This is a genomic window from Vibrio sp. 10N.286.52.F8 (assembly GCF_041468745.1).
GTDB lineage: Bacteria > Pseudomonadota > Gammaproteobacteria > Enterobacterales > Vibrionaceae > Vibrio > Vibrio crassostreae_C.
Map to the genome: position 1 here is coordinate 137,082 of NZ_JBFRJF010000025.1, position 42,913 is coordinate 179,994.

Consider the following 42,913-nt stretch of genomic DNA (forward strand, 5'->3'; position numbering starts at 1 on the left):
CTTGGTAGAAAGCACGCACTGTGTGAGTCGGAGAGGTGAAGCGCCATTTACCATGGTTGCTTTCCATGCAGTACCATTGGTCAAACAGGTCAAGGCTTAATGAACGAGCCTGGCCTTTGCATTTTTCCAGTTCCGATTGCTTCGCAATAACAAAGCCGAACCCCGGTACACCTTGAATACACTTGTTTGCTGAGCTGATCATGTAATCGACACCTAAGTCAGCGATATCCATAGGGATGCCACCAAAGCTCGACATTGCATCGAGAATGACGGTTTTGTTGTGCTGTTTTGCCAATTTGGCAATGTCTTCAATTGGATTCAGCATGCCTGTCGTGGTTTCACAATGCACAATCGCAACGTGAGTAATGTCTGAATCCATGGCCAATGCCGTTTCCATTTCGTTCAAGTCAGGCTGTGATGTTTCACCTGGGGAAACGACATGGCATGGAATGTTTAAGTATTCTGCGATTTGAGCAATACGAGCGCCGTACGCACCGTTATCGACCACAAGAAGCTTACCGCTGTTAGAGATAACGCTACCGATTGTTGCTTCAACTGAAGCAGTGCCGCTGCCTTGCATTAATACACTTGTATATCCCGCCTGCTTAGTCGCCAAAGTAACAAGCTTGCTACGAATCACTTCAACAACGTCTTTGTTGTATTCATCATCCCAAGTACACCAGTCTTTGAGCATCGCTTGGCGAACGGTTTCAGAAGTAGATAGAGGACCCGGTGTCAGTAGTAGGTATTCGTTTCTCATGTTCAATTCTCGTGATCTGTGTTTTGGACTATACCAGTATTTACGGTTACTTTAACAACCAATTTAAACGGTCGTAAATAGCCCAAACGTTATTTTCACAAAAGCTTCATATTCAAATTTGTCACTTTTGTTGAGAAATTTTCCGATCTTTAAATTGCCATTTTTTGTTCATTTAATCGTCATAAAAGCCAGTTAGCTTAATACTCGAAATCTGGTACATACCAATGAAAAGGTGTGTGTTAACAACCTAAATGAATTTATGGATATAGAAGCCTCTAGATGGAGCTTCTAACTTCTAACCTTGGCATCGGGCCTGACTGGAGAAAATGATGAAAAACCGTTTTATGAAAGGATCACTTGCAGCATTAGTTACTCTATTAGCTGGTAATGCTTATGCAGCACAGGAAGTGACGGTTTACACCGCTTTTGAAACTGACATTTTAGCGAAGTACAAAAACGCATTTGAAAGTGAAAACCCAGACATCAACATCAAATGGGTGCGTGATTCTACTGGGATCATGACGGCAAAATTATTGGCTGAGAAAAACAACCCTCGTGCAGAAGTAGTTTGGGGACTTGCTGGTTCTTCAATGGCACTGCTTAAAGAAGAGGGCATTCTCAAGCCTTACACTCCTCAAGGTGTAGAAGCTCTGCGTTCAAACCTCAACGATCCACAATCTACTCAAGCTTGGTATGGCAATGACGCATTCTTCAATGCAGTTTGCTTTAACGAAGTGGTGGCTAAGCAATTGAACCTACCGGCACCTAAGTCTTGGGATGACCTAACGAAGCCTATCTACAAGGGCCACATTGCTATGCCAAACCCAGCATCTTCTGGTACGGGCTACATGCAGGTTTCGGCTTGGTTACAAAACATGGGTGAAGACCAAGGTTGGAACTACATGCAGAAGCTAGATCAAAACATTGCTCACTACACGCACTCTGGTTCTAAGCCATGTGTTCAAGCGGGCATGGGTGAAGTCGCTATCGGTATTTCTATGGCGAGCCGTGGCGCTAAGCTGAAAACTCAAGGCGCTCCACTTTCAGTTATTACGCCTGAAGGCATCGGTTGGGAATCGGAAGCGGTAGGCCTTGTTAAGCCTTCTGATGCAGCACAACGTGTTATCGATTGGTCTATTTCTAAAGCGGCAAACGAGCTTTACATCGAAATGTACCCAGTTGTTGGTCACCAAGATGTGACAGGCAAAGCAGAGAACTTCCCTAATGTAGAAAAGAACATGGCAAAAATGGACTTCGCTCGCATGGGCAGCGAACGTGCTGATGTTCTTAAAACATGGTCTGAGAAGTTTGATGCTAAATCAGAGCCAAAATCTTAATCTGCTGAGCTTTTTAGTTCATGAGCTCCTTAGTTAATTATCTACTGAGCTTATTAGACACATAGTTTATTAGACACGTAGTCCATTAGATATGCAGCTCATTAGAAGTTAGAGATCAGTAAAGGAAGGCTTCGGTCTTCCTTTTTTAGTTTTACGCCTTTAGGTTTTAAGTAAGGTACAACAAATGACAAAGCACTACTCATATTGGTTCAAGCAAGCGTTAGAACAAGAGTTTGGCAACATCAGTGCGGGGCTAGATTCGGCGAAGTCGCTCCAAAAAGACGTCAACTGTGATATCGCCATTGTTGGCGGTGGCTATACGGGTTTATGGACGGCGATTTTAATCAAACAACAGCAACCCGAAAAACATGTTGTCGTGATTGAAAAAGGTTTATGTGGTAGCGGTGCTTCTGGTGCGAACGGCGGTTGCATGCTGACGTGGTCGACTAAGTATCCGACGCTGAAAAAGCTCTACGGAAAAGAACAAGCGAAATGGTTGGTTAAGGAATCGGAAAAGGTTATATACGAGATCGAAGCCTTCTGTAACGAACACAAGATTGACGCGCATCTATATCGAAGCGGTACTTACTACACGGCGACCAATGAAGCGCAAAAGGGTGGAATGGAACCTGTTGTGAATGAGTTGGTCAAGCAAGGCATAAATAGTTGGAAGAAGTGCGACAATTCTTTGGCTGATAAAGCGGGATCTGATCGCCACATTGAGGGTTACTACTCAGAAGCTGCGGGTAGTGTGCAGCCTGCGTTATTGGCTAGAGGTTTGCGCCGAGTCGCTCTTGAACTGGGTGTTGAAATTCACGAAAACACAGAGATGACATCACTCGACTATGGCTCCCCAGCTCGTATCCAGACTAAGGGCGGAGCTGTGTTTTCTGACAAAGTGATCTTAGCGCTCAATGCATGGATGCTCGATCACTTTAAAGAGTTCAAACGCAGCATTGTTGTTGTCTCTTCAGATATGGTGGTGACCAAGCCTATTTCTGAAAAGCTCAAGCAATTTGGCCCAGAGAAAGGGGTGGCGGTGGTGGATTCGCGTATCTTTGTCCACTACTACCGAGATACCCAGGACGGACGACTCATGTTGGGCAAAGGCGGTAATAAGTTCTCGTTTGCCAATCAAGTTGAAAGCATGTTTAACCAAACGACCAACTACCTGCCGATTCTCAATCAATCGTTTCAAAAACTGTTCCCTAAATTGGAACAAAGTGAATTCGATTACAATTGGTCTGGAGGCTCAGATCGTTCGGTCACCGGATTGCCATTTTTCGGTAATCTAAAAGGCCAAAGCAATATCTATTATGGGCTTGGTTACTCAGGTAATGGTGTGGCTCAAACCCGTATGGGCGGGAAGATTTTGTCTGCCATGGTACTCGATATCGATAATGCATGGACACGAAGCGGTTTAACCAAAGGCCCGTTGGGACACTTCCCGCCAGAGCCATTTCGTTGGGTAGGTGCGATGATGGTGCGTGATGCGGTGCGAAGAAAAGAGAACGCGGAAGATTCGGGTAGCACGCCATTGTGGCTAGATAAACAGTTATCCAAACTCGCAGGTGCGGCGGGCAAAGCCGACAAGGTTGAATCATAGATTAATCTAGCGTTTAAATTAGAAGTTTACATTGAGGCTCTCAGTGATTTATGGGCAAGTCACTGAGGGCTTTCAACGTTGAACTAACTTTCAATGTTGAACAAATAGCAATTTTTAATGCTTATTATATCTGCAATATAACTGTCATTTAGCTTCTATAAATTTGTCACTCAACTGCAATATTCTCAGTATAAATTTGGTATATACCATATAGAGAGTGCTGTAGTATGAGCAACCAAACTTATTTGAATATTGAAAACGTTGTAAAGCAATTTGGCCAATTTACAGCGTTAAAAGACATCTCCCTATCGATAGATAAAGGCGAGTTCGTCTGCTTCCTTGGCCCATCTGGCTGTGGAAAAACCACCTTATTACGTGCGATTGCAGGCCTAGACTTACCAACGTCAGGTTCTATTGAGCAGAACGGTAATGATACGACCTTCTTGCCACCAGAAAAGCGCGACTTTGGCATCGTGTTCCAATCTTACGCTTTGTTTCCAAATCTCACTGTGGAAGAAAACATTGCGATTGGTCTGAAAAACCAAGGCATGTCGACCAAAGAAGCCCTTGAGACGGTTGAGTCTTGGTTAGAGACCATTGGCTTACCAACGTCTGGTCAGAAATTTCCAAATCAGCTATCTGGTGGACAGCAGCAGCGTGTTGCTCTGGCTCGCGCATTAGCCTTGTCTCCAGGCTTGTTGCTACTCGATGAACCGCTTTCTGCGTTGGATGCGAAGGTAAGAACACACCTACGTGATGAGATCTGCCAACTGCAACGCAAATTGGGTATCACCACTATTATGGTGACGCACGACCAAGATGAAGCGTTAACGATGGCAGACCGTATTGTCGTGATGAATCATGGTGTTATCGAGCAGGTCGGTGCTCCTCAAGAGATCTACCAAAAACCTGTCAGTCGTTTTGTGGCTGAGTTTGTTGGTAGCATGAACTTTATTCAAGCTTCTGTTGCGGCTCAAGGCAAGATGCGTATTGCTGAGTCAATGCTGCCGTTACCTGGCTTAGATAATCTCACGCCAAATCTGGGTGATGTTTTTGATATTGCCGTTCGTCCAGAGCAAATCCAGTTTGTTGATCGTTTTAGTGAATCCTTGCCAGTGAGAATCGTATCAAGCGAATTCTTAGGGGCGTTTTATCGTGTTGAGTGTCAATTGCAACATGACTCAACGGCGAAAGAGATCATCGTTGATGTACCCGTCAAAGAGTTCAACCGATTGAAGCTGCGTCGCAGTGATATTCGTTACGTGGCGTTTGATCAAGAAGGCCTTAGAGCTTACTCATCGAAAAGCCTGCAAGTGATGAAAGACGAGGCGGCGTAATCAATCATGGAATCGACTCAAATGATGCAATCTAAGCTGCTAATTCAACGACGAGTACAACCTTTTCTGGCTCGGTTAAGCAAAGACAACGTAATTCTATTTGGGCTGTTGGCCTTTTTGTCTGTGGTCATGACGTTGTTTATCCTGATGCCACTGTGGGCAATGTTGAAAAAGAGTGTTCAGAACGCAGACGGTGAATTTGTAGGTTTACAGAATTTCGCTACGTATTTTGCGTCTCAAAGCCTGTGGCAGTCGGTAGGCAATACCTTCACGCTTGGATTGCTAGTGACCGTAGTCGTGGGTGTCTTGGCGTTTGGTTATGCCTATGCGCTAACTCGTTCATGCATGCCTTTTAAGGGGCTTTTTCAAGTACTGGGTTCTGCGCCTATTCTTGCTCCGTCACTGCTTCCTGCAATCAGTCTTATCTTCTTATTTGGTAACCAAGGTATCGCTAAAGAAGTCTTGGGGGGCAACTCGGTTTATGGTTTGATTGGTATCTCACTGGGCTTGATATTTTGGACGTTTCCACACGCCTTGATGATTCTAACCACCTCATTAAGAACCTCTGACGCTCGCCTTTATGAGGCAGCACGTGCACTCAATACTTCATCGTTAAAAACTTTCTTTATGGTGACGTTACCTGCGGCAAAATACGGCTTGATCAGTACCCTGATCGTTGTGTTTACGCTGGTGGTTTGTGACTTTGGTGTGCCAAAGGTGATAGGTGGTAGCTACAACGTGTTATCGACTGACATCTTTAAGCAGGTGGTTGGTCAACAGAACTTCTCTATGGGTGCAGTAACCAGTATCTTGCTGCTATTACCTGCGTTGCTTGCGTTTACCGTTGACCGCTGGGTTCAAAAGAAACAAAAGAGCTTGTTTGATACTCGTTCTGTCGCGTACCAACCTGAACCTAGTTCACTACGTGATGGCTTATGTTTCCTTTATTGCACCATCATCTCTGCTGCTGTGGTTATTGTGTTGGGCATGGCGATATACGGTTCGATGGTCACCTTCTGGCCTTGGAACAAAGCGCTGACGCTAAACAACTACAACTTCGCAGAAATGAGTACTTATGGTTGGGCGCCATTCTTCAACTCCTTAACGCTTGGTGCTTGGACTGCGGTTATTGGTACTGTTCTGATTTTCTTAGGTGCATACTGCATTGAGAAAGGTCGCGCCTTCGGTCCTGTTCGTCAAGCGATGCAAATGCTCAGCGTTGTTCCGATGGCCGTTCCGGGTATGGTGCTGGGTTTGGGTTATATCTTCTACTTCAATGATTTGAGTAACCCACTTAACTTCTTGTATGGCACGATGGCGTTCTTGGTGATTAATACCGTGGTTCACTACTACACGGTAGGGCACATGACGGCGTTAACGGCATTGAAACAACTGCCTTCCGAAATTGAAGCAACAGCGGCTTCGGTAAACTTACCGCAATACAAGCTGTTCTTTAAGGTGACGGTACCTGTTTGTCTGCCGGCGATTTTAGATATTGCGACATACCTGTTTATTAATGCACTTACCACGACATCTGCGGTAGTATTCTTGTATTCTACCAATACGATTCCAGCGTCAGTATCAGTACTGAATATGGACGATGCAGGTCAAACCGGTGCAGCAGCAGCGATGGCGGTGATGATCATGATATCTGCAGCGAGCGCGAAGTTGATTCATATGTTAATCAACAAGTTATTCGAGAAGCGCACCCAAGCTTGGCGTAAACGCTAGCGAACCATTTTATATTGCAGTTGGCCAAGGAGTGGCTGACGACAAGAACAAGAATAAAAGGAAATGAAGTGCAGTACGTAAAAATCAAAGATGTCATCGTAGAGCAGATAGAGTCGGGGATGTTAACACCACGACAGAAGCTGCCTGCGGAGCGCAAACTGGCTGAATCGTTTGATACAACACGAGTTACGTTACGTGAAGCCTTGTCTTCACTTGAAGCGGAAGGCCGAATTTATCGAGAAGACCGACGTGGTTGGTTTATCTCTCCAGCGCCACTGCGCTACGATCCAACACAAACGCTGAACTTCACTAATATGGCTTTGTCGCAGAATCGTAAGCCAAAAACAGAGTTGGTGGCGGCGAAAGGCATGTTAGCAACCAAGGAAGCAACTAGGCTTCTTGAGCTGCAACCTTTTTCGGATGTTTATCGAGTAGACAGAGTTCGTTATCTTGAAGACAGACCCGTTGTGTATGTGACCAACTACATTCGACCTGATCTGTTCCCTAACTTGCTTGACTACGACTTGTCTAAGTCGTTGACGGACATCTACCGAGAACACTTTGGTGTGGTGTATCAGAAGATTCGCTACCGAGTGAGCACAACGTCTTTGCTTGGCGAAACCGCGCAAGCCCTGCGTGCGACTTCTGGTTCTCCGGCTATGGTGGTTGAGCGTGTTAATTACAATCAAGACGGTGATTTGATTGATTGCGATATTGAATATTGGCGTCATGACGCGATCAGCATTGAGTCGATCGCACAGCTAGAGCGCTAGTCATACGTTATAACGTTGGCATACCTGCAATTATGCAGGATTGCCCAATTGAAACGCTCAAAGGTCTCTTATTCGGAGGCCTTTTTTATCACCTGTTGTCAGCCGTTGTGCTAATTCATCAATAATTTAGGAATGAAATGGAATTCTCTGCCATTGTCATCGTGATCATTTCGGCTCTGCTTCATGCGGGTTGGAACGTTTTAGGTAAGTCTAATCAAGGATCGGGTTCGTCATTCTTCTTAGCCTCTGGCTTTGCCGCTGCTGCGATATTGACTCCCTATTTGATTTGGTTCATTTACAGTGTCGGCTTTGTGGATATCACGCTTTTATTCTGGAAGCTACTTCTTTTAAGTGGTATTTGCCAAATCATCTATTTAATCGGCTTAGGTGTAGCCTACAAGCAGGCCGATATTGGGGTGATTTACCCGATGGCACGAGCGCTGCCCGTGTTGATGGTGGGTTTAGGCACGGTGTTGATAGGCTATGAGCTGTCACCTAATCAATGGTTTGGCTTCACCTTGATTACCTTGGGTTGTTTGTTTGTACCACTTAAGAAGTTTTCAGATCTTAGGTTAAAAGCGTATCTCAACCTTGGCGTACTGTGGGCGTTAATCGCGGCCATTGGTACCACGGGCTATTCCATCATTGATAAAGAAGCGCTTCTGTTACTCGATCCTTTGAGCACACCAGTTATAACTAACAAGCACACCGCGATTTTCTACCTAGGTATCCAGTTCTGGGCAATTGTGATTCCGTTGAGTGTTTGGTTATTCGTAACCAACCAAAGAATCGAGTTTACTAATGCTTGGATACTGCGAAAGAAAGCCACGCTTGCAGGCATTATGATGGCTTCGACCTATGGCTTAGTGCTGTTTGCGATGACCATGACTGAAAATGTCAGCTTGGTTGTTGCTCTTAGGCAAGTGAGTATCATTTTCGGCGTAGTGATGGGGATCTACTTTTTAAAGGAAAAGTGGCACGCGACTCGCGGTGTAGGCGTATCTCTAATTATTGCTGGCTTAGTTATCTCATTGACTTAAAAGATCGCCTGAGTGATTGGGGATTTGTGAATAGGTATCTCTATTAAGTTAAATGAAAAAACGCCCTTAGCGAAACAAACTTCGTTAAGGGCGTTTTCTCTTTATCTAGTAAGAAGCTGTAGGTAGTAAAGACTTACCCCGCTAAATCTTGAGCATCTTGCTGTTTCAACACTTTGTGGCCATCTTCAGTGACACCACGTTTCCAGTAGCTGCTGATGTAGATGTTCTCTTTCGCGACTTCTTTTTCGTTGCGGAAGTATTGTCTTAGCTCACGCATGCTTTCAAATTCACACGCTGTCCATATTGAAACCTGACCTTCTAACCATTCTGTGTTGCGCACGGTTTGTGAAAGTGACTCTGAGGTTTCATCTTCAATCAACCAGGTTACTTTGATACCTTGAGGAGTCTCAAGTACCTGCTTATCTGCTGCTGAGTTGATCTGAATGATAGCGTGCCCCGTTGCTGTTTCTGGGAGCGTTTTTACTTTTGCAGAAAGCGCAGGTAGGGACGTCATGTCTGCAACTAAGAAGAACCAGTCTGACTCTAGGTTAAGCCCCTGAATTAAACCAGGGCCAGCCACTGAAACCGTGTCACCCACTTTCGCGTTCATTGCCCACCTTGCAGCAAAGCCACACTGCAAATCTTTAGTGATGTGACGAACGAAATCGACTTCAATCCACTGCTCTACAGGATTGTACTGACGAATGGTGTAGGTACGCATGGTTGGGCGCTCACCTTCGTTTAGCTGGCTTAAATCAGTCGTGCCAAGTGGCGAGAATAAAAGCTTGATGTAGCCGCCGGCACATTCTGTTGGGTATTTACTTAATCCCTCACCGCTAAGCGTTATGCGCTGCATGTTTGGAGTAATTGTTGAGGTTTGAGTAACGGTTAATGTGATAGGGCTAGGCTTGCTCATATAAGGCTCTCTTAGATTTGGATTTCCACATCATAATCCTGAACTAAAAAACACTCAATACTAATAGTTATCATTTACTTTGATTTACACATGTACTACCTAACTTATACGACAGATCCTATTGAGAAACGGATCCTACAAAAAAGAGCCCTTTAGAAAACTAAAGGGCTCTTAGGATTGGTTTGACTCAGCGAACAGAATTAGCTGTTTGCTTGCTCTAGTTCAATCGTTTCTTCAGCGGCTTTCGCAGCTTCTAGCATCTTACGAATAATGAACGATGCAGCCATTGCGATACCCACCATTACAACCGCTAGGATAGTTAATAGTTGGAAGTAATCACCGTAAACCGTTTGAACGATTTCTTGTGTGATCTCTTGGCCTTTCTCAAGTGCAATAGACGTTGAGAATACCGCGCCAACAATGCCTGATAGTGCGATTGCGACAGAGAATAAGCTTACTGAGAAGTTTTCGATGTGCTTAGGTGCAACAGACAGAATGAATGCAACAACCATAGAACCAACAATAACCTCACCAAATGCTAGGAAGAAGTGGATTGCTAAGAACACTTCAGGGCGAATCAGAATATCTTCACCAACGGTTGTTACTGCCATCGTTAAGATACCGAAAGCGATCGCCGTCAGAATGAAAGAGAAACCGACTTTGGTTGCAGTTGAGAAGTTAATGTTTTTCTTTTCTAGGTTAGAGAAGATACCCGCGATGATAGGGCCAGCAACCATACACCATAGTGGGTTCATTGCCATTGAAGCTTCAGGTGCGACAGGGATGAAACCAAATAGATCGCCACGCATTGTGTTGATCGCTACCATTGTCATCGAAGTCATCATCTGACCGTAGTACACGAAGAAACATGTCGTCAGGAATGTGATGATTAAGATAGTCCCCATTTTTAGCATGTCTGATTTCTTCGATTTCATCATCAAAGAGACAAAGTAGATGATCGCTGCACCACCGATTGCGTACACGATGTTTTGGCCAATATCCATGTTAGAGAACATGAAGAATACCAAGCCGATCATTGCTGCAGAAAGACCAAGGAACGCTGCCCAGTTTTTAGTGCTTACTGGTTTTTGGTCGATTTCAGCACTTGCTTCAACAAGGCCTTTGCGAACAAAGATCATCATCAGAAGCGCAGCACCGGCTAGCACCGCTGAAAGAAGGAAACCACCGTGGAAACCAACAACAAGTACTAGCATTGGGAACAGGTATTGGCCTAACAGAGCACCAATATTGTTTACTGAGTAGTTGATTGGGTAGCAGTTCTCAAAATCTTCTTGAGTTTTGAACGTGCGTTTGTAAAGACTTGGGTAAGAAGGGGACATCAAACCACGTGCATAACTTGCTAACGCAATACCACATAATGCCATCGGAACATTGGTTGCTGCTGCACCAAGTACCAGTAGAACGTAACCACTTGCGAACCCTAGGAAGGCAATGGTTAAAGATCGGTAGGCGCCTAAAAACTTGTCGGCGATAAAGCCACCTGCGATAGCAAATAGCGGTCCGATTGCAGAGAAAGCACCAACAACCATCATGGTGTCGGCTTCATTGTAGTTCAGATCTTCAAGGAAGAAACGAGTCAAGATCACCATGACGCCATAGAACGAAAGTCCGAACATCATTTGGCAGAACATCATTGATTTGTTTAATCTATTCCACATTATTTTATTCTCACGTTTGTATTAATATGTAGTGTAATTGCCCGATTATAATATCATTAGTAGTAATACATAAACTTAAACATCTGTCCCAAGCAGAACTTTACTCGATATATCTTTTCTTATGAGTGCATTCATATTTCTCATGAATGAGATTTGCAACGTTAGATTTTGCAAGTGGATGCATGGCGGTATGAAATTTAGCCATCATCATTTGTGGCTAAGTAATGAACTAATAAAGGGAAAGTTAGAGGTAGTCATTCTGTAAGTTATTTTGAGTGAGTATCACTTTCAATTAGCTGTTGGGCTTTAGCCAATAAAAAAGCCAGCTTGGTGGCTGGCTTTGTTGAGATATTGAAAACTAAGTTTACAAGAATGCTGTCTCTATAGAGGCTTTCTCCACTCGTGTTCCTGTCTTTTATTCACAAGGTGGTGCCATGTGGATCACGGCTAGGCCGCCTAGAGAAGTTTCACGGTACTTCTTGTTCATGTCTTTACCTGTTTGGTACATGGTCTCGATAACCTTGTCTAACGAGATAAGACACTTGCTGGTACGTTTCAATGCCATGCGCGATGCATTGATGGCTTTCATTGCACCCATTGCGTTACGTTCGATACATGGCACCTGAACAAGGCCACCGATCGGATCGCATGTCATGCCCAGTGAGTGTTCCATCGCGATCTCAGCGGCAATACAAATCTGTTCGTTGCTACCACCACGTAGGGCAGTTAGGCCTGCTGCGGCCATTGATGAAGAAACGCCGACTTCACCCTGACAACCTACCTCTGCGCCAGAAATCGAAGCGTTGGTTTTGTATAAGATGCCGATTGCGCCAGAGACTGCCAAGAAGTCTTTAAGCTGCTTGGTGTCTAGCTCCTTGATGAAACGATGGTAGTACATCAATACCGCAGGAATAACCCCAGCTGCACCGTTGGTAGGTGATGTCACGACCTGACCGCCCGCTGCGTTTTCTTCACTTACAGCAAAGGCAAATAGGTTAATCCAATCCATGATCTCCATTGGATCGTTTTCAATCGAGGCATTTGCTTCCAGCTTTTTAAGCAGAGCAGGTGCTCGACGAGTGACTTCTAGGCCGCCATCAAGGATGCCTTCCGTGTCAAAGCCACGCTGCATACACAGAGACATCACCTTCCAAATTTGGTCGGCTTTCTGGTCAATCACATCCATACCTTGGAATGAAACTTCGTTACGTAGAATTAAGCCACCAAGGCTCAGTCCTTGTTGTTCGGATAGTTCAAGCAACTGATCAGCAGAAGAGAAAGGGAACTCAACTTGAGTTTCTGCTTCCTGTTTGCCGTTTTGTAGCTCATCAGCGGTTGCGATAAAGCCACCACCAATCGAGTAGTAGGTTTCCATATCCAGAAGGCTGCCGCTTTCGTTAAAGGCAGAGATAGTCATACCATTTTCATGCAGCGGAAGGTTGGTCTTGTGGAAGAGCAGATCGCTTTCTACATCGAAATAAATTTCATGGTTACCGCTAACCAATAGAGATTTATCTTCAATCGCCTTACGCATTGCTTGGTTAGCACTGGTGATTTTAATGGTGTCGGGGCGGTTACCTAGCAAACCTAACAAGGTCGCTCTGTCTGTGTGGTGACCAATACCCGTCAATGATAACGAGCCGTATAAGTCGATTTGAATACGCTTCACTTGCTTAAGCTGAGCATCAATTTTTTGGGTAAAGTTAAACCCAGCGATCATTGGTCCATTTGTGTGGGAGCTGGATGGTCCAACCCCAATTTTGTAGATATCAAAAATAGACAGCATAGTAACTTCCTGTGAAGACGGTTCGATGGACGAACTCTGTGTAAAATTTGTATTTGGTTAGTTGCACTTCTTTGAGTGAACCTGTTCTGTGGGTGAAACAGTTATGCGATAGAGCGTATTCATTGATTGAAAGGGCTCTTTTATCGACTAGTGCTAACAAGCATAGAGCGATGAAATACAAGAGCGTGCTATGTTTGCTGTAAAGCGACACGTTTATTCTTGTATTACCTAAGATGTCGCTATCAATAGTGAGCATTATTGCGAGCAACATATAAGAATTTCAAAATACTTTTGTTAACAAGTATTGTATACATAATTCACTCCATCTAATCCCCAAAACGAGACTTGAACATAAAATGAGCATTAATCACCTCCTTATTGTGCTGGGTAAGCGACTTAATGAGAATAAATTGACTGATGAAGGAATCAGTCGAGTTGATGCTTTGGTTGAGTATCTGGCGGAGCCTTTGGTAGAAGAGTCGAATCAGCAAACTGCGGTAGCATTTTGTGGTGGGCTAACAAAAGGGCAAACACTGTCTGAAGCCGACGCGATGCACCAGTACTTTAGAAAGCTTGAAAAGCAGCGTGAACATCCGTTTTCTTTAGGGGCGATTTTGCTCGAGCAGCACTCGACCAACACTGTCGAGAACATACAGAACTTGGCCTCAGAGATGATTGCAAGCGGGCTGTTTACTCGCGGGCAAAGTGTGCAAGTGACATTCGTTTCGAATGACTACCATTTACAACGTATATTCGAGATTCAATCGCTCATGGGCGAGCAAGGTTTGCTTAAAGTTCTCATCGAGAAGTGTTCCGCACTTGGGGTAGAGCAGCAAATAGATCGCAGGTTGGAGGCTCATGTTGCGGTGCCATACCCACATCAAAGTGCTCAGGGGCAATTGTTTCTGTTGATGGACGTACTGACGACCTACCGAGTTTATCTTGAAGGTGTTTGTGCGGGCGCATTTAAGCGAGATTTAGAGTTGGTTAGACGAGAGCCAGAAAGACTGTCTTTGGAAGCATTGATCACTGCCAAAGAGCTCGTTGGACGTTCATCTGACTTTGACATTGTGGAGAGTTTACTCCCAGCATTGGAGCGCTGTATCCAGCAGACTTCAGTGGGTACCGATGTAAAAAAAGTCAGGGAATACCTAGCTCTACTAGATACTAACCTGACTTTATTGAACCGTTATTTAGATCCGGAATCGGATCTCACACATCGCTGGTGGCGATAGGTGATTATTTCTTTCTCGTGATGCCAATAACGGCCTTTAAACTCGCAAAGGCAATCAGACAGTAAGCTCGAAGCTTTGTGCCTTCTTCTGCTCACGCGAACGTAATCACCGCCCGTCACATTGGCCAAAAGGCTCATGTGTTGTATTACAGTGATTAACTTTGGTTTTCTGAATCTTGCTCATGGTTATTGCGGTAGTACTCCCACTGTTCAATGCGCTCGCCGTCATCGAATACACAGTAAGTTGTACGCTGATTGTTTTCAGTAACCGTGTCTAATTCACCGTCTTGTTGAACACAATAAACCGCTGCTGGGTTAGCGACTGAAACACGTTGGCCCTCGCTATATTCTGCATAGTCGTTTGCACAACCGCCTAATACAACGGCACATACAGCCATCAAACCAATTTTCTTCATGTCTATCTCCTACGTGATAACTCTATAATCGAATGCGTTAAGTTCTACAGAACCAAATGAGAAGCTCTATGAAATTAGTATATTTTAGATTTCAGAAAAGGTTGTCCTAATTTGGTCAAGATATTGAAATAGGTTGATATTTCTTCATGTTTAACGACTTTTTGAGTGTTAGATCAAGCTAAGTGGATTCAAGTTACCGTAGGAATATCTCCGTCCGATCCGTTCTGGTTAGCGGTTGTGAACCTCGAATCTATTGATGATTATGATATGATGCCGCCAAATTCAGTAGAGCAGTCAGAATCATGAGACACCTAAAAACAACCATCCATCCTGATATCGACCATCTAGACAATAAAACGGTCTATAAGCGCAACGCTGCCCGTGCCATTGTGTTAGATGGTGAAGACATTCTGATGCTGTATACAGAGCGTTATCACGACTACACCATTCCTGGTGGTGGTTTGGATGAAGGGGAAGATGTGATCGCAGGTATGGTTCGTGAACTCGAAGAAGAGACTGGCGCGAAGAATATCCATAGCATCAAGCCGTTCGGCATTTTTGAAGAGTTTCGTCCTTGGTACAAAGATGATGCAGACATGATGCACATGATTTCTTACTGCTACTCATGCAAGATCGATCGTGAGCTTGGTGAAACGGCTTACGAAGATTATGAAGTGAAAAACGGGATGAAACCGGTGTGGATGAATATCCATGAAGCGATCGCTCATAACGAAAAGACCATGGCAGAGAGCCCTAAGAAGGGCATGAGTATTGAACGTGAAACCTTTTTGCTGCATTTGATTGCCAAAGAGATGCTTTAGCCGTTATCAATACTAGCCTGCTAAGCTATTTATTTGCCGCCACTTTTGGCGGCAAAGTTGTTTCTAGCAATGCTAAAACTTAATACCCGAAACTAATTATTGAATATGGTTGATATTGTCAACTAAGTGTTTTTGATGTATCTTTACCTCAGCGATGAACCTATCTAGCTTAACTGCCCGGTTATATCGTTAAATCTCGCTGTGAGCCTGCCCTAAACAAAGAATACTATGAATAAAAGACAGTTTATTGCCCATTATCTGCGCATGAATCGCACCTCGTACTTATTGGCGATTGTGTTCATCTTTCTCGTCAACTGGTTACAAGTAGAGATCCCTCGTTATATCCAATTGGCGATAGATTTGATTGATGATGCCTCTTCAACTGGCCACCAACAGCTTCAAACCTATGTTTGGATTGTGGTCGGGATGTCGGTTGCCATGGTGGTGGTGAGAATTCTGTCTCGTATCTATGCGCTTAATCCGGGGCGAATTACAGAGGCCGCACTTAAAAGTACACTTCTACAAAAGTTGAATCGCTTACCGAGCAGCTTTCACGAACGCTTTGCTTCGGGTCGACTGATCTCGATTATCAACAATGACCTTAGTGGCATTCGACTGCTGTTTGGTGTCGGCTTCTTGCAGTTCTTCAATGCCTTACTTGCGTTGTCGTTGACGCCTCTTTACATGTGGCGCATATCGCCAGAACTCACACTGTATTCGATCATTCCTATCTCAATCGCTTTTGTGATTTTCCGTGTGGGCTTCAAGCGTATGAAAACGCTGCATTTAGAGCACATGAAGCGTCTACAAAACCTGTCTGCTCAACTAATGAGTTACCTGTCTGGGATTGACTTGATTAAGAGCCAGCAGATGTCACCTTGGATGAAAGCCGAAACTGAAAAGCTGAACCAGTTATTGCTTGAATGCCGCCTTAAAATTACACGCATTCAAGTCTTCTTTATGCCGGTACTCGACTACGCCAATGACCTGATGAAAATCATCATTCTTGGGCTTGGTGGCTACATGTTAATGAGACAGGAACTCACACTTGGTGAGATTACCGCCTTTCTGACTTACTCGGTTTTGCTCGCTATGCCATTGATGCAACTTGGCAGAATCGCGACCATTTATCAGCGTGGCATGGTAGGTATTCAAAGTGCACAAACCATTCTTAATGCCAAAGTCCCGGAGCTTGATGAAGATAAGCTGACTGAACTAGATGTTGAATCACTGAAGGGAAAAACGTTTTCTGTTCGCAACCTCAGCTTCAGCTATTCAGGTGAAGAACGCGTGATTCTCGATGACATCAGCTTTGATATTCCAGCAGGTAAGAAAGTGGGTGTGTTAGGCGGGATCGGAGCGGGTAAAACGACATTAGTGAACTGCTTAAACCACCACTTGGATGTACCACAAGGTTCTGTTTTCCTTGGTGAAAGAGATGTCACTAGCTTCTCACGCAGTGACTTACGCCGTTACGTGAAAACCGTGACTCAAGACCCTTACCTGTTTTCAGCAACCGTCGAAGACAATATCCGCTTTGGTAGCCTAGATACCGATTTGGCAAAGAGTCAGGTTGATGAAGTGCTAGAGCTCAGCCAGTTGGCTAGTGATGTGACACGTTTTGAACACGGCGATCAAACCTTAGTCGGTGAGAAAGGGATCATGTTGTCAGGTGGTCAGAAGCAGCGCTTAAGTATTGCGCGTGCTTTATTGCAACCCACCGACCTGATCATCATGGATAACGTTCTATCGGCTGTCGACTATGAAACAGAACGTAAGATCTTGGAAGGTTTGTTTAAACGTTTGGAAAATCAATCGGTTCTTGTGGTTTCACACCGCGTTAATGCCCTTGAATATATGGATGAAGTCATCGTGTTGAACGAAGGTAAAGTGATCGCGAAGGGCGACCACGCCACGTTATTGAAAACCTGTGATTACTATTACGATACATGGCAACTACAGCAGAATGAAACGGAGGCAGCAGCATGTTAAAAGGTGTTGATCTCAAATACCTCAAGCACTTTTTTAAGTTTGCTAAGAAATACAAAGGCTCTGCGATTCTGGGCATCGCTATGCTTCCTCTTTCTGTCATCACGAGCTTGTTGTTCCCTTGGCTGATCATTCAAGTGATCGATGTTCACCTGAGTCACGGGGATATGGATGGACTGCTCGAGTACGTCTTCTATCTCGTTGCCGTGCTGGTGGCGAGCTATGTGGTGGATACCACCTATTCGTACAACCTACGTAAAACCGGGCAATACACGATAACTGACATGCGCTCAGTGTTGTTTGCTCGCGTGCTCAAACTGCCACGCAGCTATTTTGATAACACACCGATTGGCGTAACGCTTTCACGATTAACCAGTGATTTGGAAACCATCGGCGAGACGTTTGTTCAGTCGGTTGTCGGGCTAGTTAAAGACAGCATCAATACCATTGCTCTGTTAGTGATGATGTTCTTTATTGATTGGCAGTTAACGATGATTGTATTGATCATTATGCCACCAGTGATGTATTTGACGGTTTATGTACGAAACCGACTTCGTGCACTCTATAAGGTGACTCGTTCTTCGTTGGCTCGCGGTATTGGCTTTTTACAAGAAGTCTTATTTGGCATGAAAACCGTTCAGATGTACCGAGCGGAAGAGCAAGTCGAGCAACGCTACCAAGGCTATACCGATGAGTTTTTAAGAGCGCAGAAGAAGATCAATAAATACGATGCGATTTTGTTCTCGTTTATCTCCGGCATCACTTCAATCACTATCGCGATTATGATCTGGTATGGCTCTGAGCAAGTGATAGAAGGAGCGCTCACCTTGGGTGTGCTGATTGCGTTCATCAATACTTTAGAGAAAGTGTTTGTTCCGATCCGAGACTTTACTTCGCAGATCGCTTCGATTCAGAGTTCATTTGCAGCGTTTGACCATATTGAAGAACTGTTTGTTGAGCCGACTGAAGAGGAAGGGCGTAACCTGCTGCCATCTAACAAGGTTGAGAAACAGCTTGAACAGTTTGTGAGCCTAGAGTTTAAGAACGTAAGCTTCCGCTACAAAGACGACTCTCCCTACGTTCTAAAGAATGTCTCGTTTGTATTGGAGAAAGGGCATCAAATCGCCCTTGTGGGTTCGACGGGTTCGGGCAAGTCGACGATTCTGCGTCTGATCTCTAAAACCTACCAAGATTATGAAGGCAGCATTTTGTTGAATGGAATAGAGCTGTCACAGATCTCAAGTGAAGACTCTGCTCATTTGTTCTCAATGATGATGCAAGACGTGCACTTATTTGAAGAGACCATCCAATTCAATATCGCGCTGGGCAAAACGCATCTATCTAGAACTGAGGTTGAACAGGCGGCGCGCTATGTTTATGCCGATAAGTTTATTGAACAATTGCCACAAGGTTATGACTTCCACTTGGAAAAGAACGGCTCTAACTTGTCTGTAGGGCAAACGCAGCTTATCTCGTTCGCTAGAGCGGTTGCACAGGGCGGTCAATTGATGATGCTTGATGAGGCGACCAGTTCGGTAGATTCAATCACTGAAGACCTGATTCAAAAAGCAATGCAGCGCCTTTTCAAGGAAAAAACCGTGATTGCGATTGCACACCGTTTGAGTACCGTTCGTCACTCAGATACGATTTTGGTGTTGGAAAAGGGTGAAATTGTTGAGCAAGGTAATCATCAACAGCTGGTGGCACACAATGGTATTTATGCTGGCTTGTTACAAGAATCGATTGTAGAAACGGGCGATTCTCAAGTAACGGTTGCCTGATCACCTCAAATCAGGTTTACCGTTATCGATACTATGAATTGGTGTTGCTTATGTTTCACCAATTTCTATTCTTTTCTAGTATTCCCAGTAGCTTAGGGAAAATAAAACATATTTTACGATTATTAATATGTTATGATATCCCTACTACTAAAGGGGTGTCTTAGGGCATCGGGATGTATGCAAGCAAAAAGAACCGGCTTGTGTCAGTCACTTTCTGGCGAATATGGAATCGAAAATGTTGTTGGAAGAAGTTGTAGAAATTATCGAATTAACCGACTCAGACCATTTATCTCAAGCAATGGAACTGTTTAACGAGCATGGTTTTGTTGATGCTGAGTCTTTACCTTTTATGAATGTTGTTTTTGAAACAGCACCAGATCAACTTGCGAAGAAGCTGTCGCAGATTGGTTTTAAAGGTTTAGTGCAAGTCGAAAAGAACGAAGATGCATCAGGCTTCACCATTATTGATGCTGACCGTGTTCTGCTAAAAGACTCTGCTTAGCTGCAAGATTCAGCTTAGTGAAAAGACTCTATCCAGTTCAGTAACACCCGTTATGATTATTTGAGGTTAACACAGTGACAACAGCAACCGTTTCATCAACAGAACAACACATTTCCAATGAACATGCGCTTTTAGGTGCATCGTTATTAGCGTCTCAAAAAGTTGAGTTGGCTCTGTTCAGTGTGATCTCTAAATTAGCTAAAGCGTTGCCGAAAGAAGCACAACAGCCACTCGATTTGGACTTGTATACCTTTCTAAGAGAGAAACCAAGTGAGCAAGCTGCTACGTTGATCTTGTACGAACAAACCTTTGGTGAGCAGCTTCCGTTAAAAACAAACGAACTTAACGATTTTATCTACCACAGAAATCTTGTTACTCGTGGCTTTTGGCGTGTGACTGGTGCTGATGTTAAAGGCGGTGAGAAACTTGCTAACCCAGAGCTTTATTTAAAAGAGTTCTTGGCTAAATGTGAATACTGGCAAGTGATGATTGATACTCAAACCAAGTAATCAAATTGAAATAAGAAAGCCATAGCGAACATGCTATGGCTTTTTTGTTTGTGCAAACCGTGTTGAATTCTCTGAATCTAGAGCATCATCTTCAATACATAGTTCCTAGAGACAAAGTGGTGTTTAAGTGCGGCACTGATATGCAGCACAATTAAACAGGCTAGGGCAATACAACTGGCACGATGGAAATAGAAAAAGAAGCCGTTGATTGCAGAGTCGGTAATTAGATTATTTACGCTCACTAACCAAAATAAAGAGTACGGTTCTTTTAGCATTAAGTAGCCGGTGCTGAAAACCATAAACATCACAAGATACATCAAAGAGTGTGCAAGCTTGGCAACGCATTTTTGCCCTTCAGGCACAGAGGTTGGCATGCTTGGCGACGAGCGAAAGTGGCTCCAGATATAACGAACCACAAGCAATGGTGTCGCAACGGTCGCCAATGACATGTTGAGCATTGACAGAAAAGAAAACAGCTCTGGATGATTGGTGACATAGTGCATCACATACCCTGTGATTGTTGCATAGATGATTACAGAAGCCATTACCCAGTGCAGTACACGGCTTACTAAATCGTATCGTGGATTATTCAAATTAACCTCGTTCTGATCGTTATTAATATAAGATTCATCTCGATGCAATAAACCATTTTTCGGTATATTCGCATCGCGAATTAATCATATAGAACAGTATTACGCGGTATTTTTATAATTTAGAAATTAATGATGTTGCTTCAGGTGTTTTATAATTATCAATGATGTTTTAGAGTGTTAATTCCAATATGGACATAGCAAACTTGTCGACTTCCTAGCTTGTATGCCTATTACGAGATACAGTTAGTCTAAATATAAACATATAAGGAATGTATAATGCTTCGAATCTTATTGGTTGCAGTTATCTCGGTGTTCAGCACGATGAGTTTTGCAAGCGAAGATGTTAAGTACTCGGAACAAGAGTATTTGGATAGACCGCTGATGGAACGCTATATCTTGGATGAGTTGAAGCAGCTTCGAATGGAACAGCAGGATCTTGAAAGACGCTTGACCATTCAGATGACTGACCGGGAACTGACTGTGGCAGACAAGTCTCTGAATTACGCCAATGTAACCGTAACCTACTTCTTCTACATTATTGCTGGTGTGGCCTCTCTTATCGCGCTGGTGGGTTGGCAATCCATCAAAGAGCTTAAACACACAACTCAAGACATGGCTGATAAGCGACTTAATTCTATCGCTCAAGACTATGAGAAGAAGTTTAATATTCTTGAACGGGATCTTAAGCGCAAGACCAGAATCATTTCCGACAACAACCGCGAAATTGAAATTATCAATGAGATTCATAACCTATGGTTGAGAGCACAGAACGCACAAACGGCAGAGCAAAAAATTGAAATCTACGATGAAATACTGAAGGTTCGTCCTGGAGATTTAGAAGCACTTACTGCCAAAGCTGACGCTGCTATGGATATACAGGAATACCACTGGGCAATGAGTCTTTGTAACCGTGTATTAGAAGTCGATGACCAAAATGCTCATGCCTTGTATCAACGTGCTTGCGCCTATGCTCGATTAGGGGCAGAAGGTCAAGCTATCGATGACTTAGAGCGCGCTATTGAAGCCAGTGGGTCCATGAGAGAGCTGCTAACTGAAGAGCCGGACTTTGAGATGCTGCGAGGCTTAGAACGCTTCGAAGTACTTCGTGAAGAGTAATATGAGGTAAAGATCCGTGTTAACTAAGGTGGTGGGCTTTGCATGCTCACCATACTTTCACACCTATCGCGCTATGGTTTCTTACATTTCATTTATTTTTTTGATTTAATTGTTATGTTATAACACTTTCTAAGTTCCTCGTTATAACCGCTAAGTATTTTATGAAGTTCCTCCGTATAGGTCTGATCGTTACTGCGATCAGCGCATTTTCCCTTGCTGCTTTGCTCTCTTTTCACTCCAAACCAGCACCAGAAATCTCTATCAAAATAACACCTTACCAAGGTTCTCAACCTAATGATAAGGAAGTCATCGACTCGCAAGCGACTCCCAACTCTTTGGTTAAGGTCCATTATTTTGTGAAAGTTGGCGATACGCTAAGCAACATCTTTTCGTCATGGCAACTGCCATATGGAACCGTTCAAAAGGTGATGGAAGCGGATCTGGAGTCTTTGAAACTCGACACAATAAAACCTGGTGACCATCTAGAGTTGCTTTTGGATAGTGACTCAAAACAGCTTGTGGAGCTGATTTATCACGAGAGTTTGGTTGAGCAAGCAGCCTTTACTCGAAACGATGATGGTAGCTTCACCTATAAATTCCACGAGATCCCAGGCGAATGGAAAGAAAAACTCTATGCGGGTAGTGTTCACGGTAGCTTTTCAACGTCAGCCTACAAAGCGGGGTTAACTACTAACCAGATAGCCAATATCACCCGCACACTAAAAGACAAAGTCAACTTCGCTCGAGAGCTGAGAGCTGGTGATAGCTTCAATGTATTGGTCAAAGAGCAGTACACGGATGATCACCTAACGGGTAAAACAGAAATTCAAGGTATCTCAATTCAATTAAGAAACCGAGAAGTCGCAGCTTTTCTAGCACCAGATGGTCTTTTTTATGACAGAGAGGGAAATAGTCTAGAGCAAGCCTTTGATAGATACCCAGTCGACAGAAAATTCCGAAGAATCACTTCTTCGTTCAATCCGACACGAAGACACCCAGTAACTGGGCGAATCTCACCGCACAATGGTACCGACTTTGCGACACCTGTTGGTTCACCTATCTACTCAACTGGTGATGGTCGAGTGGTGGCACTTCGTGACCACCCGTATGCTGGTAAATATTTGGTGATTGAACACAACAGCGTATATACGACGCGTTATCTTCACTTGAGCCGCTTCTTAGTTAAGAAAGGTCAGCAAATTAAGCGAGGTCAGAAAATTGCGCTATCGGGTGCTACTGGTCGTATTACTGGCCCGCACTTGCACTTTGAGGTATTGGTTCGTGGTCGCGCCGTCGATGCGATGAAGGCGAACTTACCAATGGCAAGCTCAATTATGCCTAAAGATAGAAAAGAGTTTTTGGCTCGAATTGCCTCTTTTGATGCCATGATTTCTGAGCCAGAAGATCGTGCGAGTTAGAGATATTCAAGCCTAGTTTGGCAGCGAATACAATAACGCCCCTTAGCTAGCGATTCAGCTAAGGGGCGTTTTTCTAGGTAATCGCATGATTTAGCGAGTGATTCAGTTAAGCAACCACCACTGCCGTGCCACTAGCAGAGACCATCAACATGCCATTACCTGTTCCCAAGACTTCGTAATCAATATCTACGCCTACCACCGCGTTGGCACCCGCTTCAATCGCTTTCTGTTCTAACTCTTTGAACGCGTAGTTACGTGCTTTTTCCAGTTCTTTCTCGTAGGTGCCAGAACGTCCACCCACAAAGTCACGAATTCCTGAAAACATATCTTTGAAAACGTTCACCCCTAGAATGGCTTCTCCGGCAATAACCCCTTTGTAATCGACAATGCGCTTGCCTTCGACTGATTGTGTGGTGGTAATAATCATAATGGCCTCTTGTAAGCTTGCTGAGCTGTCACTCGCTTATTGATTGATAGTTTGGTCTTGCTCTTGAATGTCATCGTTCAGTGCTGTCTCTGAGCGTGTGAATTCATGTCTTAACCATGTTCTCAGTTTTAGCACACTTTCTTGTTTTAATTTGTTTTTTGGGCAAACAAAGTAAAAATCTTGGTGCGGGTTAGCAACCGGTTTACCCAGTTCGACAAGCATCCCATGGCTGATATCATCTTTCACAAACAAGCGATGCGTTACTAGTACGCCTAACGAACGAATTGAAGCTTGCACCGCTTGAATGGAGACATCGAATGTCAGGTTGCTATGGAATGTGGGCATTGGGATTTGGTGATTGTCGCACCACACTTGCCAGTCGTGTTGTCGCCTGAGGTTAAAAACGCCAATGGTCGGGTTTTGTTTGACGAGTTGTTCGACGCTCAATCCGGTCTGGTTTTTTAATATCGTAGGGCTACACACCAAGACTAGGTCATCGTCGCCCAGTTTCTCGCTGTAATATTGTTCCCACTCGTTGGGTTTGCCATGTACAAGCGCAACATCGACCCCTTCCTGCTCGATATCGAAAGGGCCAGTTAGCGTCGAAATGCGGATATCAAGTGAGGGAGCGAAGGCTTGGAAGTCGGGAACTCGTGGGATCCACCAGTGCATCGCTAGCGAATTGACCATGTTGAGGGTAATGCGGTGGTCGTTAGGCGTTCTGGCAAGCTCTTCGGTCGCCTCTATCACTTGCTCAAGTGCGGGAGCAACTTTGCGGTAATATCGCTTACCTGCGGCATTAAGAACAACACGACGACCGACTCGTTGAAACAGAGGCTTGTTGACCAGTTGTTCTAACGACTTTATCGCTTGGCTTACCGCAGAGTGACTGACGTACAATACCCGCGCGGCGTCGGTCATGCTGCCAGTCTCAGCAACAGCAATGAAAGCATAAACGGATTTAAGCGGAACGAGTTTTTTCATTGGTAAGTTTTCCTTACAGTTATAGTTAATATTACTCGCTATTTTTCATTACGTCACGCCTCTAAAATAGATGTCATAGGAGGTGATAATTATGTCTGATATTACCAAGGCGACGACTTTCATGTTGTTGTCGACGTTCAGTTTGTCTTTAAGTGGCTTGATGGCCAAGTATCTATCTGAAGTGATGCCCACTTCGTTACTCAGTTTTGTGCGTTTTTTTTTACCCAGTCTGTTTTTATTTCTTTTCCTGACCTTTTACAAAATCAGCAAGCCGACACGAGAAATGTGGAAACCTTTGGTGATGCGGGCGATCTTTATGGTGGCGTGTCAGTGGTGTTTCCTTACTTCACTGCAAACCTTAACGCTTGTTGAAGGGGTTGTGTTGTTCAGTACGGGGCCTCTGTTTATTCCATTGTTAGAAAAGTTAATATTTAGAACCAAGATTCATACAACGACGATCGTGTGTTTAGCTGTCACCTTTGTTGGCGTAGTTATGATGGCGGGCGATTGGTCGCAGTTTGAGTTGGGTTCGGAGTTCTTTAGACCTGCGCTTCTTCTTGGGCTTCTCGCTGGGGTATTTAATTCTGGCTCGCAAGTGAGTTTGTACCGAGCGTCTAAAACTAGCCTGACACCAGCAGAGCTTAACGCGTGGACCTTTTTAGTCGCGGCAATCATTGTTATTCCAATGGTGGTGTTTACTTCACTTTCTGCGGTGCCCGATGTGCTTGAAAGTGCTGAAAAAGGCTTCGTGTCGGCGTTACTGTCTTTTGACGATTTACGCTGGATTGTTCTCGGATCACTTGGTCTTGCACTGTTTACCATCAATACCCAAATCTTCCGTTCCAAGGCGTATAAGCTTGCAGACAGTGGCTCCCAGTTGGCACCTCTGATTTTTACTAACATGCTGTTTAGCGCGCTTTGGCAGGGCTTGTTCTTTGATGATGTGTTTTCTACACAGCAGATGATTGGCATTAACCTGATTGTCGTGGCGAGCATCACCAATACATTGCTGGCAAAAAGACACAGCAAGGCGAAAGCCAAACAAAAACCGCACACCACAGTGGCTGTAGCGACTGTAGTGGACGTTGCGGTATTGGACTCGGCAGCTAAAAGCTAACCATTGAGTTATGGCTTATCCTCTGAATGGTTAATTTAAAACTTAGAACAATGAGCGTATGTATTCTTTTACTCGGTCGATGTGTTCGTGCGGGTCAATCTCGCAGCGTTGGTTCATTTCTAGGAATCGCTCAGCGTATTTATCGTAGATTTTGTTTTCCAAAAACAGTAAATACAACTTGGGATCGATATGACCGCTGGTGGCCATGTCGGTCATGATGTTGAGTGATTCGCTTAAGAGTTTACCTTTCTTATAAGGGCGATCACTAGAGGTGAGCGCTTCAAAGACATCAGCAATTGCCATTGCTCTGGACGGCAGAGGTAACTGGTCTTCGTTTAAGCCTCTTGGGTATCCCTTACCGTCGATACGTTCGTGGTGTCCGCTGGCGATATCCGGAATGTTTTGAAGGTAAGGCGGGTAAGGCAACTTGTTGAGCATGGTGAAGGTTTGGATAATATGATCGTTGATCATGAAACGTTCTTCATCGTTTAGCGTACCACGGCGTACTTTCAAATTGTGCAGTTCACCTTGGTTGTATTTAACTTCTCCGGGCTTAAGTACAAACGCTTCTTGCCATACATCGGCAGGGTTAAAGCCATTGTCCCAAGGTATTTTATGCTCCGGTTTGTCTGCAAGCAGAGGCTCCATGACAGGCAAACCCTTTTCCTGACTTGTTGGCTCAGTTCTCTCTTTCTCAACCGACTCTTTTTGGGTGTTAAATCTCTCTTTTTCAGACCAAGACAAACCCAATTGATCATCCAGTGTACGTTTCCATTGGCGTTTGGCTATTTGATCTAAGCGTTCTAGCTGCTCTTCCGTCATAGATTCGCCGCCAAGATTACACTCAGCAACGAAGGCAAACTCCTCATCCAGTTCAGACAGGCTTTGTTCGAGTATTTTGAGTTGTTCTTCTTGTAGTGCACCGTTCGCCATCGCTTTCCAGTAATCGGTTTCCGCTTGCTGTTTCAACAACTCAAAACGCATTCGCACTTCGTGGATTCGGTCGTAAATGGTTTCCAGTTTTGTTGCCTTATCTACCACATATTCAGGCGTGGTCACCTTGCCGCAGTCATGAAGCCAAGCGGCGAGCATCAACTCTTCCCACTGTTTACTGTCCAATGAGAATTGCGGGTAATAGCGGTCATCATCTATGGTTGCTTGAGTTAGCCATTTGGTGAGCTCAGGCACTCGTTGGCAATGCCCGCCCGTATAAGGTGACTTGGTATCAATCGCCGATGCAATCAGCTCAATAAAGGCATTAAGCATGTCTTTTTGTTGCTGCATTTGGTCGATGTTGTCTTTCGCTATTTCCGCAAAGCTGAGCAACTCTCTTAAAAAGGCGTGCTTGTCTGCCTGCATCTTGGTAATTGGTCTCTCATAGCCAATTGCCACAATCCCTACCAACAGTTTCTCTCGGTTTAATAGTGGAAATAGGTACAGGTCTGAATTGAAGATCGAATCTTGGTAATAGTTGAGAACATTGTCTTCTCTGTTCAAATGGATCGTCTCACCAGATTTAAGCTGACACAGCAACCAAGGCGTGTGTTTGATGAAGTCATTGATGTCGGCCTTAAAAGGAAGAATGGCAAGGTTGGCTGCCGTATCAAACACGTCTTTCTCTTTGGATTGAGTGAAAAGGACAATGGTTTCTGCTTTGGTAATTAAATAGCTTTGATGAGCAATGTTCTTGGCTAAGATCGAAAACTCCTGATTCCCGGCGGTGTCTCGAAGTAGGGTAATCAGATCATGAAGCGTGTGTTCCATTAGCTCAATCGAGTGGGCGAGGTTAGCCACTTCTTGAATCATGCTTTTGGGATAATGAGTACGCCTGAAGTCGAACCGAGCGATGTTGTCGGTGAGTTGCATCAGCGTATTGAGCGGCTGAGACAGTCGATTAGCAACAAACCATACGATAGCGAAGCAGATGAACAACATCCCAATCGCGACCGCAACTTGCTTGTCTCGCATCGAGATAAGATCAGCGAGCAGCTCATTGTGTGGCGTCGCTTCTGCCAAGTATAAGGTGACATTTTGAGTCAGTTGAACCGGCGTTAGCGTTAGTGCCCAAGTGTTTAAGTTGTACTCAACGTTTTTTAGATTGAGGTTAAACTTCTCTTCATCAGAGATAAGCGGCGCAATAACGGACGCTTTCAATGCTTCCATCTGTTCACGTTTGGGCACATTAAAGAAGCTTTGGTCTTGCTCACTGCCAGAGAGATTCCCCGTCGTTTGCTCAGTTTTACTTGTGTCATCAGATTGGGAGTCAGGCTTGGGTACTGATAACTCAAGTTGATGCTGACCGAGAAGATTAAAATGTTGATCGAACAAGGCGAGTCGGGTTTGCGGAGAATAAGCTAATTCACTGATCTGAGAAGAGAGGGAACTCAACGTAAAGTCGGCACCAACCACATGCTTGCCATCGGCAGAACGCCTAGATAGTGTAATGCCATTGGTTTGCAGGAAATAGAATAGATAGGGCTCAGAGAGTTGTATTGAGCCATCAGGCTTTGCGTTACGAAACCAAGGACGAGTTGTGGGGTTGAACTTACTCTCTGCTTGTCGAGTACTGATCACTTGATGTGCGCCATCAAGATAGGTAATAAAGTTTTCACCGTCTAGATTGGTGCTGCTGACCATCATGGTCGCTTTAGCGGGCGCGCTGTTTTCGGCTCTCTGTTTATTGGTGCTTAATGGACGAAAGATTCTGAAGTCACCATCTTCAGAACCATAAAATAGAGCGACCAAATTGGTGTTTTGCTTGAAGATGATATCGACCGAAGCAAGCCAAGAGTCTTTTTCGACAGCGGAAGCTTGATGAGCAACAAACGGGCTCACCGCCATCACATTTAAGGTTGTGATAACAGGGGCAATGGCTTGTTTAAATACTGATTCCAGTTTGTCGCGGTGCTCATTACTGATCTCGCGCACTGTGCCTAGCAGCAGCTCTTGGGAGTGCCGATAACTTATCGAAATCAATACCGCACCGACAAGTGTTGTCAAAATTAGGAAAAGGCTAGTGATGTGGATACTCAGCGGATATCGTCTTCTTCTCATCTAACACTCCGGTTTGTAGACTGGTTTAAGTATTGACGAACTTGGGTAGGTTGCAAAAAATTGGCGCAATTACCGAGTGTGTGCGGTTCTACTTAGATAAGGCCAAGCGCTGGCTGGCTCTGGTTAGCCACGTATTCCCGTGTCGTGTAAATGAACCAGTAATAAACCTTTATGTTAGGGTGCTAATTGTCACTTTCAGCTGATAAACTGGCCGAATTGTTGCCATTAGGCATTCATTTTCTGAAGTATTCTTTTCCTGAAAGAGATTCAGAGTTACTTTCTGAAAAACGTATTTTGACCGAGCGAAGAGGGCATTGATTCATGGAACTCAAAGTAGATACTCACACCCACACATACGCAAGTGGTCATGCTTACAGCACATTGATCGAAAACGCCAAGTCGGCAAAGCAAAATGGTTTAGCCATGTTTTGTACTACTGATCATTCAGAATCAATGCCGGGCGCGCCACACTATTGGTTCTTCAGCAATCAGCGTGTGCTCCCTCGTTTTATTGAAGATGTCGCAATTATTCGAGGTGTTGAGTCAAACATCATGAACACACAGGGTGAAATCGACATTCATCCGAGTGTGGATAAGAACTTGGATTGGGTGATCGCGAGTTTTCATGAGCCAGTATTTCGCCCATCGGATGTCGCTACCCATACAGAAGCATTGTTGAATGTGATTAAGGGCGGTCGAATTGATGCGCTTGGTCACTTAGGCAATCCTAATTTTGATTTCGATTTCGAAGCCGTTATTCAATGTGCGGTTGAGAACAACGTGGCGATTGAGATCAACAACACCACACTCAAAGGCAATAGCCGAGTTGGCAGTGTTGACCGCTGCTATGAGATTGCAAGAATAGCGAAAGCGAAGGGTGCATTTATTACAACAGGCAGCGATGCGCATTTCTGTTTAGATGTCGGTGGCTTAGACTTAGTCGCAGCATTGTTAGATGAAGTGGGCGTAGATTCGAGTAAAGTGATTACCCATTCGCCAAAGCAGTTCCTAGCCTTTTTGGCCTTGCGCGGTCGTAATGAAATCCCAGAATATTCAGATCTTGTTTAAGAGAATGTCGGCGGGTTTGCATTTCGACACAATCAATTTTTGTGCCTGAAAGATTTTTGTATACACTAGCCGAAAATAATAAAGTCGAAGTGCCACAGTAATGACGGCTCTAACTTCAAAGACACCGCTTCACTTGGAGAAACAATGAAAACTCGCTCAATCCTTTTATCTGGCTTAATCGCTGCTTCAGTATTGTCTGGCAACGCATTTGCTAATGTAGACCTTAAGAAAAACATGCAAGAAATGAAGCTTGCGTTCAAACAAGCGGCAGAAGCTCAAAGCATTGAAGAGATGCAAAAGCCTATCGTTCGTTTAGATACGCTAGTGGCAGAGCTGAAAACGGGTGTTTACCCAGTCGAGAAAGAAGACAACTTCATGGAAGGCTTCAAAAAGATCAGTGCATCACTGGATAGCATTGAGCAGAAGCTAGACCAAGGTGACTTAGCGTCGGCACAGCAAGAACTTCGTACTATTGATGGCCTTCGTGAAGAGTACCATGAGAAGCGTAACCCAAGCATCTGGAGCAAGATCTTCGGTTAATTCGTTAATCATGAACGTTTGCTAGATAGGTAACAAAGAGCAAACCTCAAGATTCGATTTCTAAAACGCCGCCTTACATTACCCTCTTTCGAGGAAGGTGTAAGGCGGCGTTTTTATTGTCTCTTTTATCGAAAGCCTGCTGCAAAGAGATGAGTATTACTTTCTTAGTTTTAGTGTTGTAACCAGTATTTAACGAAAAAGAGTGTGCGTTAGCTTCAATTTTTTAACTTGCTGTTAATCTTTACGTTTACCTATATTCCAAGTCCCTCATAATAAGGGAAATTTATAAAGACTTGGAATAATGCGCCGAACCTCGTTCAACTTCTTCATGTTACTTGCAACAGCATTAAGCTGGGCGCTAGTGACATTAATGCCTGTTATCAATGCTCATGGTAATAGTGCGGGAGTATGGGCGTCGTTATGTACGGTCAATGGCTTTGAATTGGTTCAAATCGAAGAAGGCGAACCTAATACTCATAAAGGAAAGCCGTGTCCGTTTAGCCATTTTTCCACGTTTCACCAAGATGAACTTCCCACTACACTACTGACAACTCGACTGAGTTCTATTGTCTCCGACAGCTACGCTTTTTTGGCTCTAAGCGAACGCTACACGAGGCAAGCCCCGCGCGGCCCTCCCTTTGTTATTGCTTAAACCTAACCCATTAAAATAATTAAAAAATAAAGTATTAAGTAAAGTTAAACATGCTCAGATTACTTTCTGATTTTTCAGAAGGTATGTTTGCGTGTGTCAAAGGAAATTATAATGTTGAGAAATGAATCTCAAACCCCTGCGAAAGCACAAGCAACTTCGCAGTCTAAAAGCAGTGCAACAACCGGTTCGGAAACCAATATAAAAAGCAAAGACCGCAATAAAACCCTCTATTTCCTCACATGGCGCTGGCACTTCTATGCTGGGCTATTTGTTATCCCGTTTATGTTAATGCTGAGCATTACAGGTTTGGTGATGCTGTTTGATGATGAAATCGAATTGACTTTCCACCACGAAGCCCTAGAGATTGTTGCATCGGGCGAGCCGATTAAAGTGTCACAACAGTTAGCTGCAGTACAACTTCAATACCCACAAGGTTCGGTTACCCAGTTTGTTCCGAGCAAAGCTCCTGATCTGGCTAACCGCTTTTCGGTAGCACTTGTAGACGGCACATCGGTCTTCGCCACGGTAAATCAATATACGGGCGAAGTGGTCGGAGAGATTCCGCGTAGCGACAGCCTGTACCAACTCGCGAATGACATTCACGGCACTTTGTTGATTGGTGATTGGGGTGATTATCTAATTGAAGTCGCAATAAGCTTGTCTATTCTGTTGCTCATCAGTGGTATTTACTTATGGTTACCTAGAGATAACGCGAGCCGCGCTGGTTTTCTTAAGCTTCGATTTGGTTCAGGAACGCGTATTTTAATGCGTGATCTGCATGCGAACATTGGAGGTGTGTTATCGCTCGTTCTGTTGTTGTTTATTCTGTCTGGATTGGCATGGACAGGTTTTTGGGGCGGTAAGCTTGTTCAAGCATGGAGCACTTTCCCTGCTCAAATGTGGGACGATATTCCGCTGTCTGATAAGATGCACACATCGCTTAACCATGGCTCAGAGGAAGAACTTCCATGGAATCTAGAACAAACACCGCTGCCGTTGTCTCAAGATAAGCCTGCAGAACATGTACATCACGTGGAAGAGGCATCTGAACCTCATGATCACTCTAAGATGGGCGAAGACCACTCTCAACATGTGATGTCAGCAAGCAGTTTCGGGATTGATGATGTTATCCAAAAAGCGCACTCACTTGGTTTCACTCAATACAAGGTGAATTTCCCGCGTTCAGAAACAGGTGTTTACACGGTCACAGCCAACACTATGGGCGGTGACATCATCGATCCAACGCAGGATCGTACTACGCACCTCGACCAATACTCAGGTCGTATTCTGGGTGAGGTGACATGGCAAGATTATAACTTCATTGCCAAAACGTTAGCGGTAGGTATTTCATTGCATCAAGGTGACATCAGCATCATTAACAAGCTTCTAAATGCTTTGTTTTGTTTGGCGTTCATTGTTGTGTCCGTGACTGGCGGTGTGATGTGGTGGATACGTAGACCTTCAGGTCAAAGAAAGCTTGGCACGCCACCGAAGTTTGGCGATGCAGGGCTTTGGAAGACAGGTTTAGTGATCGTGATAGTTATTTCAGTACTGTTTCCACTGGCGGGAGCGACGATCGTGACAGCAATGCTGCTGGATTGGTTACTATTTTCACGCGTTGAGAAATTCAAGACGGCATTGAGTTAATTGATATACAAACTGACCTCCTTTTTGAGGAGGTCAGTTTCATTATTCAGATTACATGCTCTGTTTATTAAGAAGACGTTAGACTTGTACAGCTCTATATTTGATAAAGCTCTAGATTTCATAAAGCTCTAACGGAAGCCCGTCAGGATCGGCAAAAAAAGTAAATGCTTTACCTGTAAATTCATCAATTCGGATCTGTTCGACTTCGATTCTTTGTTCTTCCAAATAGCTTTTGATTTGTTGAACGTCATCAACACAAAAAGCTAAGTGTCTTAGCCCTTGAGCTTCAGGAAAGCTAGGCCTTTCTGGCGCGTTAGGGAAGCTGAATAGTTCTATTTGAGCACCATTAGGTAGCGCTAAATCAAGTTTGTACGACTGGCGAGCCTCACGATAGTTTTCGGCAATTATCTCAAGTTTCAAAATCTCAGTGTAAAAGTGTTTCGACGCGTCGTAGTTTGAACAGATTATGGCCGCGTGGTGTATTCCTTTCAGCATCAGTTTATTTCTCCTGCCAACTTGTCACCTAAGTGCTTCATGGCGTAATCAATGAATACACGCAGTCGTGCGGGCATATACTTGGTTTGAGCAAATTGCATCGCGATAGCACCATGGTAGTTACTCTTGATGGTCCAATCTTCCAACACTTGTACCACGGAGCCTTCAGCCAACGCATCTTGAATCACGAAGTCATGGAAAATACCTACACCTAGACCTTCTTTCACACCTTTTAGTCGCATTTGCGAATGGTTAACTGCGTAACGCCCACTGACGGGTACCGTGTGAAATTCATCATCTTTAAGAAAATCCCAAATGTGATCTTTGTCTGTCTCTGCAAGATACAAACAGTCGTGTTCAGACAGCTCGGTAGGGTGGTGAGGAATCCCCTTGGCATCTAAATAGTCAGGGCTTGCACACAACACGAGGTTTGTTTTTCCTAACTCTTTCAATACTAAGCTTTCGTCGGGCTTATCAGTCAGGCGGAAAGCAATGTCGATGCCTTGACGTAAAATATCGATGTCGCCGTCAGCCGCTCTCAATTTAAGTTGGATTTCTGGATACTGATTTAAGAATGGAACAACGAAAGGCTGCAATACCGAATTCAAGAAGGCTTCAGGCGCCGCTACCGTTATCGAGCCTGCAGGTTCGGTATGGTCGGAGGTAGACAGTTCAACGGCTTGTTGCGCTGCGTTGATCATCACCACACTCTGATCATAAACCAATTGACCCGCTTGCGTAATGATAAGGGTACGAGTGGTACGCTCAAACAGTTTCACCGATAGCGCTTTTTCCAAGCGGGTGATGAGCTTACTCAAGGCTGACGGTGTCACGCCTAACTGTTTTGCTGCAGCCGTAAAACTACCTTCGTTAACCACCAAAATGAACGAGGCGAGGTCCGGAAGCAGGGCGATGAGTTTTGGGTTAATCATAAGTATCCAATAGGCTAGTTTCAACGATGAACTTAATGGTAATTGTGAGCGATTTACTTTGATTTGTGAATCAATTTCATTAATTGATTGACGTGATTGCTCTGATAGGTTGTTGTGTTTGAAGCTCATCTGTATAGCGGCGTTGCTGCTGCGCATTCTGAGATGAAAAATTGAGATTTGATATGAAAGCGAAATTAGACGGAAATTATAGCTAATTTGGCGTTTAAAAAAGCAGGTGAAGGGCGTTAATGTGCCCTATGTCACTGGGATGAACTATTATTAGTGCCTGTGATTCATTAATGTTTTTCCAACTAAAGGGATAATCGGAACGGGGATGTTCAACTAGAATATAGGCATAAGTTTTACAGTGTAAATGATCGTGTTGAGATCGTTTACATCCCTACATAAAGCGGCGCGCGATGCTGCTAAATTATAACTAGGAAGGAATGAGACAATGTCTTCTGCATTTTACCAACAGATTCAAACTCAAATCGAAGAAGTTAAAGAAGAAGGTCTTTACAAGTCTGAGCGCATTATTACTTCTGCACAAAAAGCAGCGGTTTCTATCTCGACTGGTGAAGAAGTACTAAACTTCTGTGCAAACAACTACTTAGGTCTTGCTAACCACCCAGCTCTTATCGAAGCAGCTAAAGATGGTATGGATCAGCACGGTTTTGGTATGGCTTCAGTACGTTTCATCTGTGGTACTCAAGATTCTCACAAAGAACTAGAGCAAAAGCTTTCTACGTTCCTAGGTAAAGAAGACACTATCCTTTACACATCTTGTTTTGATGCAAACGCTGGTTTGTTCGAAACAATTCTAGGTAAAGAAGACGCAATCATCTCTGACGCACTAAACCACGCATCTATCATCGATGGCGTTCGTCTGTGTAAAGCAATGCGTTTCCGTTACTCGAACAACAACATGGAAGAGCTAGAGCAGCAACTTATCGCTGCTAAAGAAGCTGGCGCTCGTCACACACTAATCGTAACTGACGGTGTGTTCTCAATGGACGGCGTAGTGGCTAACCTTCCTGCTATCTGTGACCTTGCAGACAAGTACGATGCACTAGTAATGGTTGATGACTCTCACGCAGTGGGCTTCATGGGCGAAAACGGAGCGGGTACTCACGAGTTCCACAACGTTGTAGACCGTATCGATATCATCACTGGTACTCTTGGTAAAGCAATGGGTGGCGCTTCAGGCGGTTACACTTCTGGTAAGAAAGAAGTGATCGACTGGCTACGTCAGCGTTCTCGTCCATACCTATTCTCTAACTCTGTTGCTCCTGCAATCGTATCTGCGTCTATCCGCGTTCTAGATCTTCTTGCGGAATCTGGCGACCTACGTACTCAACTATGGGAAAACTCTGCTCACTTCCGTACTCGCATGGAAGACGCTGGTTTCACTATGGGTGGTGCTGACCACGCTATCATCCCAATCATGCTTGGTGATGCAAAAGTAGCGGCTGAATTCGCAGAGCGCGCTCTAGAGAAAGGCATCTACGTTGTAGGTTTCTCATTCCCTGTAGTACCAAAAGGTCAAGCTCGTATCCGTACGCAAATGTCTGCAGCACACTCTCGTGAGCAACTAGATCGCGCAATCGATGCGTTCATCCAAGTTGGTAAAGACATGGGTATCATCTAATTTTAAAGGGGTGCCACGAGCATCCTTTAATTAGATAGAACAACACCCAGTAGAACATATAGATTTTTGATTCTCGCCTTACAGTTAGGCGAGATGAACTAGGTAACATTATGAAAATTAAAGCACTTTCTAAGCTAAAGCCTGAAGAAGGCATTTGGATGACCGAGGTTGAAAAACCTGAAATGGGTCATAATGATCTTCTTATTCGTATTAAGAAAACCGCAATTTGTGGTACTGACGTACATATCTACAACTGGGATGAGTGGTCACAAAACACAATCCCAGTACCTATGGTAGTAGGTCACGAATACGTGGGTGAAGTTGTTGGCATTGGCCAAGAAGTTCGTGGTTTTGAAATCGGCGACCGTGTATCTGGCGAAGGTCACATCACATGTGGTCACTGTCGTAACTGTCGTGGCGGCCGTACTCACCTTTGTCGTAACACAACAGGTGTTGGTGTTAACCGCACTGGTGCGTTCTCTGAGTTCCTTGTGATTCCTGCGTTCAACGCATTTAAGATCCCTGCAGAAATCTCTGACGATCTAGCTTCAATCTTTGACCCGTTTGGTAACGCAGTACACACAGCACTTTCTTTCGACCTAGTTGGCGAAGACGTGCTAATTACTGGTGCTGGCCCAATCGGTATCATGGCTGCAGCTGTTGCTAAGCACGTTGGTGCTCGTCACGTTGTAATCACTGATGTAAACGAGTACCGCCTAGATCTTGCTAAGAAAATGGGTGTGACTCGCGCAGTAAACGTGATGGAAGAGAAGCTTGAAGACGTAATGTCTGATCTTGGCATGACTGAAGGCTTCGATGTAGGCCTAGAAATGTCTGGTAACCCATCTGCGTTCAACAGCATGCTGACTAACATGAACCACGGCGGTAAGATCTCTCTACTAGGTATTCCACCATCAGACATGGCAGTAGACTGGAACCAAGTCATCTTTAAAGGCTTGGTTATCAAAGGTATCTACGGTCGTGAGATGTTCGAAACTTGGTACAAGATGGCTTCACTAATCCAATCAGGCCTAGATCTAACACCAATCATTACTCACCACTACAAAGTGGACGACTTCCAAAAAGGCTTCGACGCTATGCGTAGCGGGCTTTCAGGAAAGGTTATCCTTGATTGGGAATAGTCTAAATTAGGCTCTCATTAGCAAAAGGCGACAGGTTAAATTGTCGCCTTTTTTACGTCTAAAACCGCTAAATAACGCTCGATTACAGTGGCTGTCGCCATTTTGTCGCCATTAATTTTCTAAAGGATTGAGGTGAACTGCCTGCATCAAATGCTCGGGAGCAAAGTGAGAATACGCCATTGTCTGCTCAATTTTTGTGTGACCTAGAATCCGCTGTAACACCAAAATATCCCCTTTATTCATCATAAAGTGCGAAGCAAATGTATGCCGTAGAACATGCGTTGCTTGCCCACTTGGAGCATGATTAGGTAAAGCCCTTTTAATGTAGCGCCAGGCATCCTTATAAGTAGTGTCAAAAATCTTATGGTCGTTCACTGCGATATCTAAGATCTCATGATACAAAGCAGGTGAGATGGGCACACTTCGATTTCTCTTACCTTTTGTCTCGGTGTAAGTTAGCTTGAATTCAGCTACTTGTGAACGGGTAAGAGTGAGAGCTTCACTTATACGAGCACCGGTGGCTAAGCAAATCTTAGAGATTACAATGAGCTGTGGAATCGAGACTGTAATTACGCGGTTGAAATTCTTCAGGTTAAATAGGAACTCTTCAATTTGTGGCTTGGTTAGATATGCCAGGTTCTTCTCGCTAGTTTTGATTGTATCGATAGCTTCAATCGGGTTGGGGTATTTCCATTGATTGTACTTGATTAGTTTCTTGAACATTCCCTTTAGATAAATCAATTCCATGTTATGTGTTGTTGGTGAAATCTCAACAGATTTATTTTTGCCACGGTAAGGTATTCGTGTTGCACGATAGTCCAAGTAGTCTCGTTCTTTAAGGTGGTAGGCAATCGGGTTACCTAATCCTTCAATTGTTTTGGCTATCAGATCCCGAGCTTGCTGATCCGCACCAGTAGTTTTGGACACTGAGTTAAGTGAGTACAATCACTAATGAGGTGAACCATAACAAGCAAGAAGAAACGTATTATCCATTCTCCTGAATTTAAAGCCGAAACCCTGAAGTTGGCAGAGAAAGTGGGAGTCGCTACAGCTGCAAGACAGCTCTCGTTACATGAATCTCAGATCTATGGTTGGCGAAAAGCCACAAAGAAGAATTCTAATATTAGCCAACGAGAACAAGAATTGGCCGTTGAAGTCGCTAAGCTAAAAAGGCAGTTGGCAGAGCAAGCAGAAGAGCTAGACATCGTAAAAAAGGCCGCCACCTACTTCGCGAAAAATCTAAAGTAAATTGCTATGAATTTATGCTCGAACACCTGCTGAGTTTCAGTATTTCCCGTATGGCTAAGGTGTTCAGAGTTTCTTGAAGTGAGTTTTATTATTGGGTTGAGAACCGCCACAAGGCGATTCAACGTGAGACAGAGCGCCAAAAGCTTGATACCAAGGTAAAAGAAGCCTTTGACGTTAGCAAAGAATGAGATGGCTCAGACGTATTCAGAAAGAACTGGCAGAGAGCGGTGATAACCATAATGTTAAGACCATTGCCGCCAGTATGAAACGTCAGGATTTAGTAGCGAAAGCAGCACGCAAGTTTAAGTGTACAACGGACAGTAAGCATAAAATGCCCGTTGCTCCGAACTTGCTCGCTCAAGATTTTAACGCAACGGCTCCGAATCAAAAATGGGCAGGAGACATTACTTATGTTGCCACAAGCGAAGGCTGGCTGTATTTAGCTGTCATTATTGACCTATATTCAAGGCAAGTAATTGGTTGGTCTATGGATACGAGAATGACGGCCTCACTGGTCTGTGATGCCTTATCGATGGCTTTATTCCGTCGAGGATTCCCTGAGCAGGTTATAACTCATAGCGATCGAGGTAGTCAGTACTGCTCGAAAGACTATTTCAATTGCCATTACGCTGAAAGTTGTTACCCATTCACCGCTACACTTGATTATTTTCAATACGTTAAGTGCAAATACTACTAATCTGTCCAAGGTTTAGAGGACCTTGAACAGATTAGGTATACACAAGCTTAAATTAAACGTTGGAACGCGCGTTTTTCTTCTTTGATTTATAGGCTTTCATTGAAATTTTTAAAGCAAGCTGTTTTTGTTTAATTGAAATGAGTTGTCTAGTTACGACCTTATGGTGTAACTCTGTGATAAAGTTTTTTTCCCAAGGCGTAAGGCGGTCAAACCTCAATAAAATAGTGTCATTGAGTACATTGAACAACTCGTATTGGCTTTTATCCATTCGACTGCTAAGCATTCAATTAGAGCACTTAGCTAGAGAAATGACGTTAAGGCTTTCTACTTTCTCATTTTTTCCTAAGGTAATGATTCGATAAGAGATCCCACTCTCTAATAGTGGTCTTATTTCGATGTTGTCACAAAAACTAACGGCGACTTTTTTTACTAAGCTGTCCATATTCAAAGTTTTCTTTTTTACGAAAACAAGAGTGACACTATTGCCCTCTGACTGAGCATTTACGAGTGTGATTGAGCCTAACTCTTGTGGCAGTTGGCTTGAGATAACCGTCGCTCTATAATCGGCAAGCCCATTAGATTTTATTGGGCTTATCTGACAACCGTTAAGCATGACACTGACGAAGAAAATTACTGTTGTTCATAGCATTATGCGCTCCTTCTTCCTTTTTTCTCCCTTTAGGTGCCTTAAAATATTTATGGATATAACGTGAAGACATAGAAGATAAGAGCGCACTGTAATCTAAACTGAATGTAACTTTTTCCCCTACAAATAGTGGTTTCTGTGAGGATTCAAGGACAAGGTGATCACTGGTTGAAGACATGATCTTAATCCCATTCGGAGCCTTAAGCCCGCTGACACAAACATCTTGGCGGCCTAATGCTAGAATAGCTTGTGAGACCTCCCCTCTATCTTGAAGGTTTTCTTTTTCACCAAAAGCATTTAACCCCCGACTCCCCCAAGGCAAAGTCGGTTTAGTCTTGGATTCAATCACTTCAGCGGTCAAAGAAACCGCATCCGTATGTAAGCCTTTGATATTTTCGTGCTCTAAAGGCTCACAGCCTAAAAAAATTGCTTCTCCTATACGAAGGTGATTGACTCGAGTTAAGCCTGTTCTCTGAAGAGCCCAGTTAACTGAAGCAGAATTACCCCCTGAAATAATTTCTAGATTGATCCCAAATGTAGCTTCAATTCCATCGGCAAGATCAGAAAGAATATTCATATTTTTATCATCTGGAGCGACACCATACCGACAAGCTAAATTCGTACCAATTCCTTTTATCGTGATGTTTGGTAAAGAAATAATCTCACGGATAAAATCAATAACGCGATTAGGCATCACACCTTCTCTGAGATCGCCAAGCTCAACCATAATAATAATATCGTGACGACAATTTTGTTGTTCCGCTGCATGTGAAAGCCTCTGAATCACTTCAACTTCAGAGTTTAAACTCATATCACTGTATTTTATTATGCTCGCCACTTGACTGAGCATGGGTGTACGTATCAGCATTTTGGGGATAGAAATGCCAGATTCAGTCATCTTTTGAAGATTTTCGATTCTTGAATCGGCTAACATTGGTGCGCCAGCATCAATAAGAACTTGTGCGATGATAGGGTGACCGAGGAAGGCTTTTGTTACAGGCGTAACGGATATATTTTTCAGTGAGAGCTGAGTAATCAGGAATTGAGCGTTATGGTGAACTTTCCCACAATCGATGTCTAACCTAGGGTAGTTCACCCTTTTTCGGCCAGTTTACTTTCTATTTTAGGGAAAGCTGACGTTACGATGTGCAACAGATGTTCGACAGGTTGTGACAAGACATCAGTAACAGGTAGACCAAATTCGGTAGTGTAACTGTCTATCACACTGCGTGTTTCATCCAACGACATATCTTCATGATTCAGTGTTAGTCCAATAACATTGGTATTAGAAAACGTTTCGATAAGATTGATTTCTGAGGCAATCGAAGGCATTGGGCAATCAGGAAAATCACTACGATATAAACGTTTAGGGGCATGTTGCAGTATCACACCCGTTGGACAGCTGCCACGTAAGATAAAAGCGCTGGTTGAAAACGCAGGGTGACTCAAGGCTCCTTGCCCTTCAATAATAATCAGATCCGGATTTTCTTTTTCATAGGCCTGTACAATGACAGATTCCAACTCACCGGCACAAAATTGTGAAGGAACAGCATCGAGTGCAACGCAGTATTGTGCGCCCTGCATAATGCCTGTTTGACCAGTGGCAATCAGAACGACGTTAAGGCCTTTTTTAGTCAGTTCATTCGCCAATATTGTTGCTGTTGTTCGTTTTCCTAGCGCGCAATCCGTCCCCATTACAGCAATTCTCGGGCATTTAACGTTGTGTATTTTCCCGCTAAACGTTTTCAGTTCGCCTTTATTTTTGGGTTTGCGAGTATCGAATATTCGAACGTTATTCTTTAAGCTGGCTTCTAAAAATAGAGGATCATCGGTTAGGAATTCATGTAAGCCATTTACGATGTTCATTCCTAGTGACATGGCATTTAAAATGATGCTTTTATCTAAGTCAGATAAAAAGCCACTTGATGGCGCAATGCCAAAAATGAAGTAATCAGGAATGCTTTCTGCGTGAATGATAGCTTCTTCAGCATTAGCAAGGATAGGTATTCCATTGGCTTTGTTATCAAGAACTTCACCAGCATCTAAGCCAGCAGACTCACTATCAATAACTGATAGAATACGATAGCTTAACGAATGTCTCACTAATCCATTAGCGGTTTTACCATCAATTTTACCAAAATTACCTTCGCAATATATAATCGCAGAAGGGATGACTGGTTTTACTTTCTGAGCAAGTGGTAACCAAGGAGCTATATGGGGGACGTTGTTGGTATCTACATTTTCAATTCTAGAGAGTCTGAATATATTTCTTAACTTTTCGGTTGAGATGGACATAATTAAAGCCTGCAGTATGGCTTAGGAGGGCGACTAAGGAGTGCCGAGTTGCGAGTTCGGAAAAGAAAAGAAGTCCCTACTAAGCGGTAGGGATAACAACCAAGGTAACACACTCACCAGACTTTTGTTGGTTATTATTAATACGCTTTCTGAGTCTATTACTTTCAGACTTCGCCCACTTGAGCGTTGTAATTTCTCAAACTCAATTTACCGCTTGTTAATCCCTTGTATCGAGACATTGCGGTCTCAGATATTGAGCGATAGTGATAACCAGACTCTGTTTTCCACTCCGATATTGTCCCATTTTTCAGAGCCGTTACTGCTTCGTTTCTGGGATGACCATCCTCCCAATGTACTGCATTCTTTCGAGGTGGTATCAACGGAGTACAGCCTTTATTTTTCAGGGTCTCATGACAACTTTTTGTGTCATATGCTCCATAGGTAGATTCGGTATGAACCTTTCTGCGTAAAGGGTTGAGTAATGTTGGTAGCACTTCACTATAGCCAACATTTACAAGGCTGACTTCCGCACTAATCGCTTCGTGAGTATCCACATCTACAGCTAAGTGCAGCTTACGCCATGTTCTTCGTTTTTCTGCACCATGCTTTTTTACTTTCCACTCACCTTCACCAAAGACTTTGAGGCCTGTCGAATCAATGGCTATATGGTGAATAGCCCCTCTAGAACTATTGCGATATTTGACCTGAACCGTCTTCGAGCGTTTACTAATACATGTGTAGCCAGGAGAGGTCAGCGGAACATCCATTAGCTCAAAGATAGAGTTGATAAAACCTTGAAGAGCACGTAATGGCAGAGAGAATATCCCCTTAATCATCAGGGCAGTTTCAATCGCTGTATCAGAGTACTGGAACTTAACTCAGTGTCCAAAACTTCTGGCACGGATCACTATGAATCCTAACCAAGGCCATTGGAACATTACTTTTTATTGTCCCATTGAACGGCTTTGTTTCCTAAT

Annotated in this window: 37 protein-coding genes and 2 pseudogenes (1 of these 39 running past the window's edge); 22 read left to right on the forward strand and 17 right to left on the reverse strand. The window is 43.9% G+C overall.

Annotated elements, in window-relative coordinates:
- A protein-coding gene (phnW, locus tag AB4133_RS13830; protein ID WP_372224783.1) for a 2-aminoethylphosphonate--pyruvate transaminase crosses the window boundary here: on the reverse strand, positions 1 to 760 show its 5' portion. Its footprint begins 344 nt before the window's first position; 760 of the gene's 1,104 nt are visible here — the first part of the coding sequence; its start codon is at positions 758 to 760; the stop codon falls past the left edge of the window.
- A gap of 326 nt (positions 761 to 1,086) precedes the next feature.
- On the opposite strand from phnW, the gene AB4133_RS13835 reads away from it, so the two are divergent.
- The 6 genes from AB4133_RS13835 to AB4133_RS13860 all read left to right on the forward strand — a co-directional run bounded on the left by AB4133_RS13835 (position 1,087) and on the right by AB4133_RS13860 (position 8,584).
- Positions 1,087 to 2,097: a putative 2-aminoethylphosphonate ABC transporter substrate-binding protein gene (locus AB4133_RS13835; protein ID WP_017094998.1), complete on the forward strand. Its 1,011-nt coding sequence runs from the start codon at positions 1,087 to 1,089 to the stop codon at positions 2,095 to 2,097.
- A gap of 184 nt (positions 2,098 to 2,281) precedes the next feature.
- Complete coding sequence (locus AB4133_RS13840; RefSeq protein ID WP_372224785.1) at positions 2,282 to 3,703, forward strand: FAD-dependent oxidoreductase; 1,422 nt, start codon at positions 2,282 to 2,284, stop codon at positions 3,701 to 3,703.
- Between the two features lie 227 nt (positions 3,704 to 3,930).
- Entirely contained in the window at positions 3,931 to 5,040 is a 1,110-nt protein-coding gene (locus AB4133_RS13845; RefSeq protein WP_017067332.1) for a putative 2-aminoethylphosphonate ABC transporter ATP-binding protein, read from the forward strand.
- A 21-nt stretch (positions 5,041 to 5,061) separates the two neighbouring features.
- The gene (locus tag AB4133_RS13850) at positions 5,062 to 6,771 is read left to right on the forward strand and encodes a putative 2-aminoethylphosphonate ABC transporter permease subunit (RefSeq protein WP_372224786.1); all 1,710 of its coding nucleotides are present in this window, start codon (positions 5,062 to 5,064) and stop codon (positions 6,769 to 6,771) included.
- Positions 6,772 to 6,839: 68 nt separating this feature from the next.
- A complete protein-coding gene (phnR, locus tag AB4133_RS13855) occupies positions 6,840 to 7,544 on the forward strand; it encodes a phosphonate utilization transcriptional regulator PhnR (protein ID WP_372224788.1) in 705 nt (234 codons plus the stop codon).
- A 137-nt stretch (positions 7,545 to 7,681) separates the two neighbouring features.
- Positions 7,682 to 8,584, forward strand: a complete 903-nt coding sequence (locus tag AB4133_RS13860) for a multidrug transporter (protein WP_372130011.1) — start codon at positions 7,682 to 7,684, stop codon at positions 8,582 to 8,584.
- Positions 8,585 to 8,717: 133 nt separating this feature from the next.
- Here AB4133_RS13860 and AB4133_RS13865 read toward each other — a convergent pair whose 3' ends face one another.
- From AB4133_RS13865 to AB4133_RS13875, 3 genes are all read right to left on the reverse strand, one after another.
- Complete coding sequence (locus tag AB4133_RS13865) at positions 8,718 to 9,500, reverse strand: siderophore-interacting protein (protein ID WP_372224790.1); 783 nt, start codon at positions 9,498 to 9,500, stop codon at positions 8,718 to 8,720.
- 200 nt (positions 9,501 to 9,700) lie between these two features.
- The gene (locus AB4133_RS13870) at positions 9,701 to 11,179 is read right to left on the reverse strand and encodes a peptide MFS transporter (RefSeq protein WP_372224792.1); all 1,479 of its coding nucleotides are present in this window, start codon (positions 11,177 to 11,179) and stop codon (positions 9,701 to 9,703) included.
- A gap of 415 nt (positions 11,180 to 11,594) precedes the next feature.
- Positions 11,595 to 12,965: an L-serine ammonia-lyase gene (locus AB4133_RS13875; protein WP_017059518.1), complete on the reverse strand. Its 1,371-nt coding sequence runs from the start codon at positions 12,963 to 12,965 to the stop codon at positions 11,595 to 11,597.
- A 356-nt stretch (positions 12,966 to 13,321) separates the two neighbouring features.
- Between AB4133_RS13875 and AB4133_RS13880 the strand changes: the two genes are divergently transcribed.
- The gene (locus AB4133_RS13880) at positions 13,322 to 14,200 is read left to right on the forward strand and encodes a YdcF family protein (protein WP_372224794.1); all 879 of its coding nucleotides are present in this window, start codon (positions 13,322 to 13,324) and stop codon (positions 14,198 to 14,200) included.
- Between the two features lie 154 nt (positions 14,201 to 14,354).
- On the opposite strand, the gene AB4133_RS13885 is transcribed toward AB4133_RS13880, so the two are convergent.
- A complete protein-coding gene (locus tag AB4133_RS13885) occupies positions 14,355 to 14,615 on the reverse strand; it encodes a DUF333 domain-containing protein (RefSeq protein ID WP_017059521.1) in 261 nt (86 codons plus the stop codon).
- A gap of 302 nt (positions 14,616 to 14,917) precedes the next feature.
- Between AB4133_RS13885 and AB4133_RS13890 the strand changes: the two genes are divergently transcribed.
- The 5 genes from AB4133_RS13890 (at position 14,918) to AB4133_RS13910 (ending at position 20,217) form a co-directional block, all read left to right on the forward strand.
- Complete coding sequence (locus tag AB4133_RS13890) at positions 14,918 to 15,436, forward strand: NUDIX hydrolase (RefSeq protein WP_017059522.1); 519 nt, start codon at positions 14,918 to 14,920, stop codon at positions 15,434 to 15,436.
- Between the two features lie 228 nt (positions 15,437 to 15,664).
- Complete coding sequence (locus AB4133_RS13895) at positions 15,665 to 17,428, forward strand: ABC transporter ATP-binding protein (RefSeq protein ID WP_372224796.1); 1,764 nt, start codon at positions 15,665 to 15,667, stop codon at positions 17,426 to 17,428.
- Positions 17,422 to 19,206, forward strand: coding sequence for an ABC transporter ATP-binding protein (locus AB4133_RS13900; protein ID WP_372224798.1), 1,785 nt, complete (start codon positions 17,422 to 17,424; stop codon positions 19,204 to 19,206). Before AB4133_RS13895 ends, AB4133_RS13900 begins: the two co-directional genes overlap by 7 nt.
- A 235-nt stretch (positions 19,207 to 19,441) precedes the next feature.
- Positions 19,442 to 19,708 carry a hypothetical protein gene (locus AB4133_RS13905; protein ID WP_017059525.1) on the forward strand — a complete coding sequence of 89 codons (267 nt, stop codon included), beginning with the start codon at positions 19,442 to 19,444 and terminating at the stop codon, positions 19,706 to 19,708.
- Positions 19,709 to 19,782: 74 nt separating this feature from the next.
- Complete coding sequence (locus tag AB4133_RS13910; RefSeq protein ID WP_017059526.1) at positions 19,783 to 20,217, forward strand: hypothetical protein; 435 nt, start codon at positions 19,783 to 19,785, stop codon at positions 20,215 to 20,217.
- Positions 20,218 to 20,294: 77 nt separating this feature from the next.
- Here the strand turns inward: AB4133_RS13910 and AB4133_RS13915 are convergent, their stop codons facing one another.
- Positions 20,295 to 20,810 carry a cytochrome b gene (locus AB4133_RS13915; protein ID WP_372170025.1) on the reverse strand — a complete coding sequence of 172 codons (516 nt, stop codon included), beginning with the start codon at positions 20,808 to 20,810 and terminating at the stop codon, positions 20,295 to 20,297.
- Positions 20,811 to 21,086: 276 nt separating this feature from the next.
- Here AB4133_RS13915 and AB4133_RS13920 point away from each other — a divergent pair, with 276 nt between their 5' ends.
- Together AB4133_RS13920 and AB4133_RS13925 are read left to right on the forward strand one after the other, a co-directional pair.
- On the forward strand, positions 21,087 to 21,926 hold the full coding sequence (locus tag AB4133_RS13920; RefSeq protein WP_372224801.1) for a tetratricopeptide repeat protein: 840 nt from the start codon (positions 21,087 to 21,089) through the stop codon (positions 21,924 to 21,926).
- 161 nt (positions 21,927 to 22,087) lie between these two features.
- A complete protein-coding gene (locus tag AB4133_RS13925) occupies positions 22,088 to 23,344 on the forward strand; it encodes a peptidoglycan DD-metalloendopeptidase family protein (protein WP_017064801.1) in 1,257 nt (418 codons plus the stop codon).
- Positions 23,345 to 23,450: 106 nt separating this feature from the next.
- Here AB4133_RS13925 and AB4133_RS13930 read toward each other — a convergent pair whose 3' ends face one another.
- Together AB4133_RS13930 and AB4133_RS13935 are read right to left on the reverse strand one after the other, a co-directional pair.
- On the reverse strand, positions 23,451 to 23,771 hold the full coding sequence (locus AB4133_RS13930) for a heavy metal-binding domain-containing protein (RefSeq protein ID WP_004730185.1): 321 nt from the start codon (positions 23,769 to 23,771) through the stop codon (positions 23,451 to 23,453).
- A gap of 36 nt (positions 23,772 to 23,807) precedes the next feature.
- A complete protein-coding gene (locus AB4133_RS13935) occupies positions 23,808 to 24,755 on the reverse strand; it encodes a LysR substrate-binding domain-containing protein (protein WP_372224802.1) in 948 nt (315 codons plus the stop codon).
- 91 nt (positions 24,756 to 24,846) lie between these two features.
- Between AB4133_RS13935 and AB4133_RS13940 the strand changes: the two genes are divergently transcribed.
- Positions 24,847 to 25,872: a DMT family transporter gene (locus tag AB4133_RS13940; protein WP_372224804.1), complete on the forward strand. Its 1,026-nt coding sequence runs from the start codon at positions 24,847 to 24,849 to the stop codon at positions 25,870 to 25,872.
- A gap of 42 nt (positions 25,873 to 25,914) precedes the next feature.
- Here the strand turns inward: AB4133_RS13940 and AB4133_RS13945 are convergent, their stop codons facing one another.
- A complete protein-coding gene (locus AB4133_RS13945; protein WP_372224806.1) occupies positions 25,915 to 28,926 on the reverse strand; it encodes an HD domain-containing phosphohydrolase in 3,012 nt (1,003 codons plus the stop codon).
- Between the two features lie 321 nt (positions 28,927 to 29,247).
- Here AB4133_RS13945 and AB4133_RS13950 point away from each other — a divergent pair, with 321 nt between their 5' ends.
- From AB4133_RS13950 to AB4133_RS13965, 4 genes are all read left to right on the forward strand, one after another.
- The gene (locus AB4133_RS13950) at positions 29,248 to 29,994 is read left to right on the forward strand and encodes a phosphatase (RefSeq protein ID WP_017059533.1); all 747 of its coding nucleotides are present in this window, start codon (positions 29,248 to 29,250) and stop codon (positions 29,992 to 29,994) included.
- Between the two features lie 144 nt (positions 29,995 to 30,138).
- The gene (locus AB4133_RS13955) at positions 30,139 to 30,534 is read left to right on the forward strand and encodes a cytochrome b562 (protein ID WP_017059534.1); all 396 of its coding nucleotides are present in this window, start codon (positions 30,139 to 30,141) and stop codon (positions 30,532 to 30,534) included.
- Between the two features lie 301 nt (positions 30,535 to 30,835).
- A complete protein-coding gene (locus tag AB4133_RS13960) occupies positions 30,836 to 31,186 on the forward strand; it encodes a hypothetical protein (protein WP_017064798.1) in 351 nt (116 codons plus the stop codon).
- A 111-nt stretch (positions 31,187 to 31,297) separates the two neighbouring features.
- Entirely contained in the window at positions 31,298 to 32,833 is a 1,536-nt protein-coding gene (locus AB4133_RS13965; RefSeq protein ID WP_372224808.1) for a PepSY-associated TM helix domain-containing protein, read from the forward strand.
- A gap of 111 nt (positions 32,834 to 32,944) precedes the next feature.
- On the opposite strand, the gene AB4133_RS13970 is transcribed toward AB4133_RS13965, so the two are convergent.
- Both AB4133_RS13970 and AB4133_RS13975 read right to left on the reverse strand, forming a co-directional pair.
- On the reverse strand, positions 32,945 to 33,328 hold the full coding sequence (locus AB4133_RS13970) for a VOC family protein (protein ID WP_017069423.1): 384 nt from the start codon (positions 33,326 to 33,328) through the stop codon (positions 32,945 to 32,947).
- The gene (locus AB4133_RS13975) at positions 33,328 to 34,260 is read right to left on the reverse strand and encodes a LysR family transcriptional regulator (RefSeq protein WP_065584581.1); all 933 of its coding nucleotides are present in this window, start codon (positions 34,258 to 34,260) and stop codon (positions 33,328 to 33,330) included. The genes AB4133_RS13970 and AB4133_RS13975 overlap by 1 nt, the downstream gene beginning before the upstream one ends.
- Positions 34,261 to 34,714: 454 nt before the next feature.
- Here AB4133_RS13975 and AB4133_RS13980 point away from each other — a divergent pair, with 454 nt between their 5' ends.
- Both AB4133_RS13980 and tdh read left to right on the forward strand, forming a co-directional pair.
- On the forward strand, positions 34,715 to 35,908 hold the full coding sequence (locus AB4133_RS13980; protein ID WP_372224809.1) for a glycine C-acetyltransferase: 1,194 nt from the start codon (positions 34,715 to 34,717) through the stop codon (positions 35,906 to 35,908).
- A gap of 110 nt (positions 35,909 to 36,018) precedes the next feature.
- Positions 36,019 to 37,050, forward strand: coding sequence for an L-threonine 3-dehydrogenase (gene tdh, locus AB4133_RS13985; RefSeq protein ID WP_086775105.1), 1,032 nt, complete (start codon positions 36,019 to 36,021; stop codon positions 37,048 to 37,050).
- 111 nt (positions 37,051 to 37,161) lie between these two features.
- Here tdh and AB4133_RS13990 read toward each other — a convergent pair whose 3' ends face one another.
- Positions 37,162 to 37,977 (reverse strand): tyrosine-type recombinase/integrase, encoded by an 816-nt coding sequence (locus tag AB4133_RS13990; protein WP_372224811.1) that lies wholly within the window; start codon positions 37,975 to 37,977, stop codon positions 37,162 to 37,164.
- Positions 37,978 to 38,013: 36 nt separating this feature from the next.
- Here AB4133_RS13990 and AB4133_RS13995 point away from each other — a divergent pair.
- Positions 38,014 to 38,911: pseudogene (locus AB4133_RS13995) on the forward strand (IS3 family transposase); the annotation flags it as partial.
- A gap of 136 nt (positions 38,912 to 39,047) precedes the next feature.
- Here AB4133_RS13995 and AB4133_RS14000 read toward each other — a convergent pair.
- From AB4133_RS14000 to AB4133_RS14020, 5 genes and pseudogenes are all read right to left on the reverse strand, one after another.
- Positions 39,048 to 39,278: a hypothetical protein gene (locus AB4133_RS14000; RefSeq protein ID WP_004735670.1), complete on the reverse strand. Its 231-nt coding sequence runs from the start codon at positions 39,276 to 39,278 to the stop codon at positions 39,048 to 39,050.
- Positions 39,279 to 39,608 (reverse strand): type II secretion system pilot lipoprotein GspS-beta, encoded by a 330-nt coding sequence (gene gspS2, locus AB4133_RS14005; RefSeq protein WP_372224813.1) that lies wholly within the window; start codon positions 39,606 to 39,608, stop codon positions 39,279 to 39,281. It lies immediately after the preceding gene.
- Positions 39,601 to 40,737, reverse strand: coding sequence for an alanine/ornithine racemase family PLP-dependent enzyme (locus tag AB4133_RS14010; protein WP_372224815.1), 1,137 nt, complete (start codon positions 40,735 to 40,737; stop codon positions 39,601 to 39,603). Before AB4133_RS14010 ends, gspS2 begins: the two co-directional genes overlap by 8 nt.
- On the reverse strand, positions 40,734 to 41,936 hold the full coding sequence (locus AB4133_RS14015) for a DUF1611 domain-containing protein (RefSeq protein WP_372224816.1): 1,203 nt from the start codon (positions 41,934 to 41,936) through the stop codon (positions 40,734 to 40,736). Before AB4133_RS14015 ends, AB4133_RS14010 begins: the two co-directional genes overlap by 4 nt.
- Before the next feature lie 164 nt (positions 41,937 to 42,100).
- Positions 42,101 to 42,808: pseudogene (locus AB4133_RS14020) on the reverse strand (IS5 family transposase); the annotation flags it as partial.
- Between the last annotated feature and the right edge of the window lie 105 nt (positions 42,809 to 42,913).

Bases quoted from the DNA above. Each gene is read 5' to 3' on its own strand.
- AB4133_RS13835 (WP_017094998.1), top strand. From the start codon at position 1,087: ATGATGAAAAACCGTTTTATGAAAGGATCACTTGCAGCATTAGTTACT.
- AB4133_RS13840 (WP_372224785.1), top strand. From the start codon at position 2,282: ATGACAAAGCACTACTCATATTGGTTCAAGCAAGCGTTAGAACAAGAG.
- AB4133_RS13845 (WP_017067332.1), top strand. From the start codon at position 3,931: ATGAGCAACCAAACTTATTTGAATATTGAAAACGTTGTAAAGCAATTT.
- AB4133_RS13850 (WP_372224786.1), top strand. From the start codon at position 5,062: ATGATGCAATCTAAGCTGCTAATTCAACGACGAGTACAACCTTTTCTG.
- AB4133_RS13860 (WP_372130011.1), top strand. From the start codon at position 7,682: ATGGAATTCTCTGCCATTGTCATCGTGATCATTTCGGCTCTGCTTCAT.
- AB4133_RS13865 (WP_372224790.1), bottom strand. From the start codon at position 9,500: ATGAGCAAGCCTAGCCCTATCACATTAACCGTTACTCAAACCTCAACA.
- AB4133_RS13870 (WP_372224792.1), bottom strand. From the start codon at position 11,179: ATGTGGAATAGATTAAACAAATCAATGATGTTCTGCCAAATGATGTTC.
- AB4133_RS13875 (WP_017059518.1), bottom strand. From the start codon at position 12,965: ATGCTGTCTATTTTTGATATCTACAAAATTGGGGTTGGACCATCCAGC.
- AB4133_RS13880 (WP_372224794.1), top strand. From the start codon at position 13,322: ATGAGCATTAATCACCTCCTTATTGTGCTGGGTAAGCGACTTAATGAG.
- AB4133_RS13885 (WP_017059521.1), bottom strand. From the start codon at position 14,615: ATGAAGAAAATTGGTTTGATGGCTGTATGTGCCGTTGTATTAGGCGGT.
- AB4133_RS13890 (WP_017059522.1), top strand. From the start codon at position 14,918: ATGAGACACCTAAAAACAACCATCCATCCTGATATCGACCATCTAGAC.
- AB4133_RS13895 (WP_372224796.1), top strand. From the start codon at position 15,665: ATGAATAAAAGACAGTTTATTGCCCATTATCTGCGCATGAATCGCACC.
- AB4133_RS13900 (WP_372224798.1), top strand. From the start codon at position 17,422: ATGTTAAAAGGTGTTGATCTCAAATACCTCAAGCACTTTTTTAAGTTT.
- AB4133_RS13905 (WP_017059525.1), top strand. From the start codon at position 19,442: ATGTTGTTGGAAGAAGTTGTAGAAATTATCGAATTAACCGACTCAGAC.
- AB4133_RS13920 (WP_372224801.1), top strand. From the start codon at position 21,087: ATGCTTCGAATCTTATTGGTTGCAGTTATCTCGGTGTTCAGCACGATG.
- AB4133_RS13925 (WP_017064801.1), top strand. From the start codon at position 22,088: ATGAAGTTCCTCCGTATAGGTCTGATCGTTACTGCGATCAGCGCATTT.
- AB4133_RS13930 (WP_004730185.1), bottom strand. From the start codon at position 23,771: ATGATTATTACCACCACACAATCAGTCGAAGGCAAGCGCATTGTCGAT.
- AB4133_RS13935 (WP_372224802.1), bottom strand. From the start codon at position 24,755: ATGAAAAAACTCGTTCCGCTTAAATCCGTTTATGCTTTCATTGCTGTT.
- AB4133_RS13940 (WP_372224804.1), top strand. From the start codon at position 24,847: ATGTCTGATATTACCAAGGCGACGACTTTCATGTTGTTGTCGACGTTC.
- AB4133_RS13945 (WP_372224806.1), bottom strand. From the start codon at position 28,926: ATGAGAAGAAGACGATATCCGCTGAGTATCCACATCACTAGCCTTTTC.
- AB4133_RS13950 (WP_017059533.1), top strand. From the start codon at position 29,248: ATGGAACTCAAAGTAGATACTCACACCCACACATACGCAAGTGGTCAT.
- AB4133_RS13955 (WP_017059534.1), top strand. From the start codon at position 30,139: ATGAAAACTCGCTCAATCCTTTTATCTGGCTTAATCGCTGCTTCAGTA.
- AB4133_RS13960 (WP_017064798.1), top strand. From the start codon at position 30,836: ATGCGCCGAACCTCGTTCAACTTCTTCATGTTACTTGCAACAGCATTA.
- AB4133_RS13965 (WP_372224808.1), top strand. From the start codon at position 31,298: ATGTTGAGAAATGAATCTCAAACCCCTGCGAAAGCACAAGCAACTTCG.
- AB4133_RS13970 (WP_017069423.1), bottom strand. From the start codon at position 33,328: ATGCTGAAAGGAATACACCACGCGGCCATAATCTGTTCAAACTACGAC.
- AB4133_RS13975 (WP_065584581.1), bottom strand. From the start codon at position 34,260: ATGATTAACCCAAAACTCATCGCCCTGCTTCCGGACCTCGCCTCGTTC.
- AB4133_RS13980 (WP_372224809.1), top strand. From the start codon at position 34,715: ATGTCTTCTGCATTTTACCAACAGATTCAAACTCAAATCGAAGAAGTT.
- tdh (WP_086775105.1), top strand. From the start codon at position 36,019: ATGAAAATTAAAGCACTTTCTAAGCTAAAGCCTGAAGAAGGCATTTGG.
- AB4133_RS14000 (WP_004735670.1), bottom strand. From the start codon at position 39,278: ATGCTTAGCAGTCGAATGGATAAAAGCCAATACGAGTTGTTCAATGTA.
- gspS2 (WP_372224813.1), bottom strand. From the start codon at position 39,608: ATGCTTAACGGTTGTCAGATAAGCCCAATAAAATCTAATGGGCTTGCC.
- AB4133_RS14015 (WP_372224816.1), bottom strand. From the start codon at position 41,936: ATGTCCATCTCAACCGAAAAGTTAAGAAATATATTCAGACTCTCTAGA.